The 53,901-nt window shown below is 64.9% G+C and carries 58 protein-coding genes, 1 tRNA gene and 1 pseudogene (1 of these 60 only partly in view); 25 read left to right on the forward strand and 35 right to left on the reverse strand.

What is annotated here, in order from left to right:
* The 5 genes and pseudogenes from ACIGFL_RS21645 to ACIGFL_RS21665 all read left to right on the forward strand — a co-directional run.
* Window positions 1-422, forward strand: a pseudogene (locus ACIGFL_RS21645) (type IV secretion protein Rhs); the annotation flags it as partial.
* Entirely contained in the window at window positions 419-994 is a 576-nt protein-coding gene (locus ACIGFL_RS21650; RefSeq protein ID WP_397498522.1) for a DUF4123 domain-containing protein, read from the forward strand. The pseudogene ACIGFL_RS21645 and the gene ACIGFL_RS21650, both read left to right, overlap by 4 nt.
* Window positions 991-3,672 (forward strand): toxin VasX, encoded by a 2,682-nt coding sequence (locus ACIGFL_RS21655; protein WP_397498523.1) that lies wholly within the window; start codon window positions 991-993, stop codon window positions 3,670-3,672. The genes ACIGFL_RS21650 and ACIGFL_RS21655 overlap by 4 nt, the downstream gene beginning before the upstream one ends.
* A complete protein-coding gene (locus ACIGFL_RS21660) occupies window positions 3,663-4,616 on the forward strand; it encodes a hypothetical protein (protein ID WP_397498524.1) in 954 nt (317 codons plus the stop codon). Before ACIGFL_RS21655 ends, ACIGFL_RS21660 begins: the two co-directional genes overlap by 10 nt.
* Before the next feature lie 54 nt (window positions 4,617-4,670).
* Window positions 4,671-5,120, forward strand: a complete 450-nt coding sequence (locus ACIGFL_RS21665; RefSeq protein ID WP_397498525.1) for a hypothetical protein — start codon at window positions 4,671-4,673, stop codon at window positions 5,118-5,120.
* A 72-nt stretch (window positions 5,121-5,192) separates the two neighbouring features.
* Here ACIGFL_RS21665 and ACIGFL_RS21670 read toward each other — a convergent pair whose 3' ends face one another.
* The gene (locus tag ACIGFL_RS21670; RefSeq protein ID WP_397498526.1) at window positions 5,193-5,597 is read right to left on the reverse strand and encodes a type II toxin-antitoxin system HicB family antitoxin; all 405 of its coding nucleotides are present in this window, start codon (window positions 5,595-5,597) and stop codon (window positions 5,193-5,195) included.
* Between the two features lie 145 nt (window positions 5,598-5,742).
* On the opposite strand from ACIGFL_RS21670, the gene ACIGFL_RS21675 reads away from it, so the two are divergent.
* Complete coding sequence (locus ACIGFL_RS21675) at window positions 5,743-6,126, forward strand: helix-turn-helix transcriptional regulator (RefSeq protein WP_397498527.1); 384 nt, start codon at window positions 5,743-5,745, stop codon at window positions 6,124-6,126.
* A 14-nt stretch (window positions 6,127-6,140) separates the two neighbouring features.
* On the opposite strand, the gene ACIGFL_RS21680 is transcribed toward ACIGFL_RS21675, so the two are convergent.
* The 6 genes from ACIGFL_RS21680 to ACIGFL_RS21705 all read right to left on the reverse strand — a co-directional run bounded on the left by ACIGFL_RS21680 (window position 6,141) and on the right by ACIGFL_RS21705 (window position 12,388).
* On the reverse strand, window positions 6,141-6,665 hold the full coding sequence (locus ACIGFL_RS21680; protein WP_397498528.1) for a helix-turn-helix transcriptional regulator: 525 nt from the start codon (window positions 6,663-6,665) through the stop codon (window positions 6,141-6,143).
* A 4-nt stretch (window positions 6,666-6,669) separates the two neighbouring features.
* Window positions 6,670-6,945 carry a hypothetical protein gene (locus tag ACIGFL_RS21685; RefSeq protein ID WP_397498529.1) on the reverse strand — a complete coding sequence of 92 codons (276 nt, stop codon included), beginning with the start codon at window positions 6,943-6,945 and terminating at the stop codon, window positions 6,670-6,672.
* Between the two features lie 60 nt (window positions 6,946-7,005).
* Window positions 7,006-8,262: a tyrosine-type recombinase/integrase gene (locus ACIGFL_RS21690; RefSeq protein WP_397498530.1), complete on the reverse strand. Its 1,257-nt coding sequence runs from the start codon at window positions 8,260-8,262 to the stop codon at window positions 7,006-7,008.
* A 301-nt stretch (window positions 8,263-8,563) separates the two neighbouring features.
* Window positions 8,564-10,141, reverse strand: a complete 1,578-nt coding sequence (gene guaA, locus ACIGFL_RS21695) for a glutamine-hydrolyzing GMP synthase (protein ID WP_122108817.1) — start codon at window positions 10,139-10,141, stop codon at window positions 8,564-8,566.
* Between the two features lie 75 nt (window positions 10,142-10,216).
* The gene (gene guaB / locus ACIGFL_RS21700) at window positions 10,217-11,686 is read right to left on the reverse strand and encodes an IMP dehydrogenase (RefSeq protein ID WP_021444550.1); all 1,470 of its coding nucleotides are present in this window, start codon (window positions 11,684-11,686) and stop codon (window positions 10,217-10,219) included.
* 150 nt (window positions 11,687-11,836) lie between these two features.
* Window positions 11,837-12,388 carry a sugar ABC transporter ATPase gene (locus ACIGFL_RS21705; RefSeq protein ID WP_122108818.1) on the reverse strand — a complete coding sequence of 184 codons (552 nt, stop codon included), beginning with the start codon at window positions 12,386-12,388 and terminating at the stop codon, window positions 11,837-11,839.
* 95 nt (window positions 12,389-12,483) lie between these two features.
* On the opposite strand from ACIGFL_RS21705, the gene xseA reads away from it, so the two are divergent.
* Both xseA and ACIGFL_RS21715 read left to right on the forward strand, forming a co-directional pair.
* On the forward strand, window positions 12,484-13,863 hold the full coding sequence (gene xseA / locus ACIGFL_RS21710) for an exodeoxyribonuclease VII large subunit (RefSeq protein ID WP_122108819.1): 1,380 nt from the start codon (window positions 12,484-12,486) through the stop codon (window positions 13,861-13,863).
* Between the two features lie 53 nt (window positions 13,864-13,916).
* Window positions 13,917-14,738: a peptidoglycan DD-metalloendopeptidase family protein gene (locus ACIGFL_RS21715; protein WP_397498531.1), complete on the forward strand. Its 822-nt coding sequence runs from the start codon at window positions 13,917-13,919 to the stop codon at window positions 14,736-14,738.
* Between the two features lie 226 nt (window positions 14,739-14,964).
* On the opposite strand, the gene ACIGFL_RS21720 is transcribed toward ACIGFL_RS21715, so the two are convergent.
* Window positions 14,965-15,363, reverse strand: a complete 399-nt coding sequence (locus ACIGFL_RS21720) for a DUF6491 family protein (protein ID WP_397498532.1) — start codon at window positions 15,361-15,363, stop codon at window positions 14,965-14,967.
* Window positions 15,364-15,748: 385 nt separating this feature from the next.
* Here ACIGFL_RS21720 and leuA point away from each other — a divergent pair, with 385 nt between their 5' ends.
* On the forward strand, window positions 15,749-17,419 hold the full coding sequence (gene leuA, locus ACIGFL_RS21725) for a 2-isopropylmalate synthase (RefSeq protein ID WP_397498533.1): 1,671 nt from the start codon (window positions 15,749-15,751) through the stop codon (window positions 17,417-17,419).
* A gap of 148 nt (window positions 17,420-17,567) precedes the next feature.
* Here the strand turns inward: leuA and ACIGFL_RS21730 are convergent, their stop codons facing one another.
* The 21 genes from ACIGFL_RS21730 to trmJ all read right to left on the reverse strand — a co-directional run bounded on the left by ACIGFL_RS21730 (window position 17,568) and on the right by trmJ (window position 36,315).
* Entirely contained in the window at window positions 17,568-18,350 is a 783-nt protein-coding gene (locus ACIGFL_RS21730; protein ID WP_397498534.1) for an amidohydrolase, read from the reverse strand.
* Window positions 18,351-18,450: 100 nt separating this feature from the next.
* On the reverse strand, window positions 18,451-19,599 hold the full coding sequence (locus ACIGFL_RS21735) for a pyridoxal phosphate-dependent aminotransferase (RefSeq protein WP_397498535.1): 1,149 nt from the start codon (window positions 19,597-19,599) through the stop codon (window positions 18,451-18,453).
* 140 nt (window positions 19,600-19,739) lie between these two features.
* Window positions 19,740-21,215, reverse strand: coding sequence for a ribosome biogenesis GTPase Der (gene der / locus ACIGFL_RS21740; protein WP_031302559.1), 1,476 nt, complete (start codon window positions 21,213-21,215; stop codon window positions 19,740-19,742).
* 103 nt (window positions 21,216-21,318) lie between these two features.
* Window positions 21,319-22,470, reverse strand: coding sequence for an outer membrane protein assembly factor BamB (gene bamB, locus ACIGFL_RS21745; protein ID WP_122108825.1), 1,152 nt, complete (start codon window positions 22,468-22,470; stop codon window positions 21,319-21,321).
* The gene (locus ACIGFL_RS21750; RefSeq protein WP_397498536.1) at window positions 22,463-23,107 is read right to left on the reverse strand and encodes a tetratricopeptide repeat protein; all 645 of its coding nucleotides are present in this window, start codon (window positions 23,105-23,107) and stop codon (window positions 22,463-22,465) included. Before ACIGFL_RS21750 ends, bamB begins: the two co-directional genes overlap by 8 nt.
* 52 nt (window positions 23,108-23,159) lie before the next feature.
* The gene (gene hisS, locus ACIGFL_RS21755; protein ID WP_021441918.1) at window positions 23,160-24,440 is read right to left on the reverse strand and encodes a histidine--tRNA ligase; all 1,281 of its coding nucleotides are present in this window, start codon (window positions 24,438-24,440) and stop codon (window positions 23,160-23,162) included.
* Between the two features lie 20 nt (window positions 24,441-24,460).
* A complete protein-coding gene (gene ispG / locus ACIGFL_RS21760) occupies window positions 24,461-25,573 on the reverse strand; it encodes a flavodoxin-dependent (E)-4-hydroxy-3-methylbut-2-enyl-diphosphate synthase (protein ID WP_397498537.1) in 1,113 nt (370 codons plus the stop codon).
* Between the two features lie 2 nt (window positions 25,574-25,575).
* A complete protein-coding gene (locus ACIGFL_RS21765; protein ID WP_397498538.1) occupies window positions 25,576-26,631 on the reverse strand; it encodes a RodZ domain-containing protein in 1,056 nt (351 codons plus the stop codon).
* On the reverse strand, window positions 26,628-27,389 hold the full coding sequence (gene pilW / locus ACIGFL_RS21770) for a type IV pilus biogenesis/stability protein PilW (protein ID WP_397498539.1): 762 nt from the start codon (window positions 27,387-27,389) through the stop codon (window positions 26,628-26,630). The genes ACIGFL_RS21765 and pilW overlap by 4 nt, the downstream gene beginning before the upstream one ends.
* A gap of 13 nt (window positions 27,390-27,402) precedes the next feature.
* Complete coding sequence (rlmN, locus tag ACIGFL_RS21775) at window positions 27,403-28,551, reverse strand: 23S rRNA (adenine(2503)-C(2))-methyltransferase RlmN (protein WP_397498540.1); 1,149 nt, start codon at window positions 28,549-28,551, stop codon at window positions 27,403-27,405.
* 28 nt (window positions 28,552-28,579) lie between these two features.
* Window positions 28,580-29,011 (reverse strand): nucleoside-diphosphate kinase, encoded by a 432-nt coding sequence (gene ndk, locus ACIGFL_RS21780; protein ID WP_017675177.1) that lies wholly within the window; start codon window positions 29,009-29,011, stop codon window positions 28,580-28,582.
* A 100-nt stretch (window positions 29,012-29,111) separates the two neighbouring features.
* On the reverse strand, window positions 29,112-29,312 hold the full coding sequence (iscX, locus tag ACIGFL_RS21785; RefSeq protein WP_021442757.1) for a Fe-S cluster assembly protein IscX: 201 nt from the start codon (window positions 29,310-29,312) through the stop codon (window positions 29,112-29,114).
* A gap of 13 nt (window positions 29,313-29,325) precedes the next feature.
* Entirely contained in the window at window positions 29,326-29,667 is a 342-nt protein-coding gene (fdx, locus tag ACIGFL_RS21790) for an ISC system 2Fe-2S type ferredoxin (RefSeq protein ID WP_021442758.1), read from the reverse strand.
* A 4-nt stretch (window positions 29,668-29,671) separates the two neighbouring features.
* Entirely contained in the window at window positions 29,672-31,537 is a 1,866-nt protein-coding gene (gene hscA, locus ACIGFL_RS21795) for a Fe-S protein assembly chaperone HscA (protein WP_397498541.1), read from the reverse strand.
* A 45-nt stretch (window positions 31,538-31,582) separates the two neighbouring features.
* A complete protein-coding gene (gene hscB / locus ACIGFL_RS21800) occupies window positions 31,583-32,104 on the reverse strand; it encodes a co-chaperone HscB (protein WP_397498542.1) in 522 nt (173 codons plus the stop codon).
* A 9-nt stretch (window positions 32,105-32,113) separates the two neighbouring features.
* Window positions 32,114-32,437, reverse strand: coding sequence for an iron-sulfur cluster assembly protein IscA (iscA, locus tag ACIGFL_RS21805; protein ID WP_021442761.1), 324 nt, complete (start codon window positions 32,435-32,437; stop codon window positions 32,114-32,116).
* 14 nt (window positions 32,438-32,451) lie between these two features.
* Entirely contained in the window at window positions 32,452-32,838 is a 387-nt protein-coding gene (iscU, locus tag ACIGFL_RS21810) for a Fe-S cluster assembly scaffold IscU (protein ID WP_003246233.1), read from the reverse strand.
* 43 nt (window positions 32,839-32,881) lie between these two features.
* Window positions 32,882-34,096: an IscS subfamily cysteine desulfurase gene (locus ACIGFL_RS21815; RefSeq protein ID WP_021442762.1), complete on the reverse strand. Its 1,215-nt coding sequence runs from the start codon at window positions 34,094-34,096 to the stop codon at window positions 32,882-32,884.
* A 30-nt stretch (window positions 34,097-34,126) separates the two neighbouring features.
* Entirely contained in the window at window positions 34,127-34,621 is a 495-nt protein-coding gene (gene iscR / locus ACIGFL_RS21820; RefSeq protein ID WP_021442763.1) for a Fe-S cluster assembly transcriptional regulator IscR, read from the reverse strand.
* Between the two features lie 136 nt (window positions 34,622-34,757).
* Entirely contained in the window at window positions 34,758-35,543 is a 786-nt protein-coding gene (gene cysE, locus ACIGFL_RS21825; RefSeq protein WP_397498543.1) for a serine O-acetyltransferase, read from the reverse strand.
* Window positions 35,536-36,315, reverse strand: a complete 780-nt coding sequence (gene trmJ / locus ACIGFL_RS21830) for a tRNA (cytosine(32)/uridine(32)-2'-O)-methyltransferase TrmJ (RefSeq protein ID WP_397498544.1) — start codon at window positions 36,313-36,315, stop codon at window positions 35,536-35,538. Before trmJ ends, cysE begins: the two co-directional genes overlap by 8 nt.
* A 145-nt stretch (window positions 36,316-36,460) precedes the next feature.
* Here trmJ and suhB point away from each other — a divergent pair, with 145 nt between their 5' ends.
* Window positions 36,461-37,276 carry an inositol-phosphate phosphatase gene (gene suhB / locus ACIGFL_RS21835; RefSeq protein WP_021442766.1) on the forward strand — a complete coding sequence of 272 codons (816 nt, stop codon included), beginning with the start codon at window positions 36,461-36,463 and terminating at the stop codon, window positions 37,274-37,276.
* A 58-nt stretch (window positions 37,277-37,334) separates the two neighbouring features.
* On the opposite strand, the gene ACIGFL_RS21840 is transcribed toward suhB, so the two are convergent.
* The 6 genes from ACIGFL_RS21840 to queA form a co-directional block, all read right to left on the reverse strand.
* The gene (locus tag ACIGFL_RS21840) at window positions 37,335-37,877 is read right to left on the reverse strand and encodes a glycine zipper 2TM domain-containing protein (RefSeq protein ID WP_021442767.1); all 543 of its coding nucleotides are present in this window, start codon (window positions 37,875-37,877) and stop codon (window positions 37,335-37,337) included.
* 116 nt (window positions 37,878-37,993) lie between these two features.
* Window positions 37,994-38,911 (reverse strand): protein translocase subunit SecF, encoded by a 918-nt coding sequence (gene secF / locus ACIGFL_RS21845; RefSeq protein ID WP_021442768.1) that lies wholly within the window; start codon window positions 38,909-38,911, stop codon window positions 37,994-37,996.
* A 2-nt stretch (window positions 38,912-38,913) separates the two neighbouring features.
* Complete coding sequence (secD, locus tag ACIGFL_RS21850; RefSeq protein WP_397498545.1) at window positions 38,914-40,782, reverse strand: protein translocase subunit SecD; 1,869 nt, start codon at window positions 40,780-40,782, stop codon at window positions 38,914-38,916.
* Between the two features lie 68 nt (window positions 40,783-40,850).
* Entirely contained in the window at window positions 40,851-41,183 is a 333-nt protein-coding gene (gene yajC / locus ACIGFL_RS21855) for a preprotein translocase subunit YajC (protein WP_021442770.1), read from the reverse strand.
* 40 nt (window positions 41,184-41,223) lie between these two features.
* The gene (gene tgt, locus ACIGFL_RS21860; RefSeq protein WP_397498609.1) at window positions 41,224-42,339 is read right to left on the reverse strand and encodes a tRNA guanosine(34) transglycosylase Tgt; all 1,116 of its coding nucleotides are present in this window, start codon (window positions 42,337-42,339) and stop codon (window positions 41,224-41,226) included.
* Window positions 42,340-42,359: 20 nt separating this feature from the next.
* A complete protein-coding gene (gene queA / locus ACIGFL_RS21865; protein WP_397498546.1) occupies window positions 42,360-43,403 on the reverse strand; it encodes a tRNA preQ1(34) S-adenosylmethionine ribosyltransferase-isomerase QueA in 1,044 nt (347 codons plus the stop codon).
* Window positions 43,404-43,515: 112 nt separating this feature from the next.
* On the opposite strand from queA, the gene ACIGFL_RS21870 reads away from it, so the two are divergent.
* The 15 genes from ACIGFL_RS21870 to ACIGFL_RS21940 all read left to right on the forward strand — a co-directional run.
* Window positions 43,516-43,600: transfer RNA gene (locus ACIGFL_RS21870), tRNA-Leu, on the forward strand.
* 196 nt (window positions 43,601-43,796) lie between these two features.
* Window positions 43,797-44,210 carry an Arm DNA-binding domain-containing protein gene (locus ACIGFL_RS21875; RefSeq protein WP_397498547.1) on the forward strand — a complete coding sequence of 138 codons (414 nt, stop codon included), beginning with the start codon at window positions 43,797-43,799 and terminating at the stop codon, window positions 44,208-44,210.
* Window positions 44,197-45,405, forward strand: a complete 1,209-nt coding sequence (locus ACIGFL_RS21880; protein WP_397498548.1) for a tyrosine-type recombinase/integrase — start codon at window positions 44,197-44,199, stop codon at window positions 45,403-45,405. Before ACIGFL_RS21875 ends, ACIGFL_RS21880 begins: the two co-directional genes overlap by 14 nt.
* Before the next feature lie 424 nt (window positions 45,406-45,829).
* Complete coding sequence (locus ACIGFL_RS21885; RefSeq protein WP_397498549.1) at window positions 45,830-46,816, forward strand: hypothetical protein; 987 nt, start codon at window positions 45,830-45,832, stop codon at window positions 46,814-46,816.
* Window positions 46,817-46,985: 169 nt separating this feature from the next.
* On the forward strand, window positions 46,986-47,210 hold the full coding sequence (locus ACIGFL_RS21890) for a helix-turn-helix transcriptional regulator (protein WP_397498550.1): 225 nt from the start codon (window positions 46,986-46,988) through the stop codon (window positions 47,208-47,210).
* Window positions 47,211-47,564 (forward strand): hypothetical protein, encoded by a 354-nt coding sequence (locus ACIGFL_RS21895; protein WP_397498551.1) that lies wholly within the window; start codon window positions 47,211-47,213, stop codon window positions 47,562-47,564.
* Window positions 47,565-47,854: 290 nt separating this feature from the next.
* Window positions 47,855-48,016, forward strand: coding sequence for a hypothetical protein (locus ACIGFL_RS21900; protein ID WP_397498552.1), 162 nt, complete (start codon window positions 47,855-47,857; stop codon window positions 48,014-48,016).
* On the forward strand, window positions 48,013-48,327 hold the full coding sequence (locus ACIGFL_RS21905) for a hypothetical protein (protein WP_397498553.1): 315 nt from the start codon (window positions 48,013-48,015) through the stop codon (window positions 48,325-48,327). The genes ACIGFL_RS21900 and ACIGFL_RS21905 overlap by 4 nt, the downstream gene beginning before the upstream one ends.
* Window positions 48,324-48,662, forward strand: coding sequence for a hypothetical protein (locus ACIGFL_RS21910; RefSeq protein WP_397498554.1), 339 nt, complete (start codon window positions 48,324-48,326; stop codon window positions 48,660-48,662). The genes ACIGFL_RS21905 and ACIGFL_RS21910 overlap by 4 nt, the downstream gene beginning before the upstream one ends.
* Complete coding sequence (locus tag ACIGFL_RS21915) at window positions 48,659-48,979, forward strand: hypothetical protein (protein ID WP_397498555.1); 321 nt, start codon at window positions 48,659-48,661, stop codon at window positions 48,977-48,979. The genes ACIGFL_RS21910 and ACIGFL_RS21915 overlap by 4 nt, the downstream gene beginning before the upstream one ends.
* A gap of 5 nt (window positions 48,980-48,984) precedes the next feature.
* Window positions 48,985-49,125: a hypothetical protein gene (locus ACIGFL_RS21920; RefSeq protein WP_397498556.1), complete on the forward strand. Its 141-nt coding sequence runs from the start codon at window positions 48,985-48,987 to the stop codon at window positions 49,123-49,125.
* Window positions 49,113-49,988, forward strand: coding sequence for a toprim domain-containing protein (locus tag ACIGFL_RS21925; RefSeq protein WP_397498557.1), 876 nt, complete (start codon window positions 49,113-49,115; stop codon window positions 49,986-49,988). Before ACIGFL_RS21920 ends, ACIGFL_RS21925 begins: the two co-directional genes overlap by 13 nt.
* A complete protein-coding gene (locus tag ACIGFL_RS21930) occupies window positions 49,985-51,733 on the forward strand; it encodes a DUF927 domain-containing protein (RefSeq protein ID WP_397498558.1) in 1,749 nt (582 codons plus the stop codon). Before ACIGFL_RS21925 ends, ACIGFL_RS21930 begins: the two co-directional genes overlap by 4 nt.
* A gap of 401 nt (window positions 51,734-52,134) precedes the next feature.
* Window positions 52,135-52,767: a hypothetical protein gene (locus ACIGFL_RS21935; protein ID WP_397498559.1), complete on the forward strand. Its 633-nt coding sequence runs from the start codon at window positions 52,135-52,137 to the stop codon at window positions 52,765-52,767.
* A gap of 974 nt (window positions 52,768-53,741) precedes the next feature.
* Window positions 53,742-53,901 carry the 5' portion of a hypothetical protein gene (locus tag ACIGFL_RS21940; protein ID WP_397498560.1) on the forward strand. The gene runs 59 nt beyond the window's last position, so the window shows 160 of its 219 coding nt (coding positions 1-160); it begins with the start codon at window positions 53,742-53,744; its stop codon lies beyond the right edge, outside the window.

Here is a 53,901-nt window from a genome sequence, read left to right on the forward strand (position 1 = left end):
CCGACCGCAAGACCGAGATCAAGGCCAACGACCACCTCACCGTCGGCGACAGCCAGCACATCAAGCTGGGCAACGGCCAGTTCATCCAGGCCGGCCAGGAAATCCACCTCTCCAGCGGCCTCAAGGTCGTACTCGAAGCCGGCAGCGAACTCACCCTCAAGGGCGGCGGCAGCTTTATCAAACTCGACGGCGGCGGCATCACCCTGGTCGGCCCGGTGATCAAGATCAACTCCGGTGGGGCGCAGGGCAGTGGTTCGGGAGCGGCGCCGATACTGCCGGGGGCGGCGAAGCCGGCTGATGCGGATGTGCCGGGAATTCCACTGGAAGCCCTGGTAAAACAAAACATGCTGTTCCGCAGCACCCGAGCTGGCGTATGTGAAGTGTGCGAAGCCGCTAAGGCATCAAAGGGAGATAAGGCATGAGCGCTCCAATGCCCGATGGGGGCGGTGCCATTCTGCTCGACGGAGCTCGTTACGAGAGTGCGACGGCGTGGCTTTATCAGTGCTTCCCTAGCCATCAACCAAGACCGTTATTGCTCGGTACGGCCTATGAGCCCATAGCGGACGCTGGCCCGATTTTGCTGGATGCTCCGGTTGGCAGCATGGCCTATGACGCCTGGAGACACGGAACCGAAATCAAGGATGGTCTCTGGCTGGAAAGCGATGCTTCGATGGACGATCTGCAGCGCATACTGCAGCGCCGCCTGCGCATCTTCACCCCAGAACATCGCGAACTCTGGCTACGCCTGGGTGACGCCCGACCTCTGTATCAGGCATGGCAGCGCGAAGGGCAATGGCCGGTGGGATTCTGGCACCGAATCTCACGCATCTGGCTTCATCACGAAGGCACAATCTTCTGTGCCTGGCAAAACGAACAGCCCGAGAAAGACGGCGCGCCAGCCGAACTAGATCTCGCCGCGCAAATGACGCTCGACTGGCGACTGCTGGAAGCACTTGCCGAACAGGACGACACGGCACAGGAGGCTCTTCTATGACTGCTCAAACTCCCGCCCCATCCAGCTTGACGGTTGCTGGATGCCCCCTGCTCAGTGCTGTACTCCCGCTACGCTATGCGCTCGGCCCGACCCTGACAGTGGATACCAGCGCCTATGGCTTGCCAGCTGTACAGGGAGACTTTCCTGCAATAGGCGATTACTTCGAGCCACTCAAGGGCCGTCCGCTGAACTACACCGCCCGCCTGTTACGCGATGGCTGGCTGTACGTCTGGCAGAGCGGCCTAAAACAATTGATCGAATACCGTGTCAGCGCGGCTGACTTTACCCAAACAGCTCGCGGCGGCAAAGTCATCGACGGACGTAGCCTGCCCTATTTACTCCTTCCCGCAGGAACACCGGCCATGCTGGCGTGGTCGCCTCGCCAGTGGAGCGATAGCCAGTTCAACTCAGCCAAGGGAAAAGAGGATGTACGTCAGCGCGTAATGCGCACCATCACTCCCGGAGCAGCACCATTCAGCGGCCAAGCTCGCACGATCCACGAACGTATCGGCGACTACATGGACGCCAACTGGTATGGCTGGAGTTGCGAGCCCTCTACCAGTCACCGCCCGGCATGGCCAAAGCTGCTCGACGACATGCAGCGCTGCGAGCAACAAGCCTATGCCTTGATCGACGACCCGTGGGGCGTATTGCTGGATCTGGCCAAGCTGCTTCGCGCTCGTCAGCAGGCGTTCAAAGTCACCCGGGAAGTGCACGGCGAAGATTGGGCCATGGCAGGCGTGCTCAGATCTCTGGCAGAAGGCGACCCGCAAATCGGCGGCCAACTGCGCAGCATCACCAATTTCCGCCAGCTACAAACTACCTGGCAGCAGCAAACGCAGGAGGAGGAAGAATACAGCGCCGATGTGCGCCGCCTCAGCGAGCTTTGGTCAGCCTGGCTAAATACCCTAGCACAGCGCGGCCCTGCCAGCCTGGATACTGCCTGTGGCCACTTCGACATTACCCAGCCCGATCCACGTGCAGAGCTGGAACTCCACTTCGCTGCAGCCTGCCTTGGCCCTGCAACAACCGGTCCCGGAGCCAAGGCCATAGCGAATGCCCTGACACTCCAGCAGCAAGAGGGCAAACCCTGGCTGATTTGGGCGTTACTGGGTTTGGGCAAACGCCTCGGTGTCGGCGAAATCAATTCCCTGGTAGGACTGGCTGACGGCGCAAGAGACAACGGTGCAAGCGCGCTGAACGAAGCACACAAACTGGCGCAATTGCTGAACCAGGCAGCCGATAAACTGGGCCGGCATATTCTGGGTTCGCCATTGGAAGCCCTGTTTACAGCGCTCGCTCCCATCGTCGGCCTGGGCCTGCAGAAAGCCGACGACGGCTCCAAGGTCGCCGGGCGCCTCTACCTCGCCGCAGCTTTGGCGCGAAGCCAGCAGCGCCTGGCTATCGAGGCCGTCAGTCAGCGGCAACTCGGCGAATGGATGAGCGACCTGATGGGCACACGCCCTAATCTGCCAGCCCGTCTAAAACCCACACAGCTCAGTGTTGCGGTCAGCGAGGCACTGCCGTTCTTCCGCCTGCTACCGGCCAAGGACTTGCCGCCCCTGCCTACATCCATGGCGGCGGATGTCGACCTCAAGAGGATGCTCGATCTCGGCAAAGGAACGCTAGAAAAAGCACCTATCAAGTGCCTGGTAGCGCTGATGGCAGGGGTGAATTTTATATGGGGCGGGTTACAGCTAACTGAAAAGCAGTCGGGAAAAAACTGGCTGAGTTTTGCGGGAGGATTTTTTGGAGTTTCTAGCGCAATAGCAGCGACCTTGCAAAAAGTTTCTGAAGTCGACTGGGAAGCAGCAGTCAAGCTCAATGGGGCCACGCACATCGCTTCGCAGAAAGCGTTGGCTGATGCACTGGGGGTAGGCGCTAAAGCATCGATCCTACAATCGGTGACCTCGGGCTTCGACGTATTGGTCTACGGCATCGAGGCGCTGGAGGCCTACAAAGCCGGCGACTTAGATACCACAGCCATCAATGCCGGATTGACCCTGGCCTCTGCCGCCAACCTGCGTCTTTACGTGCAGAGCTTCCGGGCTATACGTGCCGCCCGTGCTGCGGTCATCGCTGGAGAGGCTGCCGTCATAGGCCGCGGCGTCAGCGTGGCGCCACACCTGGCCGCCCGCGCTCTGGGGTGGACCATCCTGATCGTCGGCGGAGTGATTGCCCGCCAATATACCCAGGACACACCTCTTGAAACCTGGGTCAAACGTACCCGATTCGGCACCCGGCCTGCCGACTGGTCGAACAGTTACGAAAAGTCGATGACCGAGTTTTACAAGGTAGTATTCCCCATCAGTTTCGAGGCATACCGTCTCAATGAATTGAATCCATATCGTGGCATGCAAACCATCACCTACGTCTTGCTAAGACTGCCAGGCAAAAGCGCACTGACTGATGACATGATCCATTTCAAAGGGCACGAAACCTGGGGCAGCTTCTTCGGCTTGGGCGGCACCCGCAAGGCCGTGGAATGGACCGGAAAGGATTTCGATCATCATGGCGGCACACGGGTCAAACCCGAACCTGGCGTGGCCGTCTACCGTCGCGTTTATCATGAAGAGAATGGTGACAAGCTCGATGCCATACGTGGCGAACTGAGCTATTCGCCCGTCGAGGGAATCATCCTCCCTGCCATAGAAATCAAGGAACTTGCATGGCTGTAAGCGAGCTGATCCAACAAGCCCGTACTCGCTTCGGGCAGTCCCCCAGCGTGCTCTTGCGCGCCGACGAGCCCACTGGAGAAAAGCCGTGGGAAATGTTCGTTTCCGATGAACATACCGAGCATTATCTGGCCATCAAGACCGGCGGGGATTCCGACAGAGGAATGCTGACTGGAGCTCTGGGAGTTGGTGGGGTAATGGTGCTTCTCATGTGCTCCATCCTCATCCTGAGCGGAAATACAGATGGCATTTTGACAGGAGTAATCTTAGCAGCCGCTCTGTTCGTTATTCCGTTCCTGTGGGAAACCCGCCGTCCACTCCCCTTGCCGATACTCTTCAACCGCCGCACCCGAGAAGTCTATTTCGATCACAACGGCAAGCTGTACCACAGCCCCTGGGACGGTATACAGGCGCTGGCAGGCGAGTTCGTTATGGTTGGTCCACATACCGGAGGTATGCGAAATGCCTCACTGGAAATCCTCGTACGCCGCCTCGGCGAGCCCGATAACGCCTTGCTGGTAAGCCTTGGTCTACCGATGGGCAAAACCCTGCAAATGCAGAAAGGCCTTTGGGAATGGCTACGCGCCTATATGGACAATGGTCCCTGGTTTGATGAGAACGGCCAGCGCAGCGACTCTGACGCATACGTAAAGGAAATGCTTTCTGCCCATACCAAACCCACAGGATTTCTTGCCTTCCGGCGGCAAAAGATTGCTGACAAAAAAGCAGCCAACGAGGGCAAGAACTACTTGGAGTGGACTGATGCGGTTCTCTATCTGGGGCACCTGTTTTTCTACCCGATGAACTGGCTGCAGGAGTTCACCCATAACATTGCCAAACGTCGTTCCCGTAATCGCTGGCCACAGATCGTCACTGAGCGCCTACAGCCAAACGGCCCGACCACGCGCCTTATCGACCTGGAACGTGAGCGTGGGCTGAGCGTATAGCATCGTCAGCCCGCTTGTAACCGTACATACACTCAAAGAAGTCAAGGAAAGACCATGCAACAAGCCACCTGGAACCATGCCCAATACCTCAGCGTACTCTCCTGGACAATGCTGAGTGCTGCCATTACAAGCGCACAGCTATTTCTTGTATTTTTCCCTTTTGGCAATCTTGATGAGTACGTGCTTGGTTGGCCTCTCGGACTATCGCTGACCGTAAACGTCATTCTTGTTATTGCGTCTACATTGGGCCGACGCGACCAATATGTTCGCGTCTCATTGACGGATAACGGAATCCAATACGATGACGAATCCGAGTCCTACCGCCGCAAAGAACTGCTCCGAGCCAGTGAAATCAAGAAAATCCGTGTTCGAAGAAATCCATTCTTCAAGTCACTGACTATTGACATGAAGGAAAACAACCAACGTTTCTTTTTGAGTAACGTTTCTATAACAGACGATTTTCTGGCTGGCGTACAAGCGTTAATTAACAAGGGAACAAGCTGAGGCTCATCAGGGCGATTCACCGCATAACGAAAAAGGGCGTCAGTTGGCGCCCTTGTCGTTTCTCTTGTCTGCTTATGCCACCGACAGTTCCCGCAGTGCCGCAGTGGCCAAAAAGCCAGAGCGGGAGGCATAGCGATGGTCTTTCTTCACCATCTCGTCAATCCGCTGCAGCAGATTTTCCGGCAGGGTGGCGTTGAAGCGAACAGCTTTCCCCAGATACGGGGTCACATCGAAATCGACTACAGCCCACACACCGCCGGCATAGTCGGGATTCCCCATATGCGCGTCTACTTCATGCGCACGCGGGAGCGGATCACCATCAGCCACCAAGCCTTCAAAGTGAAGGGCTAGGGCTTCCTGTGTGTTTTCCAGAGCCTCCGAGACAGTGGCGCCTGCCGAGAAACAGCCCGGCACGTCGGGCACAGTCACCCCATAGTCCGAATCAGCGTCTTTGTGCAGTACGATTGGAAATTTCATTGCTTCTACCTCTAACGATTCATCTGGTACTTCGGAGCAGGAGCTTCAACACAGCCTGGGCCGGAAGCAGCCCTGCACCAGACTACGCCACAGCAAGTTGCTGCGATAAATACCGGCATCCACCATCTCCCCATGGAGCGTAATCATGGAGATAGAGATGGATACTTCTTTGCGTAAAACCAAGGTTCTCGATACCGACTCTGATCAGTCCCTCCCATTGCCGGGCACGGAAGCCTACGAGTCGCTTCCGCAGTACCCGAAGGGCAGCCCCCTTCCCTTCCGGCGCACAATCCGCAAGCATGAGCTTAGACAGATCGTCCCCCTGGCTGAATCAACGATCTACGAAATGGAACGTCGTGGCGAGTTCCCCAGGCGCTTCAACCTGACACCACGTTGCGTGGTCTGGGATCTGGCCGAGGTGGAGGCCTGGATCGAGGAGCGCAAGCAGGCACCGCGGGTCAATATCAGCAAGCCGGATGTTTACCTCAGGAAAACCCGCCCTGTCCGGGCGGGCTCAAACCAGGCATGAAGTCGGTGCCGTCCTCATCCGACAAGGGCTTGCAGTTCCTTGGAGGCGGGGCGCGTTAGCCGCCGTTCTTCCTTGGCTAGATTGACCTGCAGGGCCACCTGAGCCACGTCCAAGACACCGCCAGGCAGCAAATAGCTGCCTTTGGCCTGCAGCCAAGTCAGCACGTCCGCCAGGTGCCAGATCGAAGCACTGCCCTCATGCACCGGCGCAGGGAAGCTGCTCGGATAAGCCAACATCAACTTGCGCATGTTCTGGCGCGACACACCAACGATCTCCGCCACATCGGTGAGTCCGACTAGGTCCGGTGCCACCTCAATCAGTCTGGCCGACGGTACGGCACTGCGCACGTCGGCAAGGGCACTGCGTACAGCCACCTCAGCGTTCTCCGCTTCACGGGTGAACTCCAGCGCCAGCCGGCCTGGCTGGCCAATGCCGATCAAGGCATCGTCACAGCCGGCCTCGCCGAGGCGCTCGACCAATACCTCCGGGTCACGGTCATCGTCGGCCAGTTGGTATTTCAGTGTGAAGATGTATTCCATAGCGCTACTCCTCTGCGCCCTCAGCGGTCTGCCGCTGCTTACGGTACGTGGTGCAGTTGTCGACGACGCGCCGAAGGGCACGCGCATGGTTGCCTGGGTTCTTCGGTGTGCTCCACACGCTGGTGATGCAGAATTCGCCACAGCGACACTCTTCATCGTTGTAGGGACAGTAGATTCGTCCCCAAGCGTGGCTACCACCCAGCTCTATGCGCCAGCCCTGCTCTTCGGCATGCCTGAGTGCTTCTTCGACCTCTTTCTTCGAGTGAGAAGGACGGGTCATCAGTGATCTCCAGTATTCGCATGACTGGCAAGGTTGTCAACTGACAACCTTGCACTTTCCTTAAACCGTGGCACTCAACACCGGCACTACAACGCTGTCCGGCAGTAGTTGGGGAACATGAGTGCGGCCATCGATCCAGGCGTCGATCATGTCCGCCCACTCCTGCAGCATGTGCCGGCGCTGCTCCGCGTACTCGGCTTTGTTGTAGACCGAGCGCGAGGAGCGACCATCTTCGTGAGCCAGGCATTTCTCGATCCAGTCGCCGTTGAAGCCCACTTCATTGAGCAGCGTGGAACCGGTCCTGCGCAGGTCGTGGACGGTGAACGGCTCCAACGGCAGGCCTGCTTCCTTCGCACGGGAGGCAATGAGCTGGGTGATGCGGTTCAGGGTGGCGTGCGACATGCAGCGGTAGATGTCATAGCGCGAGGGCAACACATACCGGGAACCAGCCGCACAGGTGTGCAGGGCCACGAAGATGTCCATGGCCTGGCGCGACAGGTAGACAACGTGCGGGTTACGCCCCTTCATCCGCTCCTTGGAGATCGTCCAGGTGGCGTTCTTGAAGTCAACCTCGTCCCAAGTCGCCTCGATCAGCTCGCCCTTGCGTACCAAGGTCAGCAGCACCAGCCGCAAGGCCAGCTTGATCGTGGGATACGCGGCGATGGACTCCAGTTGATGGAAGGCCAGCCGAATTTCGGTCGGGCTCAGTGCCCGATCCTTCGGTACGAAAGTGGCGATGGAAGATGCCTTAACGTCGTCGGCCGGGTTCTCGACCTTCTCGCCATGCAGGATCGCGAACGCATAGACCTGTTTCACGATGTCGCGAATATGGACCGCAGTTGCCGGTGCCCCGCGAGCCTTCACCTTGGCACACAGGGCTCGCAGATCATCTGGGGTGATTTCGGTCAGCAGCCGATTTTCGAAGACCGGCAGGATGTCGCGGTCGATGATGCTTTTACGCATCGCACGCGTGCTGTCGGCCATGCGCGCACCGACCAACCACTTCGTCAGCGTTTCACCGAAATTCTTGGCAGCGTTCAGGCGCCGCTTAGCGCGCTGCTTCTCCAGGGAGGGAGACTTGCCCAGGGCGACCATGCGCTTGGCATCGAGCAGCTTCTCGCGAGCCATGGCCAGGGAAATGCCAGTTGGCCCATAGCGCCCGATGGTCAGCGTTTCTCGGCGTCCATTGAGACGGTAGTCGTAGCGAAAGGTGACGGTACCGGTAGGCGATACCGTCACGTACATACCATCGCGGTCGGAAGCCTTGTACAGCTTGGACTTGGGCTTGAGATTGCGCAGTTTGGTATCAGTAAGCATCGAGGTTTTTACTCCTGTTCATGACGGCTTTTACCGTCAAGGGTCAGGAGACCTGTTGATGCCGGGAAAGCCGCACGGGGCAAGCTTTCCCAAGGAGCGATTTACCGTCAAAGACCGGTTTTGACCAGATAGTAAACAGAACGGTCTCAATCCGACCGCTGTTTACTACCGTCCCCGCTACCGCCAATCCGTTCTGCTAATCGGCGATAGGCCTCGATAACCATTGCAACGAATTTTCTTTTAAATCAACACGTTGCAATTGGCTATCGATACGTCTCAATGAGCCCGGAAGGACCCTACATCACTCCCACTCGATGGTGGCAGGCGGCTTGCTCGACACGTCGTAGGTGACGCGGGAGATGCCTTCGATTTCGTTGATGATGCGGCCGCTGACGGTTTCCAGCAGTTCGTAGGGCAGGTGCGCCCAGCGCGCGGTCATGAAGTCCACGGTTTCCACGGCGCGCAGGGCGACGACCCAGGCGTAGCGGCGACCGTCGCCGACCACGCCGACCGATTTCACCGGCTGGAACACCACGAAGGCCTGGCTGGTCTTGTGGTACCAGTCGGCCTTGCGCAGCTCTTCGATGAAGATATGGTCGGCGCGGCGCAGCAGGTCGGCGTATTCCTTCTTCACTTCGCCGAGGATGCGCACGCCCAGGCCCGGGCCCGGGAAGGGGTGGCGGTAGACCATGTCGTAGGGCAGGCCCAGTTCCAGGCCGATCTTGCGCACCTCGTCCTTGAACAGTTCGCGCAGCGGCTCGACCAGCTTGAGGTTCATTTCCTCCGGCAGGCCGCCGACGTTGTGGTGGCTCTTGATCACGTGGGCCTTGCCGCTCTTGGCGCCAGCCGACTCGATCACGTCCGGGTAGATGGTGCCCTGGGCGAGGAACTGGATGTTGGGAAGCTTGCTGGCCTCGGCATCGAACACATCGATAAAGGTGCGGCCGATGATCTTGCGCTTCTTCTCCGGGTCGGCCTCGCCGGCCAGGTTGTTGAGGAACTGCTCTTCGGCGTTGGCGCGGATCACCTTGACGCCCATGTTCTCGGCGAACATGGCCATCACCTGCTCGCCTTCGTGCAGGCGCAGCAGGCCGTTGTCGACGAACACGCAGGTCAGCTGGTCGCCGATGGCCTTGTGCAGCAAGGCGGCGACCACCGAGGAGTCGACGCCGCCGGACAGGCCGAGCAGCACGTTGGCGTCGCCGACCTGGGCGCGCACCGCGGCGATCGCGTCGTCGACGATGTTGGCCGGGGTCCACAGGGCCTCGCAGCCGCTGATCTCCAGGACGAAGCGCGAGAGGATGCGGCCGCCCTGCTTGGTGTGGGTCACTTCCGGGTGGAACTGCACGCCGTAGTAGTGGCGGGCGTCGTCGCTCATGGCGGCGATCGGGCAGCTCGGGGTGCTGGCGAGGATATGGAAGCCCTCGGGCATGCGGGTGACCTTGTCGCCGTGGCTCATCCACACGTCGAGGCCGAGCACGCCGTCGGCGTCGACATGGTCCTCGATGCCTTCGAGCAGCTGGCTCTTGCCGACCACGTCGACGCGGGCGTAGCCGAACTCGCGCAGGTCGGAACCTTCCACCTTGCCGCCGAGCTGCTCGGCCATGGTCTGCATGCCGTAGCAGATGCCCAGCAACGGCACGCCGAGGTCGAACACGGCTTGCGGCGCGCGCGGGCTACCCTCCTCGTGCACCGACTCCGGGCCGCCGGCGAGGATGATGCCGCGCGGGGCGAAGGCGCGGATGTCCTCGTCGCTCATGTCCCAGGGGTGCAGTTCGCAATAGACGCCGATCTCGCGCACGCGGCGGGCGATCAGTTGGGTGTACTGGGAACCGAAGTCCAGAATCAGGATGCGGTGGGCGTGAATGTCGTGGGCCATGGCCGTCTCTCGTAGGTATTCACAAATGACACGGGGCTGATCGAACAGCCCCGTTATTCATAGCATTGCGGCGAATCAACCGACCCGATAGTTCGGGGCTTCCTTGGTGATCTGCACGTCGTGCACGTGCGACTCGGCCATGCCGGCGCCGGTGATGCGCACGAACTCCGGCTTGGTGCGCATCTCTTCGATGGTGGCGCAGCCGGTGTAGCCCATGGAGGCGCGCAGGCCGCCCATCAGCTGATGGACGATGGCGGCCATGGCGCCCTTGTACGGCACGCGGCCTTCGATACCTTCCGGCACCAGTTTCTCGGCACCGGCCGAGGAGTCCTGGAAGTAGCGATCCGAGGAGCCCTGCGCCTGCGCCATGGCGCCCAGCGAGCCCATGCCGCGGTAGGCCTTGTAGGAACGGCCCTGGAACAGTTCGACTTCGCCCGGGGCTTCTTCGGTGCCGGCCAGCATGGAGCCGATCATCACCGCGGAAGCGCCGGCGACTATGGCCTTGGACAGGTCGCCGGAGAAGCGGATGCCGCCGTCGGCGATCAGCGGTACGCCGCTACCGGCCAGGGCGGCGGCGACGTTGGCCACGGCGCTGATCTGCGGCACGCCGACGCCGGCGACGATACGGGTGGTGCAGATCGAGCCCGGACCGATGCCGACCTTGACGCCGTCGGCGCCGGCTTCGACCAGGGCCTTGGCGGCATCGCCGGTGGCGATATTGCCGCCGATCACCTGGACTTCCGGGAAGGTCTGCTTGACCCAGCGCACGCGGTCGATCACGCCCTTGGAGTGGCCGTGGGCGGTGTCGACGATGATCACGTCGACGCCGGCGTTGACCAGCGCGGCGACGCGGTCGCCGGTATCGGCGCCGGTGCCGACGGCAGCGCCGACGCGCAGGCGACCCTGGTCGTCCTTGCTCGCCAGCGGGTAGGCCTTGGCCTTCTCGATGTCCTTGACGGTCATCATGCCCTTGAGGGTGAAGGCGTCGTCGACGATCAGCACCTTCTCGATGCGGTGCTTGTGCAGCAGCTCGCGCACAGTTTCCTTGGCGGCGCCTTCCTTGACGGTGACCAGACGCTCTTTCGGCGTCATCACCTCGCGCACCAGGGCGTCCAGGCGGTTCTCGAAGCGCACGTCGCGGGAGGTGACGATGCCCACCAGGTCACCGTTGGAGAGCACCGGCACACCGGAGATGTTGTTCTGCCGGGTCAGCTCGAACAGGTCGCGCACGGTGGCGTCGGCCTCGATGGTGATCGGGTCCTTGACCACGCCGGCCTCGAACTTCTTGACCTTGCGCACCTCGGCAGCCTGCTGCTCGATGGTCATGTTCTTGTGGATGATGCCGATGCCGCCTTCCTGGGCCATGGCGATGGCCAGGCGCGCCTCGGTGACGGTGTCCATGGCGGCGGACAGCAGCGGGATATTCAGTTCGATGCCGCGGGTCAGGCGGGTCTTCAGGCTGACGTCCTTGGGCAACACCTCGGAATAACCGGGGATGAGCAGGACGTCGTCGAAAGTGAGTGCTTCTTGGCTGATGCGCAGCATGGCGGGCTCCCGGGCGGGAAAATAAGAAGCGCGGCATTATACCCAGCCACCCCCGCCCGCTCAATGCAAAGTGTGGCAGGTGCGGCCAGAAAACGGCCGACCGGTCAGTGGGCAGACGCCCTGCCCTATCCGACCTCGGCCAATCCGCCCTCAGCAGTCGACCCGCACCAGGCGCACGGCGAAGCCGATGCGCTCGGCCAGTTCGTCGAGAAAGTCCTGGCGAAAGCCGGCATCCGCCCAGTTGTTGAACACCAGGCCCAGGTCGGAGAAGCCGCAGGGCTGCAGGAACAGGAAGCCGTTGATATCGTCCTCAAAGCCGCATTCGGGGCAGGCGAAGTTGTCGGTCTCCCCCGGCCACCAGCGTTCCAGGCTGTCGAACAGCGGCGGGCCGATCTCCTGGCGGCACTCGGGGCAGCCGGCTTCTTCGCGAAAGCCCTGGGTCGGGGTGTAGATGCAGCGCTTGGTCACCAGCTCCAGGCCGTTGATCGGCCGGCCGAACGGCAGCCGCTCCGGGCGCTCGACCACCCGCCGCGCACCCGCGGCGATGGCGAAGGCCATGCGATTGCCGCTGCGCCCGCAGGTGCTGACATGCGTCTGGACGATCTCGCGCTGCGCCAGCCAGCGCAGCAGGCGCGCGGCCAACGCCTCGTTGCCCGGCAGGCTGGAGATCTGCGGCACGATGATGGCCTGGTTCTCGCCCATGGCGTGCTCCATACGAAGAAAAGTCGCGCAGCTTAGCGGTAGTGGTGTAGCGGTCAACTATGGCCGCGACGCCAAAGCCTTTATCATGCTGCCCCATGATCAACGATCCCTTTGCCCGCCTGAACCTCGACCGCGAGGTGCTCAGCGTCAGCCAACTGAACAACCGCGCCCGCCTGCTGCTGGAAGACGTGTTCGCCAGCATCTGGGTCGAGGGAGAAATCTCCAACCTGGCGCGGCCGGCCTCTGGGCATATCTACTTCACCCTCAAAGATAGCCAGGCCCAGGTGCGCTGCGCGCTGTTCCGGCAGAACGCCGCGCGGGTGCGCCAGGCGCTGCGCGATGGTCTGGCGGTGAAGGTACGCGGCAAGGTCTCGCTGTTCGAGGGCCGCGGCGACTACCAGCTGATTCTCGATGCGGTCGAGCCGGCCGGCGACGGCGCCCTGCGCCTGGCCTTCGAAGCGCTCAAGGACAAGCTGTCCGCCGAAGGGCTGTTTGCCACCGAGCGCAAGCTCGCCCTGCCCGCCCATCCCAAGCGCATCGGCATCGTCACCTCGCCCACCGGCGCGGTGATCCGCGACATTATCAGCGTGTTCCGCCGCCGCGCGCCGCAGGTGGCGCTGACCCTGATTCCCACCGCGGTGCAGGGCCGTGAGGCCACCGCGCAGATCGTCCGCGCCCTGCAGCTGGCCGACGCGCAGGGCTTCGACGCACTGATCCTGGCCCGCGGCGGCGGCTCGCTGGAGGACCTGTGGTGCTTCAACGAGGAAGCCGTGGCCCGCGCCGTGGCCGCCTGCGTGACGCCCATCGTCAGCGCCGTGGGCCACGAGACCGACGTGTCCATCGCCGACTTCGTCGCCGACGTGCGCGCGCCGACGCCGTCGGCCGCCGCCGAGCTGCTGGCCCCCGACAGCAGCGAGCTGGTGCAGCGTCTGCACAACCTGCAGCGCCGCCTGGTGCTGCAGATGCAGGGGCGCCTGGCCCGCGAACGGCTGCGCCTGGAGGGCGTGAGCCGGCGTCTGCGTCATCCCGGCGAGCGTCTGCGCCAGCAGGCCCAGCGCCTGGACGATCTGGATATGCGCCTGCGCCGCGCCTTCAACCAACAGCTCATCAACCAGCGCGAACGCCTGGCGCGCCTCGACGCCCGTCTCGCCGCCCAGCACCCGGGGCGCAACCTGGCCCTGCTGCGCCAGCGCCTGGATGGCCTGGCCGCGCGCCTGCCGCGCGCCATGCAGGGCCAGTTGCGCAGCCAGCGCCAGCAACTGGGCGCGCTGGCTGCGCAACTGCAGATCGTCAGCCCGCTGGCCACCCTCGGCCGCGGCTACAGCATCCTCCTCGACGAACGCGGCCAGGCCGTGCGCCGTGCCGCCCAGACCCGCCCGGGGCAACGCCTCAAGGCCCGCCTGGGCGAGGGCGAACTGGATGTGCGGGTCGAAGACAACCATATTCAACCGGCGACGCTGTCGCTGCTCGATTGACCTTTTGCCGGGTGGGTAAGCGACGCGCGCCGATCCACCCCAGGGATAGCCGCATGCGCCTGATCGCGTTCCTTCTGTTCACCGCCTTCGCACTGCCCGCTCAGGCCGAAGGCTTTATCACCCGCCTGCTGAACAAGCCGGTGCCCGGCGGCGTCGCCGTGCTCGATCTCGGCGACGCCGCCAGCGCGCCAAAGGTGCGCTACCAGGACAAGCCGGTGCTGACCATCCGCGAGGACGGCCAGCGCTGGATCGCCATAGTCGGCATCCCGCTGACGGTCAAACCCGGCGCCCAGCAGCTGGCAGTCGATGGCCGGCCACACAGCTTCCTGGTCGGCGCCAAGCACTATCGCGAACAGCGCATCAACATCAAGAACCAACAGCAGGTCAGCCCCAACGCCGAGAATCTCAAACGCATCGAGCGCGAACTGGCCGAGCAGACCCGCGCCTACCAGCGCTTCAGCGCGCGCCAGCCGAGCAACCTGCTGTTCGACCGGCCGGTCAACGGCCCGTTGTCCAGCCCCTTCGGCCTGCGCCGCTTCTTCAACGGCGAGGAGCGCAACCCGCACTCGGGCCTGGATTTCGCCGCCAATCGCGGCACGTCGATCAAGGCGCCGGCGGCCGGCGAGGTGATCCTGATCGGCGACTACTTCTTCAACGGCAAGACGGTGTTCCTCGACCACGGCCAGGGTCTGATCAGCATGTTCTGCCACCTGTCGGAGATCGACGTGAAGCTCGGCGAGGAGATCGCCCGCGGCGGCCATATCGGCAAGGTCGGCGCCACCGGCCGCGCCACCGGGCCGCACCTGCACTGGAACGTCAGCCTCAACGACGCACGGGTCGACCCGGCTATCTTTATCGGCGCCTTCACCCCCTGATCGGCGCGAGCAGGCCGTTGAAAAACGTAGGCGAGGCAGGCAAGACAAGGCAAAAACGGCCGAAACGCAGCGTAGCGCAGTAACAGCCGTAGGCTGGCCCCGAAGGGGTGAGCGCAGCGAATCAAAAGCGGAGTTTACGAGCTGTAAATAAGCATTTTGACTGGGCTCGCACGCGAGGCCGTTTTTAACGCTGGATTGCCAACGCAGGTAGTTTTTCAACAGCCTGCTAATGCCGGGCGATCCGCTCCAGGGCATGAATCTCGTCGATCAGGCAGGGCTCGGCAAAGCCGCCCTGGTCATGCACCAGGATGTGATCCAGCGGAGTCAGCATGCCGAGGGTGGTGCGGTAGCTGAGCAGGCTGGAGAAGTTCAGGTTGTTGCAGGGCCGGGTGAAACTCACCAGGTAGGCCCGCCCCGGGCCGCGGCCGAACAGCAGGTGCTGCTTGTCCAGGTACTGCCAGCCGTCGAGGTCATGGCGCAACACGCTGCGCAGCGACTCGCCCTGGCGATAGCCGAGCTGCTGCAGGCGCTCGTCCAGCGGCAGCGCTTCCGGCGCCGGCCGCTGCGCACAGGCGCCGAGCGCCAGGGCAAGGGACAAGGCGATGAGTACGCTGAATCTGGCCATGACATGCCTCCTCCCGGCCGAGCCGCCGGATTCTCGCGGGGCCGTCGCGTTCGGCGCAACCAAGCCCCGGGCCAGTTACCAGACTACGCCTGATGGGGCCGCCGCGCAGCCTCGGCCTGCCGGACATCGCGCCAGGCAATACCTCACGCGATAACGCCAGATACCGGCAATAAAATCTCGCCATCCAATGCCGTACGCAACGAAACGGCGTTTTTCACAGCCAGCTTGCCATCTTTACCCTCGCGCATTAGGGTTGGCCTCATGAACGACGCCCATACCCTCATTCTCCAGCGACAGCACGCCTGCCTGCGTCTGGTCAGCCCGCGACTGCGTGGCTGAATCCGCTCGCCGCCCCCCCTTTCGCTGCCGCTCCAAGGATTTCGCCATGACCATGCTCAAAGACCCGTCGCAGAAGTACCGTCCCTTCACCCAGATCCAGTTGCCCGACCGCACCTGGCCGGACAAGATCATCGACCGTGCGCCGATCTGGCTGTCCACCGACCTGCGCGACGGCAACCAGTCGCTGATCGAGCCGATGGATGCCGAGAAGAAGATGCGCTTCTTCAAGTGCCTGGTGGGCGTGGGCCTGAAGGAAATCGAAGTGGGCTTTCCCTCCGCCTCGCAGACCGACTTCGACTTCGTGCGGGAACTCATTGAGGGCGGCCATATTCCCGACGACGTCACCATCCAGGTGCTGACCCAGGCCCGCGACGACCTCATCGAACGCACCTTCGAGTCGCTCAAGGGCGCCAAGCGCGCCATCGTCCACTACTACAACGCCTGCGCGCCGAGCTTTCGCAAGATCGTCTTCAACCAGGACAAGGCCGGGGTCAAGGCCATCGCCGTGGCCGCCGGCCAGACCATCAAGCGCCTGGCTGCCGCGCAGCCGGAGACCCAGTGGGGCTTCGAGTATTCGCCCGAGGTGTTCAGCTCGACCGAGACCGATTTCGCCGTCGAAGTGTGCAACGCGGTGATCGCGGTGTTCCAGCCGACCCCGGCCAGCAAACTGATCCTCAACCTGCCGGCCACCGTCGAGTGCGCCACGCCGAACAACTACGCCGACCAGATCGAATGGTTCGGCCGCCATATCGACCGCCGCGACAGCGTGCTGATCAGCGTGCACACCCATAACGACCGCGGCACCGGCGTCGCCGCCTCGGAGCTGGCGGTGATGGCCGGCGCCGATCGCGTCGAGGGCTGCCTGTTCGGCAACGGCGAGCGCACTGGCAACGTCTGTCTGGTGACTTTGGCATTGAACCTCTACACCCAGGGCGTCGATCCGCAGCTGGACTTCTCCGACATCGATGCGGTGCGCAAGGTGGTCGAGGACTGCAACCAGATTCCGGTGCACCCGCGCCACCCCTATGCCGGCGACCTGGTGCACACCGCCTTCTCCGGCTCGCACCAGGACGCCATCCGCAAGGGCTTCGCCCAGCAGAAAGATGACGCCGTATGGGAAGTGCCCTACCTGCCGATCGACCCGGCCGACATCGGCCGCGACTACGAGGCGGTGATTCGCGTCAACAGCCAGTCCGGCAAGGGCGGCATCGCCTTCCTGCTCGAACAGGAATACGGCATCAACCTGCCGCGGCGCATGCAGATCGAGTTCAGCCAGGTGGTGCAGCGCGAGACCGATCGCCTGGGCCTGGAAATGACCGCGGCGCAGATCTACCAGCTGCTGGAGTCCGAGTACCTGCAGGCCAGCGCGCCCTACGCCCTGAAAGGCCACCGCCTGCAGGAAGAGAACGGCACCAGCGCGGTCGACGTGGAAGTGCTCAGCACCGGCGAAAGCCAGCACTGGCGCGGCATCGGCAAGGGCCCGCTGGAAGCCCTGGTGGCCGGCCTGCCGGTGGCCGTGGAGATCATGGACTACAGCGAGCACGCCATCGGCGCCGGCACCAACGCCAAGGCCGCGGCCTATATCGAGCTGCGCGTCAATGGCGGCCGCGCCCTGCACGGCATCGGCATCGACGAGAACCTGACCACGGCCAGCTTCCGCGCCCTGTTCAGCGCGCTGAACCGCGCCCTGAGCCAGGCCGAGGCACAGGCCGCCTGATCGAGCCGCCGCCGAAACGACAACGCCGGGCATTGCCCGGCGTTTTCATTTCCGCACGCCGTCCTACCGGCGTCGGTTGCGCCTCGTCAGCAGCAGTGCGCGCGGCGCACCCTACGGCCTCGACCGCACCGGCCATCGTCCACCGGCACTAGCGCAGGGCAAAGCCATCGGCATCCAGATGCGCCGGGAAGCGTTCGCGGTAGGCGGCCAGTTCGCCGGCATTGAGGGTCAGGCGAAACACCCCGTCGCCGGTCTCGGCCGCCAGCAGCGGCTCGCCCTGGAAATCCAGCACCTGTGAGTCGCCGGCATAGGCATGGCCCTTGCCATCCTCGCCGATGCGGTTCACCGCCGCGACATAGCACAGGTTCTCGATCGCCCGCGCCGGTAGCAGGCGGTTCCAGTGCAGGCGCCGCGCCGCCGGCCAGTTGGCGGTGTAGAGCAGCAGGTCGGTGCCGCCGGCATCGCGGCTCCACACCGGAAAGCGCAGGTCGTAGCAGATCAGCGGACGCACCCGCCAGCCCTTGAGCTCCAGCAGCACCTGCTCGGTGCCGGCGGCGTAATGCTTGTGTTCGCCGGCCATGCGGAACAGGTGGCGCTTGTCGTAGTGCGCCAGCGAACCGTCCGGGCGTGCCCAGAGCAGGCGGTTGCGGTAGCTGCCGTCGGCGGCCTGGATGATCAGGCTGCCGCAGATCGTCGCGCCGAGGGCACGCGCCTGTTCGCGCAGCCAGCTCGTGGTCGGGCCATCCTCGGGTTCGGCCAGGGCGGCGGAATCCATGGAAAAGCCGGTGGAGAACATCTCCGGCAGTATCACCAGGTCGGCGCCGCGCGCCTGCGCCAGCAGCGCCTGGAAATGCGCGCGGTTGGCGGCCGGGTCGTGCCAGGCCAGGCGGGTCTGGACCAGCGCCAGTGCGAGATCGGGTTTGTCGTTCATCTCAAGGCCTCGATAGCCGTGGCGGCGGATGCTCCGAAGGCTTGTCCGCCATTGCAATTGCCAGGTGGACCAGGCTTGGCCATGCCCACCCTACGCACGTCTAGACCGCGCAGAGCTTTTCCGCGGCCTGGCGCAGGGTGTCCTCGCGCTTGGCGAAGCAGAAGCGCACCAGACGCAGGTCCGCCGGCGGGCTCTGGTAGAACACCGATACCGGAATCGCCGCCACGCCGTGCTCGCGGGTCAGCCATTCGGCCATGGCCACGTCGTCAAGCTCGGGGCGAATCGCCGAGTAGTCGACCAGCTGGAAATAGGTGCCGGGGGCGCGGCGGAAGCTGAAGCGCGAACCGGCCAGCAGGTCGCAGAACAGGTCGCGCTTGGCCTGGTAGAAGGCCGGCAACTGCTCGACATGCTCGGGACAGGCGGCCATAAAGTCGGCCAGCGCGTGCTGCAGCGGGGTCACCCCGCAGAAGTTCACGTACTGGTGGATCTTGCGCAGTTCGGCGGTGAGCGCCGGCGGTGCCACCACGTAGCCGGTCTTCCAGCCGGTGACGTGGTAGGTCTTGCCGAAGGAGCTGACCACGAAGGCGCGCGCGTACAGTTCTTCATGGGCCAGCACGCTGGCATGGCGCACGCCGTCGTAGATCAGGTGCTCGTAGACCTCGTCGCTGACGATATGGATGTCGCGGCCGCGAATCAGTGCGGCCAGGCGGTCCAGGTCGGCGCGGGTGAGCAGCGCGCCGCTGGGATTGTGCGGCGAGTTAAGGAAGATCAGCCGGGTGCGCGGGGTGATGGCATCGGCCAGGCGCTGCCAGTCCACGGCGAAGTCCGGCAACGCCAGCGGCACGTGCACGCAGCGCCCGCCGGCCAGCTCCACCGAGGGCTCGTAGCTGTCGTAGCAGGGGTCGAGGACGATGGCCTCGTCGCCCGGATGGATCAGCGCCTGCACCGCGCAGAAGATCGCCTCGGTGGCGCCGGGGGTGATGGTGATCTCGCTGTCGGCATCGCGCTGCACGCCGTAGCTGCGGGCGATCTTGGCCGCCACCTGCTGACGCAGCGCCGGCAGGCCGGTCATCGGGCAGTACTGGTTGCGCCCCTCCAGCACATGGCGCGCCACCGCCTCGCGCAGCGCCTGCGGGCCGTCGAAGTCGGGAAAGCCCTGGGACAGGTTGAGCGCGCCGACGTCCGCGGCGAGCTGGGACATGCGGGTGAAGATGGTGGTGCCGACGTTGGGCAGTTTGCTGGCGAGCATCGCGACTTCCTGCGGGGGCTTGAGCAAGCCGCGAGGATAGCCGATGCCCGCTGCCAAGGGCAGCAGCAGGGCTTATGAAAAGCGGGAAGAAGCTTATGCCTTGCCCGCCGCCAAGGCAGCGGCGGGCAAGGCGGCGGCGCTTACTTGCGCTTGTCCTTGCGCTTCTTCTCGGCCTTCTTGTGGTGGCTCATCAGGCGGCGCTTCTTGTTCACCTGACGGTCGGTGAGGGTGTTCTTGTTGCCCTCGTAGGGGTTCTCGCCGCCCTTGTACTCGATGCGGATCGGCGTGCCGACCAGCTTGAGCACGCGGCGGTAGGTGTTCTCCAGGTAACGGGTATAGGCGCGCGGCACCGCGTCGACCTGGTTGCCGTGGATCACGATCAGCGGCGGGTTGGCGCCGCCGAGGTGGGCGTAGCGCAGCTTGATGCGGCGGCCGTTGACCAGGGGCGGCGCATGGTCGCTGACGGCATCCTCGAGAATCTGCGTCAGGCGGCTGGTCGGCCAGCGGGCGATGGCCGACTGGAACGAGGCCTGCACCGACTTGTACAGGTGGCCGACGCCGGTGCCGTGCAGCGCCGAGATGAAGTGGATATCGGCGAAGTCGACGAAGAACAGCCGGCGCTCCAGCTCGGTCTTGACGTAATCCTTCTGCCCCTGATCCATGCCGTCCCACTTGTTCAGGGCGATGACCAGGGCGCGGCCGCTTTCCAGGACGAAGCCGAGCAGGTTGAGGTCGTGGTCGACCACCCCTTCGCGGGCGTCCATGACGAACACCACCACGTTGGAGTCCTGAATCGCCTGCAGCGTCTTGACCACCGAGAACTTTTCCACCGCCTCGAAGATCTTGCCGCGGCGGCGCACGCCGGCGGTGTCGATCAGGGTGTACTTCTCGTCGTCGCGCTCGAAGGGGATATAGATGCTGTCGCGCGTGGTGCCGGCCTGGTCGTAGACGATGACCCGCTCTTCGCCGAGCATGCGGTTGACCAGGGTCGACTTGCCGACGTTGGGCCGGCCGATGATGGCCAGCTTGATGCCGTCCTTCTCGCTCGGGCCGGGAATGCGCTTGGCCTCCTGGCCTTGCTGCACCTCTTCCTCTTCGCCGCCCTCTTCCGGCTCGCCGGCATCCTTGGGGAAGGCGCCGAGCACGGCTTCGAGCATCTGGGTGATGCCGCGACCATGGGCGCTGGCGATCGCCAGCGGCTCGCCCAGGCCCATGGGGCTGAACTCGGCGCGGGCCAGGTCGACGTCGAGGTTGTCGACCTTGTTCACCACCAGGAAGCTCTGCTTGTTACGCCGGCGCAGGTGCTCACCGATCATCTGGTCGGAGGCGGTCATGCCGGCGCGCGCGTCCACCAGGAACAGCACGGCATCGGCCTCTTCGATAGCCTGCAGCGACTGCTCGGCCATCTTCGCGTCGATGCCTTCCTCGTCACCGGAGATACCGCCGGTGTCGATCACGATATAGGTGCGCCCCTGCCACTTCGCCTCGCCGTACTGGCGGTCGCGGGTCAGACCGGAGAGGTCGCCGACTATGGCGTCGCGGCTGCGGGTCAGGCGGTTGAAGAGCGTGGACTTGCCGACATTGGGCCGGCCCACCAGGGCTATTACGGGAACCATCAGGCTCTCCACTAGGTTATTTCATAAAATGCAAAGGCCGCTGCACGGGCAGCGGCCGGAATGTTTCAGGCTGCCGCCAGGATCACCTGGCAGCATAGCCGGTTCACTTGATGGTCAGCGCCACCAGCTTGCCGCCGTTACCGAAGGCATACAGCCAGTCGCCCACCACCAGCGGACGGGCGCGCAGGCCGGCGCTGTCGATGCGCTCGCGACCGACGAAGCGGCCGTCCACCTGGCTCAGCAGGTGCAGGTAGCCTTCCAGGTCGCCGACCGCGACGTAGCTGGAGAACACCTCGGGCGCCGACAGCTGGCGACGGGCCAGGGCATCGTTGCTCCACAGCGCCGAGGCGCTGCGCTCGTCGATGCCTTCCACGGTGCCGTTGGCCAGGCTGACATAGACGTTGCCGAAGCCCTGCGCCACGTTCACCGAACTGGACGCCTCGCGCTGCCAGAGTATGCGGCCGCTCTCCAGGTCCAGCGCGGCGACGCGGCCCTGGTAGCTCACGGCATAGACGGTGCCGCCGGACTGCAGCAGGCCGCCGTCGATATCCACCACTCGCTCCAGCTCGGAACGGCCCTGGGGAATGGCCACGCGCTGCTCCCACACCGGCAGGCCGCGCTGGGCATCCACCGCGATCACCTTGCCGCTGGACAGACCGGCCACCACCAGGCGATTGGTCACCAGCGGGCTGCCGGTGCCGCGCAGGGTCAGCACCGCCGGGGTGTTCTCGAAGATCCAGCGCTGGCTGCCGGTATCGGCGTCGAAGGCGATCAGGCGGTCGTCCTGGGTCTGCACCACAACCACGTCGCCGTTGCTCGCCGGGGCTGCCAGCACTTCGCTGGTCACCCGCGAACGCCACTGCTCCTCGCCGGAGCTGGCATCCAGGGCGATCACCTCGCCCTTCAGCGTGCCCAGCAGCACCTGGCCGTAGCCGGCGCCGACCGCGCCGGATACCGGAATGTCCAGTTTCTTGCGCCAGATCACCTTGCCGCTCATGCGGTCCAGGGCCATCACCAGGCCTTCGACGTCGGCGGCGTAGATCACCTCGCCGTCGATGGCCGGCACCAGCATGTTGAAGGTCTCGCCCTGGCCTTCGCCAATGGAGCGGCTCCACTCGGTGCGCAGTTCGACTTCCTCGTCGAACTTGGTCAGTTCGGCCGGCGGCAGTTCCTTCTTGCTATTGCTGCTGCAACCCACGGCCAGTACGGCCAGGGCCAGCAGTGCGGCATTCTTCCAACGCATCACGTCACGCATCCCCTTTTGCCAGGTCGTCCAGCTTCATCTGCAGGCCACCGACGGCGGCGTCCTCGGCCAGGGCCGCCTTGGCTTTCTGGTAGGCGGCATGCGCCTCGTCGGCACGCCCCAGCTGCACCAGCAGGTCGCCCCTGAGCTCTTCGCGGCTGGCCAGGAAGGCTGTATCGGCTTCGCCGGCGAGCAGCGCCAGGGCCTCCTCGGCCTTGTCCTGCGCGGCCAGCACACGGGCCAGGCGCTGCCGCGCCAGTTCGCCCAGGGTGGCATCGGCCGGCTTGTCGAGCACGCCCTGCAGCGCCGCCGCGGCATCGTCCAGCTTGCCCGCCTCGACCGCCACCTTGGCGACGAACAGGCTGCCGTACTGCGCGTAGTGGCTGCCGGCATATTCGTTGTTGAGCTTGCCAGCCAGCTCGGCGACCTTCGCCGCGTCGGGCTCGCCAGCCGGGTTCAGCGCGGTCTCCAGCAGTTGCTGGTAGATCTGCGAGGCGCCCTGCGCCTGGTTGCTCTGGTACTTCTGCCAGCCCTGCCAGCCGAACACCACCACCAGGGCCAGCACGCCGCCAGTCAGCAAGGGTTTGCCGTTGCGCTGCCACCAGTCCTTGATGACCGCCAGCTCTTCTTCATCGGTACGCGAAACCACCCCAATACTCCTATCGCTCGACCCCATGACAGGTCGTTGAGAAAACTACCTGTTAAATACGGGCTGCCAGGTGTTCGGCCAGGGCCGCCCAGGCAATGTTCTGTTGTTCGCTGTCGTCGCGCAGCGGCTTGCAACCTACCACTTGCCGGGCCAGTTCGTCTTCACCCATGACCAGGGCGTACAACGCGCCGCTCTTGTCGGCCTTCTTCAACTGGCTCTTGAAGCTGCCGCCGCCGGCGTTGAGCTGCAGACGCAGCCCCGGCAATTGATCGCGCAGGCGCTCGGCCAGGGCCAGGGCGGCCAGTTCGGCCGGCTCGCCGAAGGCGCACAGGTACAGGTCGACCTGGCGGGCAATCTCCGCCGGCACCTGGTCCAGGGTCTCGATCAGCAGCACCAGACGCTCGATGCCCATGGCGAAGCCCACGCCCGGCGTCGGCTTGCCGCCCATCTGCTCGACCAGGCCGTCGTAGCGGCCGCCGGCGCAGACGGTGCCCTGGGCGCCGAGCTTGTCGGTAACCCACTCGAACACGGTCTTGCTGTAGTAATCGAGGCCGCGCACCAGCTTGGGATTGATCACGTAGGGAATGCCGGCGGCATCGAGACGGGCCTTCAGCCCCTCGAAATGCACGCGCGATTCCTCGTCCAGGTAGTCCGCCAGCTTCGGTGCGTCGACCAGCAGGGCCTGGGTCTCGGCCACCTTGGAATCGAGGATGCGCAGCGGGTTGCTGGCCAGACGGCGGCGGCTGTCCTCGTCGAGCCGCTCGGCGCGTGCCGAAAGGTAGTCGACCAGGGCGTCGCGGTAACGTGCGCGCGCCTCGCTGGTGCCCAGGCTGTTGAGTTCCAGGGTCACCGCATCGCGGATGCCGAGCAGGCCCCACAGGCGCCAGGTGAGCACGATCAGCTCGGCATCGATGTCCGGGCCGTCGATATTGAAGACCTCCACGCCGATCTGGTGGAACTGCCGGTAGCGCCCCTTCTGCGGGCGCTCGTGGCGAAACATCGGGCCGATGTACCAGAGCTTCTGGGTCTGTCCGCCACCGGCCAGACCATGCTCGAGCACGGCGCGCACGCAGGCCGCGGTACCTTCCGGACGCAGGGTCAGGGAGTCGCCGTTGCGGTCCTCGAAGGTGTACATCTCCTTCTCGACGATATCGGTGACCTCGCCAATGGAGCGCTTGAACAGTTCGGTGAACTCGACGATGGGCATGCGGATCTGGCGGTAGCCGTAGCCGTCCAGCAGGCTCGCCACGCGGCCTTCGAAGTAGCGCCAGAGCGGGGTCTGCTCGGGCAGGATGTCGTTCATGCCACGAATGGCTTGCAGGGTCTTGCTCACAGGAAGTCCTTAACGCCGCGTCAGCCGCGGACGATCACGGCCGCATCGGCGGCGGCCTTCTCGGCCGCCTTGTCGCGAATGAGCCGTTCCAGCTCATCCACCAGATTGTCATTGGTCAGTTTCGAGGCGGGCTTGCCGTCGATATAGACCAGGTTGTTCGGCGTACCGCCGGTCAGGCCGATATGCGCTTCCTTGGCTTCGCCGGGGCCGTTGACCACGCAGCCGATCACCGCCACGTCCAGCGGCACCAGCAGGTCCTCGACGCGGCTTTCCAGCTCGTTCATGGTCTTGACCACATCGAAGTTCTGCCGCGAGCAGCTCGGGCAGGCGATGAAGTTGATCCCACGCGAACGCAGGCGCAGCGACTTGAGGATGTCGAATCCGACCTTGATCTCCTCCACCGGATCGGCGGCCAGGGAGATGCGGATGGTGTCACCGATGCCCTCGGCCAGCAGCATGCCCAGGCCCACGGCCGACTTCACCGTACCGGAGCGCAGACCGCCGGCCTCGGTGATGCCCAGGTGCAGCGGCTGCTCGATCTGCTGGGCCAGCAGGCGATAGGCGGCGACGGCCATGAACACGTCGCTGGCCTTCACGCTGACCTTGAAGTCGGGGAAGTTCAGCCGATCCAGGTGCTCGACATGGCGCAGTGCGGATTCCACCAGCGCCTCGGGGGTGGGTTCGCCGTATTTCTTTTGCAGGTCCTTTTCCAGCGAGCCGGCGTTGACCCCGATGCGGATCGGGATGCCCTTGTCGCGGGCAGCCTCGACCACCGCCCGGACCCGGTCTTCGCGACCGATATTGCCCGGATTGATGCGCAGGCAGTCGACGCCCAGCTCGGCCACCCGCAGGGCGATCTGGTAGTCGAAGTGAATGTCGGCAACCAGCGGCACACGCACCTGCTGCTTGATCCGGCCGAAGGCCTCGGCGGCGTCCATGTCCGGCACCGAGACGCGCACGATGTCGGCGCCGGCGTCTTCCAGGCGACGGATCTGCGCCACGGTGGCGGCCACGTCGTTGGTGTCGGTGTTGGTCATGCTCTGCACCGCGATCGGCGCATCGCCGCCCACCGGTACCGAGCCGACCCAGATCTTGCGCGACAGTCGGCGCTTGATCGGCGATTCGCAATGCATGCTTACAACCCCAGCTTCAGGCGCGCGGTCTCGCCCGTGATGAAGGGCGAAACGTCGACCGCCTCGCCGTTGTAACTGACCTGGGCGCCACGGGCGAAGCCCAGGCGCAGCTCCATGGGTGCCTTGCCGGTCAGCTCGATGCGCTCGCCGCTGCGCTTGAGCGCGCTGACCAGCACCTTGCCGTCGGCATCGGTGACCTGGGTCCAGCAATCGGCGCTGAACTGCACGCTGAGCGCGCCCTGCCCGGCGGCCAGCGCAACCGGCGCGGCCGGCTCCGCAGCAGCCGGCGCCGGGACGACCGGAGCAACCGGAGCAACCGGAGCAACCGGAGCAACGCTAGCAGGGCTGCTCGGCTCGCTGGGCGCAGGTTCTGGCGCAGGCACGGACTGGCTCGGCACCGGCACGGCAGCGCTGGACTCGCTCGCGGCGGGCTCGGCGGCCGCCTGCTCGGCAGCGCTGTCGGCCGCGCCGTCCACGGTCTCGCTCGGCTCGACCGGCAACAGCAGCGGGCTGGTCGGCTCGCCGCCCTGGGCGGCCACCACCGCCTGGTCTTCCGGCTCGGCCAGCGAGTGCACCTGGGTGGTGCCATCGGCGCCGTCCACTTCCACCTGATCGAGCCCCAGGCCGGCCAGGTCCGGCGCAGGACGCCCCTGCTCCTGCCACCAGAGGAAACCGGCGCCGATCAGGGCCAGCAGCAGCAGGAAGCTGACCAGACGCAGAATGCTTTGCGAGTAGCGCGCCGGCTCCTCGATGCGCCCGAGGCTGTGCACGCTGCTGCCGCTGGCATCGGTGCCGGTGAACTGGTCGAACTCCAGCACCAGACGGTTCTGGTCCAGCTCCAGCAGCTTGGCATAGGCGCGGATATAACCGCGGGCGAAGGTGGTGCCCGGCAGCTTGTCGAAGGCGCCCGCCTCGAGCTGACTAAGACGTTGTGGTGTCAGGTTGAGCTGCCCCGCCACCTCGGCGACGCTCCAGCCCTTGATCTCGCGGGCCTGACGCAGGCTCTCGCCCGGATTGTTCGGCATCGGCTGGGTGACTTCGCTATGCGCCGCTTTCATTGTTGCCCCGAAACGTATTGCTGATATTCCTGAGACGCCGGATACAACCGGCGCAGTTGCAGGCCCAGGCTGGCGGCCGTGTCCCGATCCTCGAAGACCTCCGCCAGACGCGCACCGAGCAATAGGCTGCGGGCGTTCTGCGGCGACATTTCGCTGAAGGCCTGGTAATAACCGCGCGCCGGCACATAGGCCTTGTCCTCGTAGGAGAGCATGGCCATCTCCAGCAAAGCCCGCGGCTGCCGGCTGCTGAGGCGCAAGGCGCGCTGGAAATGTTCCTTGGCCTGTTCGCGCTGCCCCAGCTGCAGGGCGGTCAGCCCGAGATTCTCGAATACCCTCGAGCGCTCGGGGTAGAGATTGTCTTCGGCCGCCTTGAGATAGGTGTTCATGGCGTCCTGATAGCGCTTCTGCTCGAACAGGAAACCGCCGTAGTTGTTCAGCAGGCGCGCATCCTTGGGTCGCTGCGACAGGGCCTTGCGAAAATGCTCATCGGCCAGCTGCGGCTCCATTTCCAGCTGGAAGGCCATGGCCAGCGCGGCATGCGCGTCGGCATTGGACGAATCCAGGTCCAGCGCGTTCTTCAGCGGCACCTTGGCGCGCTGAGTGTCGCCCTGCTGAATATAGGCAATACCCAGTTGCACATAAGCATCGCGCGCCTCGTCGCGCCCCTTCGCCGTACGCATGGGGTCGACATCCCCCGTGGTCACACAACCGCCAAGCAGACTGGCAACTAGCAATAACAGCGCAGGGCGCAGGGTCATGGGCATCCTCTCTTCAGCTTCGATTGGCGGCGGGGCGAGGCTCTTGCGCCTCGCTGCCCAGTTGGCGCACGGCAATATAGCGCTCGCTGCGACGGGTACGGTCCATGACCTGGCCAACCAGCTGGCCACAGGCGGCGTCGATATCGTCGCCGCGCGTGGTGCGCACGGTGACGTTGTGCCCGGCCTTGTGCAACAGGTCCTGGAAACGGCGGATGGCGTTGTTGCTCGGCCGCTCGTAACCCGAGAAGGGGAAGGGATTAAACGGAATCAGGTTGATCTTGCAAGGCACATCGGCCAGAAGTGCGACCATCTGCTCAGCGTGCTCGGGCTGATCGTTGACGCCCTTGAGCAGGGTGTACTCGATGGTCAGTACGCGTTTCTCACCAAGCTTGGCGACGTAACGCTTGCAGGCCGCCAGCAACATGTCCAGCGGGTACTTCTTGTTGATCGGCACCAGCTGGTTGCGCAGCTCGTCGTTGGGCGCGTGCAGCGACAGGGCCAGGGACACGTCGATCACCTCGGCCAGCTTGTCGATCATCGGCACCACGCCGGAGGTGGACAGGGTCACCTTGCGCTTGGAGATGCCGTAGCCGAGGTCGTCCATCATGATCCGCATGGCGGAGACGACGTTGTCGAAATTCAGTAGCGGCTCGCCCATGCCCATCATCACCACGTTGGTGATGGCACGATCGATCTTCGCCGGAACGCTGCCGAAGGACTTGTTGGCGATCCACACCTGGCCGATGATCTCGGCGCTGGTCAGGTCGCTGTTGAAACCCTGTTTGCCGGTGGAGCAGAAGCTGCAATCCAGGGCGCAACCGGCCTGCGACGACACGCACAGGGTGCCACGGCCGTTCTGCGGGATGTACACGGTTTCCACGCAGCTGCCCGACGCCACGCGCACCACCCACTTGCGCGTGCCATCGGCGGAAATATTTTCGCTGACCACTTCCGGGCCGCGAATCTCGGCAGAGGCCTCGAGCTTCTCGCGCAAGGCCTTGCCGACATTGGTCATGGCGGCGAAATCATCGACGCCAAAGTGGTGAATCCACTTCATTACCTGGCCGGCACGGAAGCGCTTCTCGCCGATGGACTCGAAGAACTGTTCCATTTCCGGCTGGGTCAGGCCCAGCAGGTTGATCTTGCCGGCGGTATTGGTCATGGCTTCACCCTCGCATCATTCGCCGTGATCAGCGAATGCGCGCGCACAGCTCGGTGGCGGAGAAGAAGTAGGCGATCTCGCGCGCAGCCGACGCCTCGGAGTCGGAGCCGTGTACGGCGTTCTCGTCGATGGACACGGCGAAGTCGGCGCGGATGGTGCCGGCAGCGGCTTCCTTCGGGTTGGTGGCGCCCATCAGCTCGCGGTTCTTGGCAACGGCGTTCTCGCCTTCCAGCACCTGCACGATGACCGGACCGGAGGTCATGAAGGCAACCAGATCCTTGAAGAAGCCGCGCTCGCTGTGCTCGGCATAGAAGCCGGCGGCCTCGCGCTCGGACAGCTGCACCATCTTCGACGCGACGACGCGCAGGCCGGCCTTTTCGAAACGGGTGGTGATTTCACCGATGACGTTCTTGGCGACGGCGTCAGGCTTGATGATGGAGAAAGTACGTTGAACGGCCATGTGAAGCTCCAGAAACTTAGGGTTAAAGCGAAAAATTAAACCCGCGAATTATACGCGGGTTCCGGTTAAAAGCGTAGGGCGGGCGCCATGAGCGCCTGTTTCAGTCGAGTTCTTCGATCCAGGCCGCCTGAATGGCTTCGAGCACCTTCTCGCCGCCGCGCTGCGGGTCGTCGGCGAAATCCGGCAACTCCAGCACCCAACGATGCAGATCGACGAAATTCACGTAGCGCGGGTCGACATCCGCCTTGCGTTCACTGAGCTGGATGGCGATTTCCAGCACATCGGTCCACTTCAGACTCATGCTGTTTTCCTGATCAATGCGGCGCTTCGGCCGCGTGATTGAGCGAATACTTGGGAATCTCGATGGTGAGGTCTTCCTCGCCGACTCGCGCCTGACAGGCCAGACGCGACTGCGCCTCCAGCCCCCAGGCCTTGTCCAGGTAATCCTCTTCCAGCTCGTCGGCCTCGTTCAGCGAATCGAAGCCCTCGCGCACGATGCAATGGCAGGTGGTGCAGGCGCACACGCCGCCGCAGGCGCTCTCCATCTCGATATGGTGCTGGTGCGCCAACTCCAGGATGGAAACGCCGGGCTCCGCCTCGACCACCATGCCATCCGGGCAGAACCGCTCATGGGGCAGAAAAATGACCTGCGGCATCAGTTTAGTCCTCGATCTCGTTCAGATTGCGCCCGGCCAGCGCGGCTTTTACCGTCGAATCCAGGCGCCGGGCGGCGAAGGCGTCGGTCACCTGCGACAGACGCTTGCTCTGCCGCTCGATGGCCGGGCCGTCATTGCTGGCGAGCAGCTCGCGCAGCTCCTGCACCTGCAATTCGATGACCTCACGCTCCTCGGCATCGAGCAAACGCTCGCCATCGGCCTGCAGCGCCGCCTCGACCGCCTCGATCAGGCGCTGGGCGTCGACCTGCTGCTCGCGCAGGGCGCGGGCGGCCTTGTCGTCGCCGGCGTTCTGGAAGGAGTCCTGCAGCATGCGCGCGATCTCGCCATCGGTCAGGCCGTAGGACGGCTTGACCTGAATGCTCGCCTCCACCCCGGAACCCAGCTCGCGGGCGGCGACGCTGAGCAGACCGTCGGCATCGACCTGGAAGGTCACGCGGATCTTCGCCGCGCCGGCTACCATCGGCGGGATGCCGCGCAGCTCGAAGCGCGCCAGGGAGCGGCAGTCGGCGATCAGTTCGCGCTCGCCCTGCAGCACGTGGATCATCATGGCCGTCTGGCCATCCTTGTAGGTGGTGAAGTCCTGCGCGCGCGCCACCGGAATGGTGGTGTTGCGCGGAATCAGCTTCTCCATCAGCCCGCCCATGGTTTCCAGGCCGAGCGACAGCGGGATCACGTCGAGCAGCAGCAGCTCTTCGCCGTCGCCGCGATGATTGCCGGCCAATGTGTCGGCCTGGATCGCGGCGCCGATGGCCACCACCTGATCCGGGTCGATATTGGTCAGCGGCGTGCGGCCGAACAGCTCGCCGACCGCTTCGCGTACTCTGGGCACCCGGGTGGAGCCGCCGACCATGACCACCGCACTGACCTCCTCCAGCTCGACGCCGGAGTCGCGCACGGCGCGGCGGCAGGCCTTGAGGCTGCGTGCCAGCATCGGCTCGATCAGCGCTTCGAACTGCGCGCGCGACAGCGTGCCGCGCCAATCGCCATGGGCCAGCTCGACGCTGTCGGCGGCGGTCAGCCCTTCCTTGGCCGCACAGGCGGTTTGCAGCAGGCTGCGCTGGGTCGCCGGGTCTAGGTCGCTGGACAGGCCGGCCTGGCCGATGATCCAGTCCGCCACGGCGTGATCGAAATCGTCGCCGCCCAGGGCGCTGTCGCCGCCGGTGGCCAGCACCTCGAACACGCCGCCGGTCAGGCGCAGGATGGAAATGTCGAAGGTACCGCCACCCAGGTCGTAGATCGCCACCACGCCCTCGGCCTTCTGATCCAGGCCGTAGGCCACGGCGGCGGCGGTCGGCTCGTTGAGCAGGCGCAATACGTTGAGGCCGGCCAGGCGCGCGGCGTCCTTGGTGGCCTGACGCTGGGCATCGTCGAAATAGGCCGGCACAGTGATCACCGCCCCGACCAGCTCGCCACCCAGGGCCTGCTCGGCGCGCAAGCGTAGCGTCTTGAGGATTTCCGCGGAGACTTCGACGGGGCTCTTGGCGCCCTGCACCGTCTCGATAAAGGGCATATGCGACTCGCCGACCGCGAAGCGATAAGGCATCTGCTCGCCGAGCTGATGCACATCGGCGATCCCGCGGCCCATCAGGCGCTTGACCGACAGCACGGTATTGAGCGGGTCGCGGGCAGCCGCCAGCTTGGCCGACTCGCCGACCTCGACGCTGCCTTCGTGATAACGCACGGCCGACGGCAGGATGACCTTGCCCGCGGCATCGGCGATGGGCTCGGCCAGGCCGCTGCGCACGGCGGCGACCAGAGAATTGGTAGTGCCCAGGTCGATACCCACCGCCAGCCGACGCTGATGGGGTTGCGGGCTCTGCCCTGGCTCGGCGATCTGCAATAAGGCCATGGTCTTCTTGAAATCATCAGGCAGGCTGCCGGGGCAACCCACGGGTTAATCGTCGAGGCGCTCTTCTAACTGGCGCACTTCATGGGAGAGCTTGTCGAGGAACTGCATGCGGCGCATCAGGCGCTCGGCCTCCTCGCGCCGGGCGTCATCGTCCCAGCAGGCGGCGAAGCTGTCGTTGAGCTGCTCCTGCGCGCTCTTGAGGCGGCGCTTGAAGGCGGCCACGCCAGCCAGGTCGGCGTCGTCCTGCAGCTCCTCCAGCTCCTCGCGCAGCTGCATCTGCTGCAGGAGGAAGTCCGGATCCTGCACCGTCACCTCCAGCGGCAGCTCGGGGCCACTCAGGGCCAGCAGGTAGCGCGCACGCCGCGACGGCGTCTTCAGCACCTGGTAGGCCTCGTTGAGGCTGGCCGAGCGCTCCAGCGCCAGGCGCTGCTCGCGCTCGCCGGCGTCGGCGAAACGATCCGGGTGAACCTGGCGCGCCAGCTCGCGGTAGCGCGCGGCCAATTGCTCGAGATCGAGACGAAAACTCGGCTGCAGCTCGAACAGGGCGAAATGACAAGGAGTACCCACGCGATAGCCTCAGACGTTGAAGCTCTCGCCGCAGCCGCATTCGCCGCGCACGTTGGGGTTATTGAACTTGAAGCCCTCGTTGAGGCCTTCCTTGACGAAGTCCAGCTCGGTGCCGTCGAGGTACACCAGGCTCTTGGGGTCGATGATCACCTTGACGCCGTGACTCTCGAACACCTGGTCCTCGGCCGCCAGTTCGTCGACGAACTCGAGCACGTAGGCCAGACCCGAACAACCGGTGGTGCGCACACCGAGGCGAATGCCCTCGCCCTTGCCGCGCCCATCGAGGGAGCGCTGCACGTGGCGAGCCGCCGCTTCAGACATGGTGATGGCCATTGCAAACCTCGTCTTTAGAGCAAGCCTTTCTTCTGCTTGTAATCGCGCACGGCCGCCTTGATGGCGTCCTCGGCGAGCACCGAGCAGTGGATCTTCACCGGCGGCAACGCCAGTTCCTCGGCCAGCTGGGTGTTCTTGATGCTCTCGGCCTCGTCCAGGGTCTTGCCCTTCATCCACTCGGTGGCGAGGGAGCTGGAGGCGATGGCCGAACCGCAGCCATAGGTCTTGAACTTGGCGTCTTCGATCACTCCGCTCTCGTTGACCTTGATCTGCAGGCGCATCACGTCGCCGCAGGCCGGCGCACCGACCATGCCGGTGCCGACGTCCGGGTCTTCGGCATTCAGTTTGCCGACGTTGCGCGGGTTCTCGTAGTGGTCGATGACCTTGTCACTGTAAGCCATGGTGCTATTCCTCTCTCATCAGGTGCCGCTCTTCGGGCAGCTATCAGTGTGCTGCCCATTCCACGGAGGAAAGGTCGACACCTTCTTTGAACATATCCCACAGGGGCGACAGTTCGCGCAGCTTGTCCACCGCCTCGCGCACCTTGGCGGCGGCGTAGTCGACTTCCTCTTCGGTGGTGAAGCGGCCGAAGGTGAAGCGGATCGAGCTGTGCGCCAGTTCGTCGTTGCGGCCCAGGGCGCGCAGCACGTAGGACGGCTCCAGGGAAGCCGAGGTGCAGGCGGAACCGGACGACACGGCGAGGTCCTTGAGCGCCATGATCAGCGACTCGCCCTCGACGTAGTTGAAACTCAGGTTGAGGTTGTGCGGCACGCGCTGGGTCAGGCTGCCGTTGACGTACAGCTCTTCCATGCCTTCGAGCTGGCGGTAGAAACGATCGCGCAGGGCTTTGACGCGCTGGTTTTCCGCAGCCATTTCTTCCTTGGCGATACGGAAGGCCTCGCCCATGCCGACGCACTGGTGGGTGGCCAGGGTGCCGGAGCGCATGCCGCGCTCGTGGCCGCCGCCGTGGGTCTGGGCCTCCAGGCGCACACGCGGCTTGCGCCGCACGTAGAGGGCGCCGACGCCTTTCGGGCCGTAGGTCTTGTGCGCGGAGAAGGACATCAGGTCGACCTTGAGCTTGTCCAGGTCGATCTCCACCTTGCCGGTGGACTGCGCCGCATCGACATGCAACAGCACGCCGCGCGAGCGGGTCAGCTCGCCGATGGCGGCGATGTCGTTGATGGTGCCGATCTCGTTGTTGACGTGCATCACCGACACCAGCGTGGTGTCGTCGCGCAGCGCGGCTTCGACCATGGCCGGGGTGATCAGGCCGTCTTCGCCGGGTTCCAGGTAGGTAACCTCGAAACCTTCGCGCTCGAGCTGGCGGGTGGTGTCCAGCACCGCCTTGTGCTCGATCTTCGAGGTGACGATGTGCTTGCCCTTGCTGGCGTAGAAGTGCGCCACGCCCTTGATGGCGAGGTTGTCGGACTCGGTCGCGCCGCTGGTCCAGACGATCTCGCGCGGGTCGGCATTGACCAGCTCGGCGACCTGGCGACGGGCGTTTTCCACCGCCTCTTCGGCCTTCCAGCCGAACACGTGGGAACGCGAAGCCGGGTTGCCGAAGTTACCATCGACCAGCAGGCACTCGCTCATCTTCTGCGCCACACGCGGATCGACCGGGGTGGTAGCGGAGTAATCGAGGTAAATCGGCAATTTCATCAGGCTTCTCCTATCAGGCAAACGCCCTGCTCATTCGACGGCGGACGCTTCAATCTTGTCCAGGTGTGGCACGGCCCTGCCAGTACAGCGGCGCTGATCCTGGCGCAGCGCGACTTCCTGCACCTCGCGGCGCGCGACCAGATCGGCCAGGCTGATGCCACTGAGGAACTCGTGAATCTGCTGACTGAGGTCGCACCACAGATGATGGGTCAGGCAGGTGTCGCCGGCATGGCAATCGCCCTGCCCCTGGCAACGGGTGGCATCCACCGACTCGTTGACCGCATCGATCACCTGGGCCACCTGGATGCCGCGCATGTCACGCGACAGCTGATAGCCACCGCCCGGCCCGCGCACACTGGACACCAGATTGCCGCGCCGCAGCTTGGCGAACAGTTGCTCCAGGTAGGACAGGGAGATACCTTGCCGCTCGGAAATATCGGCCAGGGATACGGGACCGTGCTGCGCGTGCAACGCCAGATCGAGCATGGCGGTAACGGCGTAACGGCCTTTGGTGGTCAGTCGCATGGCTCTACCACGAATCACTGAATTGCGGCGAAGTATGCGATTCCCGAGTATTTAAGTCAACTATAAGACCTATTGATTTACTCGGGATTGAGCGCGAAAAGAGGCGGCATCATAGCAAAGACCGCCTCGCCGCGCATCAGGCCGCCGGCTTGTCGCCCTGCTGCTGGTCCTTGCACACCTCGGCGAAGTCCTCGTCGCGCAGCACCGGCAGGTCCTTGGCGCAATAGTCGCTACCCAGGGCGGTGAGCGCCTTGCACATGCCCTCCAGACGGCCGTCGACCGCATGCAGGTGATCGAGCAACTGGCCGATGGCGCGCGCCACCGGGTCCGGCATGTCCTGACCGACGCCATAGGCATCGAAGCCGATCTTCTCGGCCATCGCCTGACGCTTGGCCTCCTGCTCGTCGTCGGACTTGACGATGATCTTGCCGGGAATCCCCACCGCGGTAGCACCGGCCGGCACCTCCTTGGTCACCACCGCATTGGAGCCGATCTTGGCACCGGCGCCGACAGTGAACGGACCAAGCACCTTGGCCCCGGCGCCGACCACCACGCCGTCTTCCAGGGTCGGGTGGCGCTTGCCCTTGTTCCAGCTGGTGCCGCCCAGGGTCACGCCCTGATAGAGCGTGACGTCGTTGCCGATCTCGGCGGTCTCGCCGATGACGATGCCCATGCCGTGGTCGATGAAGAAACGCCGCCCGATCTTCGCCCCCGGATGAATTTCGATACCGGTCATCCAGCGCCCGAAGTTGGAGACCACGCGCGCCAGCCACTTCCAGCCCGAACGCCACAGCGCGTGCGCCACGCGATGCAGCCAGACAGCGTGCAGCCCGGGATAGCAGGTCACCACCTCGAACGCATTGCGCGCCGCCGGATCACGGTGAAAAACGCTCTGGATATCTTCTCGCATGCGCTCAAACATCAGACTTCCCCTGCTTGTGAGACTCTCCACGCACGGCCTTCTCCGTCTCGGTCAGGATGCCGCGCAGGATATTCATTTCCAACTTGCTCACCGCACTGCGCCCATACAGTCGACGCAGACGCGTCATCAGGTGCCGCGGCTTCTGGGGATCGAGAAAACCGATCATCACCAGCACGCGCCGCAGATGACCGTAGAAGGACTCCAGTTCGTCCGCTGTCGCCGCCTGAGCATTGAGCATCGCTGTCGACTCCAGCTTCTCTACCTTGGTCGGCAGACTCGAAGCCGTCAGCCAGGCCATGCGCACTTCATAGGCCAGCACCTGCACCGCCGCCGCCAGATTCAGCGAGCTGAATTCCGGGTTGGACGGGATATGCACGTGGTACTGACATCGCTGCAACTCTTCGTTGGTCAGGCCGGCATATTCACGACCGAACACCAACGCCACCTCGCCACCTGCAGCAGCCTGCTCACAGCTGGTCACGCCGCATTCGCGCGGATCGAGCAACGGCCAGGGGATGCGTCGATCGCGCGCACTGGTGCCGACCACCAGGGTGCAGCCCACCAGCGCTTCCTCCAGGGTATCGACCACCTGCGCGGCATCGAGGATATCCGTGGCGCCGGAGGCGCGCGCCACCGCGTCGCCGCTGGGAAAATCCTCGGGATCTACCAGCACCAGGCGCGACAGGCCCATGTTCTTCATCGCCCGCGCCGCGCCGCCGATATTGCCCGGATGACTGGTGTTGACCAAAACCACGCGAATATTGTCCAGCAACGCAGGCACTCTCAGAGACGACAAGGGGGCAACGATCTTACCCAAGCCCTCGGATTAATGCCATGCGGCGTACAGACGGCACTGCATCCGCCGGACTTTTCTGCTAACATGGCCGGCTTTCTTTAACGCCCCAGGTGAACCTTCCATGCAGCCCATGCTGAATATCGCCCTGCGCGCCGCTCGCAGCGCCGGTGAAATGATCTTTCGCTCCATCGAGCGCCTGGACGTCATCTCGGTCGACGAGAAGGATGCCAAGGATTACGTCACCGAGGTCGATCGCGCCGCCGAACTGATGATCGTCCAGGCCATTCGCAAGGCCTACCCGACCCACAGCTTCCTCGGCGAGGAAGGCGGCGCGCTGGAAGGCAGCGGCGAAGGCGCCGACTACCAGTGGATCATCGACCCGCTGGACGGCACCACCAACTTCATCCGCGGCGTGCCACACTTCGCCATCAGCATCGCCTGCAAGTACCGCGGCCGCCTGGAGCACGCCATCGTGCTCGACCCGGTGCGCCAGGAAGAATTCACCGCCAGCCGCGGCCGCGGCGCCGCCCTCAATGGCCGCCGCCTGCGCGTGAGCAACCGCAAGAGCCTGGACGGCGCCCTGCTCGGCACCGGCTTCCCGTTCCGCGACGGCCAGCTCGATCACCTGGACAACTACCTGAACATGTTCCGCAGCCTGGTCGGCCAGACCGCCGGCCTGCGCCGCGCCGGCGCCGCCAGCCTGGACCTGGCCTACGTCGCCGCCGGTCGCTACGACGCATTCTGGGAGTTCGGCTTGTCCGAGTGGGACATGGCCGCCGGCGCCCTGCTGATTCAGGAAGCAGGCGGCCTGGTCAGCGACTTCACTGGTGGCCACGAATTCCTCGAGAAGGGCCAGATCGTCGCCGGCAACACCAAGTGCTTCAAGGCCGTGCTGACCGCCATCCAGCCACACCTAGCACCTTCGATGAAGCGCTGAACACCAGTCGCCCGACAATAAAAAAACGCCCCGAGGGGCGTTTTTTTATGAACGGCGATTATTGCGCCTGCTGCACCAGCACCAGCTCGCCCTGCTTGTTAACCGGAATCTGAGCGCCCGGATCGCGGTCCATGCGCACGGTGCCGACCTGCTCGCCCAGCTGATACTTGACGTCGTACCCCACCAGCTTCTCGCTGGTGTCGGTCACGGTGTTACAGCGGGTTTCGGTGGTGGTGTAGGTGTCACGCGCCTGCATGCCCTCCTGGATCTTGTTGCCGGCGTAGCCGCCGCCGACCGCACCGGCCACGGTGGCGATCTTCTTGCCGCTGCCGCCGCCGACCTGATTGCCCAGCAGGCCACCGGCGATGGCGCCGATGGCGGTGCCGGCGATCTGGTGCTGATCCTTGACCGGCGCCTGACGGGTAACGGTGACGTCCTTGCACACCTCGCGCGGCGTCTTGATGGTTTCCTTGACCGGGGTCACCGCCAGCACTTCGGCGTACTGCGGGCCGCGATCGACCAGGCTGTAAGTGGCAACCGCGCCGCCAGCGGTAACGCCGACAGCGCCCAGCACGGTACCGATCAACATCGACTTGTTCATGATTCTCTCCTAGGCTCGGCGACTCGCGCCTTTCTCCCTGCCTAGGACAGCAAAAGGCCGCGACAAGTTCGCCCTGTCGCGGCCCGCGTGCGCACTACATGAAGCAGGTCACAGCCTCAGGGGCGCCCGTCGTCGGCCTCGGCTTCGACGGCCGGCGGAATCAGATCCTCGACGCTCAGCTTCAGCCAGATCAGCACCACGGCGCCGATGTACACCGACGAGTAGGTACCCACCACCACGCCGACCAGCAGGGTCAGGGCGAAGGCCGCCAGCACGTCGCCGCCGAAGAACAGCAGCGCCAGCAGGGCCAGCGCGGTGGACAACGAGGTGGCGATGGTGCGCAGCAGGGTCTGGGTGATCGAGATGTCGATGTTCTCGATCAGCGACGCCTTGCGCAGCATGCGGAAGTTCTCGCGGATGCGGTCGTAGATGATGATGGTGTCGTTCAGCGAGTAGCCGATCATCGCCAGCACCGCCGCCAGCACGGTCAGGTCGAAGGGAATCTGGAAGAACGCCAGCACGCCAAGGGTGATCACCACGTCGTGCACCAGGGAGGCGATGGCGCCGACGCCGAATTTCCACTGGAAGCGAAACGCCAGGTACAGCAGGATGCCGCCCAGCGCCAGGAGCATGGCGATGCCGCCCTGATCGCGCAGCTCCTCGCCCACCTGCGGGCCGACGAACTCGACCCGCTTGACCTCGAACTCGGTGGTGCTGTCGACCTTGCGCAGGGCCTCGGCCACCCGGTTGCCCAGGTCGGGGTCATCGCCCGCCAGGCGCACCAGCACATCGGTGCTGGCGCCGAAGTTCTGCACCACGGCGTCGGCGTAACCGGCCTGGCCCAGCTCGCGCTTGATCAGCTCAAGGTCGGCCGGCTGCTCGTACTGCAGCTCGATCAGGGTACCGCCGGTGAAATCCAGACCGAAGTTCAGGCCCTTGGCGAACAGCGCCCCAAGCCCGACCAGGGTGAGCACCAGGGTCATGGTAAAGGCGATGTTGCGCACCGCCATGAAACGAATGGTTGACTTGATCATGGCTAGATCCACAGCTTCTTGAAGTTACGACCACCGAAGATCAGGTTGACCAGGCCACGGGTGAACATGATGGCGGTGAACATCGAGGTGACGATGCCCAGCGACATGGTCACCGCGAAGCCCTTGACCGGGCCGGTGCCCATGGCGAACAGGATGCCGCCGACCAGCAGGGTGGTCAGGTTACTGTCGAGAATTGCCGAGAAGGCGCGGTCGAAGCCCTCGTGGATGGCGCGCTGCACCGGCAGGCCATTGGCCAGTTCCTCGCGGATACGCGAGAAGATCAGCACGTTGGCGTCCACCGCCATGCCCAGGGTCAGCACGATACCGGCGATGCCCGGCAGGGTCAGGGTGGCGCCGATGGCCGACATCAGACCGACCAGCAACACCAGGTTGAACGCCAGCGCGACGGTCGCCAGCACCCCGAAGAAGCGGTAGATGGCGATGATGAACAGCGCCACGAAGATCATCGCCCACTCGGTGGATTCGATGCCCTTGGCGATGTTCTCGGCACCCAGGCTCGGGCCGATGGTGCGCTCCTCGGCGAAGTACATCGGCGCCGCCAGGCCGCCGGCACGCAGCAGCAGAGCCAGCTCGGATGATTCGCCCTGGCCGTTGAGGCCGGTGATGCGGAACTGACTGCCCAAAGGCGACTGGATGGTCGCCAGGCTGATGATCTTCTTCTCCTCGACGAAGGACGATACGGCCACTTCCTGCTCGACACCGTCGACCACCTGACGCACGTAGCGGGTCACCGGCTTCTGCTCGATGAAGATCACCGCCATGCTGCGCCCCACGTTGTTTCGCGTGGCACGGTTCATCAGGTCGCCGCCGTGGCCGTCGAGACGGATATTGACCTGCGGTCGACCGTTCTCGTCGAAGCTGGCCTGGGCGTCGGTGACCTGATCGCCGGTGATGATCAGCTCGCGCTCGAGCTGCACCGGCGGCCGGCCTTCCTCGCGGAAACCGAAGGTTTCGGTGGCGCCGCGCGGCGCGTCGAAATCGGCCTGCAGGCGGAATTCCAGGTTGGCGGTCTTGCCGAGGATGCGCTTGGCTTCGGCGGTGTCCTGCACGCCCGGCAGCTCGACCACGATACGGTTGGCACCCTGACGCTGCACCAGCGGTTCGGCCACGCCGAGCTCGTTGACCCGGTTGCGCACTGTGGTGAGGTTCTGCTTGATCGAGTACTCGCGGATCTCGGCGATCTTCGCCGCGGTCAGGCCGAGTTGCAGCACCTGCTGACCACCGCGCTCGACGGTGGTGATCTCAAAATCGTTGAAGTCCTTGCGAATCAGGCGCTGAGCCTGCTCCAGCGCATCGCTGTCGGCGAAGCCGAGCTGAATGCGACCGTCCTGTTCCGGCATGCTGCGGTAGCGAATGCGCTCCTTGCGCAGCAGGCTCTTGATCTCGCCTTCGTAGACCTTGCGCCGTACATCCAACGCCTTGTCCATGTCGACTTCCAGCAGGAAGTGCACGCCGCCGGAGAGGTCCAGGCCCAGTTTCATCGGGCTGGCGCCGAGGCTGCGCAGCCAGTCGGGGGTGGTCTGCGCCAGGTTCAGCGCCACCACGTAGTCGTCGCCCAGGGCGCGGCGGACCACGTCCTTGGCCGGCAGCTGGTCATCCTGCTTGGTCAGACGGATCAGGCCAGTGCGGCCGCGTTCGTCGAGGCCGATGTCCTTGACCGCGATGCCGGCATCCTGCAGCGCCTTGCCGGCACGATCGAGATCGGCCTGCTCGATGCTCAGCGCCGAGCTGGCACCGCTGATCTGCACGGCCGGATCGTCCGGATAGAGATTGGGGATGGAGTACACCAGGCCGACGGCCAATACGGCCAGAATCAGCAGGTACTTCCACAGAGGGTATTTATTGAGCATGAACGAGCCGCCCGCTTATGACGCGGGGCGCTAAAAGCGCCCCGTCGAGTGGAAAACTAACAACCGAATCAGATGGCTTTCAGCGTGCCCTTGGGCAGGGTGGCGGCGATGGCCTGCTTCTGGAACTTCAGCTCGACGCTGTCGGAAACCTCGATCACCACGAAATCGTCGGCCACCTTGGTCACCTTGCCGGCGATACCGCCGCTGGTCACCACCTCGTCGCCCTTCTGCAGGCTGCCGAGCAGGTTCTTGTGCTCCTTGGCGCGCTTGGCCTGGGGACGCCAGATCATCAGGTAGAAGATGACCAGAAAGCCGATCAGGAACACCCACTCGAAGCCGCTACCGGCAGGGCCGGCAGCCGGAGCGGTGTCAGCGTAGGCGGCGGGGATGAAAAAGCTCATGTATCACTCCTAATGGAAAGGATGTTGAATCGTTCGGGAATCAGTCCAGCGGCGGCACGGGCAGGCCGCGCTTGGCATAGAAGCTTTCGACAAAGGCGGCCAATGTACCCTGTCCGATAGCCTCGCGCAAACCAGCCATAACCCGCTGATAATGCCGCAAGTTATGGATGGTATTGAGCATGCTACCGAGCATTTCGCCGCACTTGTCCAGGTGATGCAGGTAGGCGCGGGAGAAGTGTTTGCAGGTGTAACAGTCGCAGCTCGGATCCAGCGGCGAGTCGTCGTGCTTGTGCACGGCGTTGCGGATCTTCACCACGCCGCTGTCGACGAACAGGTGGCCGTTGCGTGCATTGCGCGTCGGCATCACGCAGTCGAACATGTCCACCCCGCGGCGCACGCCCTCCACCAAGTCTTCCGGCTTGCCCACGCCCATCAGGTAGCGCGGCTTGTCGGCCGGCATCTGCGGCGGCAGGAAGTCCAGCACGCGGATCATCTCCTCCTTCGGCTCGCCCACCGACAGACCGCCGATGGCCAGGCCGTCGAAGCCGATCTCGCACAACCCTTCCAGCGAGCGCATGCGCAACTCTTCGTGCATGCCGCCCTGGACGATGCCGAACAACGCCGCCGTGCTCTCGCCATGCGCGGTCTTGGAACGCTTGGCCCAACGCAGCGACAGCTCCATGGAGCGCTTGGCCACGTCGAACTCGGCCGGGTACGGCGTGCATTCGTCGAAGATCATCACGATGTCCGAGCCCAGGTCGCGCTGCACCTGCATCGACTCTTCCGGGCCCATGAACACCTTGGCGCCATCGACCGGCGAGGCGAAGTACACGCCCTCCTCCTTGATCTTGCGCATCGCGCCCAGGCTGAACACCTGAAAACCGCCGGAGTCGGTGAGGATCGGCCCCTGCCACTGCATGAAGTCGTGCAGGTCGCCGTGCTTCTTGATCACTTCCATGCCCGGGCGCAGCCACAGGTGGAAGGTGTTGCCAAGGATGATCTGCGCGCCGATATCCTCGACGTCGCGCGGCAGCATGCCCTTGACCGTGCCGTAGGTGCCCACCGGCATGAAGGCCGGGGTCTCGACCACGCCACGGGGGAAGGTCAGCCGGCCGCGACGGGCCTTGCCGTCGGTAGCGAGCAACTCGAAGGACATGCGACAGGTGCGCGACATACTCAAACCTCGGGCCCGCGCGCGGCGGGATTGCGGGTGATGAACATGGCATCACCGTAACTGAAGAAGCGATAGCCCTGCGCCACGGCCTCGCGGTAGGCGGCCATGGTCTCGGCGTAGCCGGCGAAGGCCGACACCAGCATCAGCAGGGTCGACTCGGGCAAATGGAAATTGGTCACCAGGGCATCGACCACATGGAAGGGGCGGCCCGGGTAGATGAAGATGTCGGTGTCGCCGCTGAAGGCCTTCAGCTCGCCATCGCGCGCCGCCGTCTCCAGCGAACGCACGCTGGTGGTACCCACCGCGATCACCCGACCGCCGCGCGCCCGGCAGGCGGCCACGGCGTCGACCACGTCCTGACCGACCTCCAGCCATTCGCTGTGCATATGGTGGTCTTCGATCCGCTCGACACGCACCGGCTGGAAGGTGCCGGCACCGACGTGCAGGGTGACGAAGGCGGTGTCCACGCCCTTGGCGCGGATCGCCGCCAGTAGCTCGTCGTCGAAGTGCAACCCGGCGGTGGGCGCCGCCACCGCACCGGCCTTCTCGGCGTAGACGGTCTGGTAGCGCTCGCGGTCGGCCTCGTCGTCCGGCCTGTCTATATAAGGCGGCAGCGGCATATGACCGACGCGTTCGAGCAACGGCAGCACCGGCTCGGTAAAGCGCAGCTCGAACAGGGCGTCGTGACGCGCGACCATCTCGGCCTCGCCGCCACCGTCGACGAAAATCTGCGAACCGGGCTTGGGCGATTTACTGGAACGCACGTGCGCCAGCACGCGGTGCTGATCCAGCACCCGCTCCACCAGCACCTCGAGCTTGCCGCCGGAGGCCTTCTGGCCGAACAGCCGCGCCGGAATCACCCGGGTATTGTTGAACACCATCAGATCGCCGGCGCGCAGATGGCCGAGCAGGTCGGTGAACTGGCCGTGGCGCAGTTCGCCGCTGGGCCCGTCCAGTTGCAGCAGACGGCTGGCCCGACGTTCGGCCAGGGGATGACGGGCGATCAACGACTCGGGAAGATCGAAGTGGAAATCGGCAACACGCATGATCGGAGGGGGCAATTCTGCAGGGCGGCAAAGCTTACCGGAATTCCCCCAAACTGGCCACGCACGCCGATTGACCGGACCCTGAGGCATCCCTATACTGCGCCGCCATCGTGCCCCGGTGGCGGAATCGGTAGACGCGGCGGATTCAAAATCCGTTTTCGAAAGGAGTGGGAGTTCGAGTCTCCCCCGGGGCACCACTGATACTTACCGAGACTTCCCCAAAAGCCTCGGAACACCAAGAAAGCCGGCCTCTGAGCCGGCTTTTTGTTGCCTGTGCTTCCCGTAGGTTCTCTTGTAAGCCCCCACAATTGGTGGCCTAATTGGGGGCCTCTGAGTTCGGTCACGAAAAAGGCCCCCAGAATGGAAGCAAAGCCAGACGCTGCGGCGCTTTCAGTGCTGCCACCCAAGTCCAAGCCATACAAGACCGGCATCGGCCAGGGCCTCTACCTACTCACCACACCGACCGGCTCCAAACTGTGGCGCCTCAAGTTCTATTTCCAGCAGCAGGAAAGAACCCTAGCCCTGGGCGCGTTCCCGGCCATATCGCTGGAGCAGGCCCAAGAGGCCGCCAACCATGCGCGCCAGCAACTCGCCGAAGGCATTGACCCCTGCGCGGCGCGCAAGGCCGAGCGCGCAGCCAGGCCAAGGGCTGGCGCCAATGCCTTCCGCCTGGTGATGAGCATGGCGCAAGCCCTGACCATCGAGACGCCCCGCCAGACCCTACGCCTCACGCCTGAGCAGACCGCCGCCGTCCGCGCCTTCCTGCTGGCCGCCGATACGGAGAGCAACAGCCATGCCGCTGACTGATTCCGCCATCAAGACCGCCAAGCCCAAGGAGAAGCCCTACAAGCTCAGCGACGCGCACGGGCTCTACCTGGAAGTCAGCCCGACCGGCTCCAAGCTGTGGCGCCTGAAATACCGGGTCGCCGGCAAGGAAAAGAAACTTGCCATCGGCGCCTATCCGATCATCGGGCTACAGCAAGCCCGCCAGCGCCGCGACGAAGCGCGCCAGCAGTTGGCGGACGGGGTAGACCCGAGCGAGCAGAGGAAGGCCGCCAAGCAGGCACAACAGGCCGAGGGGCTTACCTTCGAGATACTGGCCCGGCAGTGGCACGCCTACCGGGCACCGCGCTGGGCGCAATCGATCGCCGACAAGGCCATGGCTTACTTGGAATCTGACCTGCTGCCGGCGCTCGGCCACCGGCCAGCCAAGGCCATCACCCGCCCCGAGCTGGTGGCGCTGATCCGCAAGATCGAAGACCGCGGCGCGCACAACGTCGCCAAGAAAACCCGCCAGTGGCTGAGCCAGATATTCCGCTTCGGGTTGGCTCAGGGCTCCGTAGAGGCAAACCCCGCGACAGACCTGGACGTTATCGCCGCACACGCGCCAGCGACCCGCCACCATCCACACGTCACCTTTGCCGAGCTTCCGGAACTGCTGGGCAAGATCGAAAGCGCCAAGGTCAACGCCTTGACCCGCTGCGCCATCCGCCTCCTGGTGCTGACTGCCGTGCGACCGGGCGAACTGCGCGCCGCGCCCTGGGCTGAGTTCGACCTTGACGCCGCTACCTGGACGATTCCGAAAGAGCGCATGAAAGCACGCCGCGCTCATGTGGTGCCGCTGCCCCGCCAGGCTGTCGCCACCCTGCGCCAGCTCCAAGAAATCACCGGGGCCTATGACCTGGCCTTTGCCGGCCGCAACGAAACGGCCAGGCCGATGAGCGAGAACACCATCAACAAGGCATTGGCCGATGCCGGCTACAAAGGCCGCCAGACTGGCCACGGCTTCCGCCACCTGCTGAGCACCGAACTTAACGGCCGCGGCTACAACCGCGATTGGATCGAGCGCCAGCTAGCCCACGGCGACGCCGACGAAATCCGCGACACCTACAACCACGCGACCTACCTCGAGCAGCGCCGGGAGATGATGCAAGCGTGGGCCGACTCGATAGACGCCCTGTGCGCTGGCGCCAACGTGGTGAGCATCAAGCGCAAGGCATGACAGCGGTTCCCCCGGTTCCCTGGAAATTCACGAAAGTGTAAGTCGCGGGCGACCCCCTCGGTTCCAGCCCTTTGCCGGCAGGCTGTTGCCGACTGAAAGCCGCACTCCTGCGATTTGTGAGGGAACCGAGGGAACCGGGGGAACCCGCTTAGTGCCACGGGGCTTTGAGCGGTTCCCTCACTGAGGGAACCCGAGGGAACCGAGGGAACCAAGGCGCTCGCCCGCTGCTGGCTCCACTGCCGCTACGACGCGTAGCAATGAACGGCACCCGACCCGTGCGCGCCACGAATTGGCGAACCATGAAAACGTGGCGCGCGCCTAGTGCTAGAGCCTTTCTGAATATTTCTCTCATGTTCCCCAGTCTTGCCCAAAACACTAAAAAGCCCTGTTACTATCGGGCCGCCCACTGTATGAACAAACAGGGATGGCGGCATTGCCAAACCAACCACCTCAGCCCTTCGGCCGCGTCCGACTGACTCAAGTTGTGGAGTCGTGGGCCGCAGAGCAACGACTTAACCCGCGCCTGCTGGCAAGAGAGCTGGCCGATGTTCTGCGCACCATTGGCCCAGGCACACACGTCCTGAACCACACCGCCGTCAGCGTGACCCTGTACGACCCTGCCACCGGAGCCGGCGGCGTAACCATTGAGGCCCTGGCCGATTACTTCGACCGATACAGCGTAGGGGCGCCAGCGGATACGATCGAAACAACCAACGGGGCTACCCAGGCCGGCGCGGTATTGATCGCGCGGCACTGGATAGGCCGGCTCGAAATCGAGGCAGAGGCCCGCGCCACCATCGCCGCCGGCTTGCAGCAGGTGGCGCCGGCACCAATCGCCACCGGGGGCGAACAGCCAACCGAGCAGCACCAGCCGCCGCTATCTGGAAGCGCCCCGGAATGCCTCGCCCTGCGCCAGGCACAGCAGCGCCGGGAAGGCGAGCAAAGCGCGGGGGAACGGTTGGAGGCTACCGAGCTGCGCATTGCAGCCCTGGAAAGGGAGCTAGAGCGCCGTGATGCTCGGGAGCAAACCCTAGAGCACGCGCTACAGCAGGCCCAGGAAGAGGCCGAACAACGTCGGCGGGCCGCGGCGGAGGATCGCCGGAAACTCACATTGGCAGAAGATCAACTACGCGAACACGCGGGGATCATCGAGTTCATGAACCCCGACAACCCTTTATCCCCCGTAGAAGGCCGGCGCATTGTGACGGCCTGGTGCGATGTGACCGAGAACGGTAAGACAGACCCAACGGCCGAAACCGGCATAGGTCTCGGGGAGCAGCTGCGGCGCTGGTGGAAGGATCGTTTCGGGGAGCCAGCTGCCATCGTAGTCAGGCATATGCAATGGGCGCTTACCTGGCCGGCTCGCAAGAAGGGTGGCGCCGTGGCCAAGAAAGCACCGAAAAAGGGGTGACAGGTTACACACCCTACCCTGCCTGACATTCGGCAAGTTATTCACAGCACAGCCCCGAACCTGTCACCCCTTTACTGAAATCTGTCATCTGTTACGGCGCCAGCCACCTGGCCAGCATTGAAAGCGTGATTCCCAACAACGCTTTGCAATGCCCCGGAGGGCTGACACGATGGCCAGAAAAACCACCCCCACCCAAACCGCCCGACAGTTCATCAAGCGCCAGGCTGTGGAGCAAATCACCAGCCTGTCGTGCTCCGAGATTTACCGCCGCATTGCGGCCGGCACCTTCCCCAAGCAAATCAACCTGGGCCCCAAGTCCGTAGTGTGGAACGAGGCCGAGGTGCTGGCCTGGTGCGATGAGCGCATCGCCGCCAGCCGCGGGGAGGCCGCCTAAATGAAAAAGGCCACCCGTTCCGAGAAACAAGGCAGCCAGTCGCACGGCCAGACTACCACTACCAGCCAGGGCATGGCACCCAGCAAGATTGCCCGCATCCTGGGCCACCTGCTGAACGCCGGCCCGCTTAATCGCTTCGAGGCCGAGCGCATCGGCGACCACTGCCTGAACAGCACCATCAGCGACCTGGCCAACGACCACGGGCTGATTTTCAAGCGCATCCCGGAGAAGGTGCCCAACCACTGGGGCCAGCCGTGCGACGTGATCCGCTACAGCCTGCCCCGCAGCGAGCGCCGCCGCGCCCGGCTGGTGCTGGATATGCTGTGCCGCAAGGGCCGGAAGGTGGCCGCATGAATACCGCCCCTACCCTGCCAGCCGTTGCCAAGCGTCACCGTCGGCGCTATGGTGTGCCCGTCGCGGTCAATCCCGCGGCCGACCTTGGCCGGTTGAGTTACGGAAGGCGCACAAGCGCCAAGCAGTACCCGGGCGCTTTTTTGTTGCCCGCGTTTTATGGCAGCTGTGCGCGGGACACCTTCGGGTGTGCCGGGCCCCTTTCGTCCCGGTCGGCCAACCCGCGTACAGCTGTCACCATCCCTCGCTTGGCCGCGAACGGTGGCAGCTCCACAACGAAAGGAGCACCACCCATGCAACACGCCCGCAATCCGTCCGCATCACACGCCGCCGCCTGGAAGGCCCGCGCCCTGGCCGCCCTGCGCGCCGACTGTTCCCTGTCCGTTCGCCTGGCCCGCTACAACGCAGCCATGGCCAAGGCCCGAGCTCTGGAAGCCGTAGGGGGTGCGCAATGAGCACTTTCCGCGACCTAGGCACCCCTGAGAGCGTGCTTTCCGTTGCCGGCGACCTGCCGCCCGGTTATCCGATTGATGCCATCGACTGCGCCTTGAGCCGCGCAGAAGCCATGCTGGTGCTGTTGTCCGGCCAGTTCGATGGCACAGGTAACGAACGCCTGGCGGATAGCATCATCTGTAACGCGCTGTGGGCTGTGAGCGGCGACCTGGTCATGCTGCGCAAGCTGCTTGACCACGGCTACGCGACCGAGGAACAGCGCGTTGCCGAAGAACTGGCCCGCGCGCTGGAAAGCAAAGGGGGTGCGCAATGAGCCAGGCACCGACCGCCGCCAACGTGGCACAGGACGCCATCGACCTGCTGACGGCCACCTGTGAGCAGCTGGACATGCTCGCCGCCACCCTGCGCGCCATCCGCAAAGCCTACCCGGCCGCGTTCGCCGAGATGAACGACGGCATCCGCAGCGGGCTACTCGATACCCGCCACCTTTCTGACCTGGGCCTTAGCGCCGCGGCAGATTGGCGCGAGTACCTGGCCGAGCAAGCCAGCGAGCTGGCCGCCCAGCTCGATTACGCCCAGGAGGCGGCAGAGCGTCCGCAAACTGTCCGCACGCCAAGCGGACAAGAAGCCCAAGGGGGTGCGCAATGAGCCGGCACGCCATGGCGCACGGCGCCACCCTCGGGCACGTTGTCACCGTCTGCCACCCCAGCAATGGACGCCGCCGCGAACTGCCCGCGCTGACCATCGGCGGGCTGGCGCTTGAGCTGGCCGGCATGATTCGCGACGCACTGCCCGCCGCCCTGGTTTGCATCGTGCGCGTCGATCTGCGCCCGCCCGAGCGCGAGCAGGCCGAGCAGCAAACGCACGCCATCAAGCGCCAGGTGATCGAGGCGCGAGCAGCCGAGCAGCCCGGCCACGCCTTCCTGGCCGCCACCGGCTTCTGGCCAACCGCCCAGCAGGAGTAACCACCATGCACACGAAAAACGGCGCCCATGCGCCGACGGGCTCGGCTTGCCTGAAAAAAGCCCGCGCCCTGCTGCTGGCGCTGCAACCGGCTGGCGCCGACCTGGTGCTACTGATCGGGCTGGAGGTGCTGCTATGGACTGCGTGAGCGCCTTCCGCGACGCCCTGCAAGCCAGCTATGGCCCGCTTGAGTGGGTGCCCGTGCCTGACGGCACCCTGCGCCGCTTCCATGTGCCAGGCGACAAGGCCGGCACCTGTAACGGCTGGTATGTGCTCCATCTGGACGGCATCGCCGCTGGCGCCTATGGCAGCTGGAAGGACGCCGGCACCTGGCAGCAGTGGAGCAGCCGCGCGCCAGCCAACCCGAGGGAGCATGAACAACTGCGCCAGCGCATCGAGCAGGGCAGGCGCCAGCGCGAGGCCGAACAGCACCAGCGCCAGCAGGCCGCGGCCGAGTATGCCGCCCGGCTGTGGCGCGACGCTCGCCGAGCCGATCCGGGCCACCCCTACCTGGCCGGCAAGGGCTGCCGATCGCACACCCTGCGCCAGCGGGGTGACGTGCTGCTGGTGCCGCTGAGCCGTGACGGGATGCTGGTCAACTTGCAGCGCATCCACCCGGACGGGGCCAAGCGCTTCCTGAGTGGCGGCCTGGTCAAGGGCTGCTGTTCGAGCCTGGGCAGCATCACCGCCGGCCAGCCGCTGTACCTCTGCGAGGGCTGGGCAACCGGCGCCACGATCTTTGAGGAGACCGGCGCCGCCGTGGCCTGTGCGATGAATGCCGGCAACCTGCTGGACGTGGGCCGACGCCTGCAACGCCGCTATCCCGACGCGGTACTCATCGTGGCCGGCGACGACGACCGCCAGACCGACGGCAACCCAGGCCGCACCGCCGCTATCAAGACCGCTGGCGCCCTGGGCTGCGGGCTGGTGCTGCCCGAGTGGCCAGCAGCCGCCCCCGTGACCCTTTCCGACTTCAACGACCTGCGCCAATGGCAGGAGGCCCGAGCATGAGCACGTCCAAGGAAAAAGCCACCGTATTGCAGCTGGTGAGCGAAGCCACCGCGCCGGATATCGAGCGCCCGGCCTTTCGCGTCTACGACCACCCCATGACCACCAGCACCGGCCAGAAGCTGCGCGCTGGGGTCTACTGGCACGGCCAGCGGCCCGGCAAGGGCGACGCTGCGCCCGTGCCGTTCGACCAATGGGTTTGCTCGCCTCTGCACGTCGAGGCCATCACCAGCAGCAATGGCGGCCAGTTCGGGCGCCTGCTGAGGTTCCGCAATACCCTGGGCCAGTGGCGGGAATGGGCCATGCCCATGGCCATGCTGCGCGGTAGCGGGGAGGACTTGCGCGGCGAGCTGCTGAGCATGGGTGTAGAGATCGACCCGGACGGCTTCAAGCAGCTGAACCGCTACATCCAGAGCCAGCGCCCGGGGCGGCAAGTCACCGCGGCGAGTGCCACCGGCTGGCATGGATCCACCCTGTTCATCATGCCCGGCGAGAATATCGGCCAGGGTGACGCCATCCTGCAAAGCGAGGTGGCCAACCTGGACGACTTCACCCGGGCCGGCGACCTGGAGGGCTGGCGCGAGAGTGTGGCGCGCTTCACCGATGGCAACCCGCTGTTGATCCTGGGTATCTGTGCCGCCCTGGCTGGCCCCCTGCTGTATCCGGCGCGCCAGCAGAGCGGCGGGGTCAACCTGTACGGCAAGAGCAGCACCGGGAAAAGCAGCATCGCCCAGGCCGCCGCCTCGGTTTGGGGGCACGGCGAGCAACTGTTGCGCACCTGGAACGCCACCGGCAACGGCCTGGAGGGGATCGCCAGCCAGCGCAATGACGCCTTGCTGGTACTGGATGAGCTGGGCGAGGCCGACCCGGCCAAGGTTGGCGATATCGTCTACGCCCTGGCCAACGGCACCGGCCGCGCTCGAGCAACCCGCACCGGGGCCGCACGCACCACCAACCGCTGGCGCGTGTCGCTGCTGTCATCCGGTGAGCTGACGTTGCCCGCCAAGATGGCCGAGGCGGGAAAGCGCAGCAAAGCCGGCCAGGAGGTGCGGCTGCTGGACTTGAGCGCGGCCCGCCGCTTCGGCTGCTGGGATCACCTACACGACCACACCGACGGCGCCAGCCTGTCCAAGGCCATCAAGCGCGCCAGCGTCACCCACTACGGCCACGCCGGCCCCGCGTTTGTTCGCCACCTGCTGGAGGGCGAGGGCCTGGACAGACTGCCCGAGGCCCTGGCCCTGCTGCGCGGCCAGTACCAGCCCCGCAACAACCTGGAGGGGCGCGCCGCGGATCGCTTCGCCCTGCTGGCGCTGGCGGGTGAGCTGGCCATCGGTTGCGGGCTGCTGCCGCTGGCGCCGGATGCCGCCCGCCTGGCCATGCTGGAGCTGTTCGGCAACTGGCAGAGCGAACGCAGCGCAGACACCAGCGAAGATGCCGCCATCAAGGCGCTGGTGCTGGAGTTCATCACCCGCCATGGCGAAGCCCACTTCTCCGAGCTTGGCAGGGACTGCGCGCCGATCCGTGACCGTGCCGGCTGGTGGCGAGAGGACGGCGCGCGGCGTACCTGGCTGTTCACCAGCGAGGGGCTACGGCGTGCCGTGCCCGGCTTCGAGCAACGCACGGTACTGGACGTGCTGGACGCGGCCGGCTGGATCGCTGAGCGGGGCGAGGCTGGCCACCGCGCCAAGCAGGTGAAGGCCGACGGACAGAGCCGCCGCCTGTACCACCTGCACCCCCTGGAGGGCTGAGCCATGGCCGGCGCCCTGCAACTGATCGCCCGGCTACAGGCTGCGCCGGTTCCCTCGGTTCCCTCACCTGTTTCCTTGAGGGAACCGCCAGAGGCCGCGCCATTGCTGGCGGTTCCCCCGGTTCCCTCGGTTCCCTCACGAACTGAACAACACCCTATCGACACCACCAGCCCGGCCGCACCCGAGCGCCGCAGTGCCTGGGCAGTTATGCGCGGCGGGCGCCCCTGTTGCCAGCTGGTGGGCGAACCAATGACCCGCGCCGAGGCGCTGGAGGCGGCCCGCTGGCGCTGGCCGGATGTGGAGATTCAGGCTTGCCCTGCCGCACCCCGGGGCCATTCCTGAATTGTTCAGTAATTAAGCAAAATCAAGGACTTAAACGACTCGCACTGGAGCCACCACCGATGACACAGAACACAGTCGCCATCCTGGCGGACATAGGCAACAAGCCGGGCACCACCCACCGCGACACCTTGACCATCACCCGCCGCGTACTGCGCATCACCTGCCAGCAGCGCGACAGCATCACCGCCGAGCGCCGCGCCCTGCGACGCCAGGCCGGCAAGTTGCGTCAGTTCCTGCCCTTCACTGCCCAGCAGGTGGCTGATCTGGAGCGCCAGGCCCGCGAGCACCGCGCCGAACAACTGGAGGGCACGCGCCAGGTGCTGGTGGCGTTCGGCACCGTGCTGTTGCGCGACCCTGACGACATAGCCGGCGCGCTGGGCTTCGACCGGCTGGCCGATATGCTGAGCATCAACCCGGCACACCGGGAGCAGGCCCGCCAGGATGGCGGCGAGAGCCTGGCCGGGCTGGTGTCTGCCGCCAAGGCAGAGGACAGCGCCACCCACCACGGCACGACCTGGGGCGCAGGCGGGCCACTGTATCGGGCATGCCAGGCCGCCCTGCTGGAGTTCATCCGCAGTTGCCCGGTTGAGGAGCTGCCGAACCCGTTCGCTCCTGGTGCGCCATTCGGGCCACGCCTCCCGCCTGACCTGCGCCTGGTGCCCGGTAGCGATGGCGCCGCACCCTCGCAGTGATCCCGGAAGTTGCGGGCGGGCTCACCAATAACGCCAAAGTGCCCCCGTTCCTGCACTTCTGCGAAAAGAACGCGGGCCACTGCTGGCGGGCGTTTCCGCTGATTCTTGTATTTCTTCTTGTGGAGGGTGAAGGAAGGGCGAAAGCACGCCCGCGGCCCGAGCCGGTTCCCTCGGTTCCCTCACCTGTTTCCTTGAGGGAACCGCTGGAAGCCGCGCCCTTGCTGGCGGTTCCCCCGGTTCCCCCGCACATCCATAAGGCTGGCACCGACAGCAGGCCCGGCCAGTGGTAACGCTGTGGCCGTTACTGAAACGACGCATCGCCGAGCATCGAGCACGCCCAGGGGGCGAGCGTTCACCACGCCAGCGGCAAGGTGGCAGCGCCCCCCCTGCTTTGGGTCCTCCCGGACGGGGGGTGCCCTGCGGGTAATTCGGGCCCCGGCGCCGCGCTATGTATGAGAATTTTTCGGGGGTTGGTTGTTGTGTTGTTGTCGTCCGCCCGGCCGCACCGGCCGGCGCCCAGGGCCGCGGACATACACCAACCGAGCGCCCGCCCTGGCAGGCAGAGCGAAGACATAGCGCCGGGCACTCCGACGAACCCGCAGACGGCAGGTAGGCGGGGCCCCTGACCTACCCCCCGCCCCCACGGGGAAGGCGTTGAGCCGCGCGGTAGCCGACAATTTTTCGGCCTTCCAATGCTCCACCACACCGCGCGCCATGGCCTGCGGAAAGCCGCGCGCCGCCTGGGCTGGCGCTGATCCTGCTGCTTGTGCGCCTTGTACATTCCTGGCCCTGAAAGCCCGCACCGAATGCACAAGCCAGGGGGCGGGCAAAAAGTCTGGCCCGAGGGAATGCCCGAACGACGGGGGGAGCCGAATTTTCACACCCGCGAAAAATGAAATTCTCACCCCCACTCTTCGGCCTGCTGTCCGTGCATGGTTGGCACAATAGGGGCAGACCACCACGAGGCCGCACCCATGACAGCCATTGATTGCGACTACCTGGACGACTACGACCGCCGCCGCCGCCCCTCGCTGGATATCCCGCCCGAGCTGGCGCGGCTGATCGCCCGCAAGGCCGAAGCACTGGCGGCAGAGTTCGAGAGGCGCGCCCTGGATGAGCTGAGCCGAGCAGCAC

The sequence above is a fragment of the Pseudomonas sp. NPDC077649 genome, from assembly GCF_044542855.1.
In the GTDB taxonomy this organism is placed as follows: Bacteria; Pseudomonadota; Gammaproteobacteria; order Pseudomonadales; family Pseudomonadaceae; genus Aquipseudomonas.

What these genes read in the sequence shown, in the direction of transcription:
- ACIGFL_RS21650 (WP_397498522.1), top strand. Translation starts at nt 419, where the DNA reads ATGAGCGCTCCAATGCCCGATGGGGGCGGTGCCATTCTGCTCGACGGA.
- ACIGFL_RS21655 (WP_397498523.1), top strand. Translation starts at nt 991, where the DNA reads ATGACTGCTCAAACTCCCGCCCCATCCAGCTTGACGGTTGCTGGATGC.
- ACIGFL_RS21660 (WP_397498524.1), top strand. Translation starts at nt 3,663, where the DNA reads ATGGCTGTAAGCGAGCTGATCCAACAAGCCCGTACTCGCTTCGGGCAG.
- ACIGFL_RS21665 (WP_397498525.1), top strand. Translation starts at nt 4,671, where the DNA reads ATGCAACAAGCCACCTGGAACCATGCCCAATACCTCAGCGTACTCTCC.
- ACIGFL_RS21670 (WP_397498526.1), bottom strand. Translation starts at nt 5,597, where the DNA reads ATGAAATTTCCAATCGTACTGCACAAAGACGCTGATTCGGACTATGGG.
- ACIGFL_RS21675 (WP_397498527.1), top strand. Translation starts at nt 5,743, where the DNA reads ATGGAGATAGAGATGGATACTTCTTTGCGTAAAACCAAGGTTCTCGAT.
- ACIGFL_RS21680 (WP_397498528.1), bottom strand. Translation starts at nt 6,665, where the DNA reads ATGGAATACATCTTCACACTGAAATACCAACTGGCCGACGATGACCGT.
- ACIGFL_RS21685 (WP_397498529.1), bottom strand. Translation starts at nt 6,945, where the DNA reads ATGACCCGTCCTTCTCACTCGAAGAAAGAGGTCGAAGAAGCACTCAGG.
- ACIGFL_RS21690 (WP_397498530.1), bottom strand. Translation starts at nt 8,262, where the DNA reads ATGCTTACTGATACCAAACTGCGCAATCTCAAGCCCAAGTCCAAGCTG.
- guaA (WP_122108817.1), bottom strand. Translation starts at nt 10,141, where the DNA reads ATGGCCCACGACATTCACGCCCACCGCATCCTGATTCTGGACTTCGGT.
- guaB (WP_021444550.1), bottom strand. Translation starts at nt 11,686, where the DNA reads ATGCTGCGCATCAGCCAAGAAGCACTCACTTTCGACGACGTCCTGCTC.
- ACIGFL_RS21705 (WP_122108818.1), bottom strand. Translation starts at nt 12,388, where the DNA reads ATGGGCGAGAACCAGGCCATCATCGTGCCGCAGATCTCCAGCCTGCCG.
- xseA (WP_122108819.1), top strand. Translation starts at nt 12,484, where the DNA reads ATGATCAACGATCCCTTTGCCCGCCTGAACCTCGACCGCGAGGTGCTC.
- ACIGFL_RS21715 (WP_397498531.1), top strand. Translation starts at nt 13,917, where the DNA reads ATGCGCCTGATCGCGTTCCTTCTGTTCACCGCCTTCGCACTGCCCGCT.
- ACIGFL_RS21720 (WP_397498532.1), bottom strand. Translation starts at nt 15,363, where the DNA reads ATGGCCAGATTCAGCGTACTCATCGCCTTGTCCCTTGCCCTGGCGCTC.
- leuA (WP_397498533.1), top strand. Translation starts at nt 15,749, where the DNA reads ATGACCATGCTCAAAGACCCGTCGCAGAAGTACCGTCCCTTCACCCAG.
- ACIGFL_RS21730 (WP_397498534.1), bottom strand. Translation starts at nt 18,350, where the DNA reads ATGAACGACAAACCCGATCTCGCACTGGCGCTGGTCCAGACCCGCCTG.
- ACIGFL_RS21735 (WP_397498535.1), bottom strand. Translation starts at nt 19,599, where the DNA reads ATGCTCGCCAGCAAACTGCCCAACGTCGGCACCACCATCTTCACCCGC.
- der (WP_031302559.1), bottom strand. Translation starts at nt 21,215, where the DNA reads ATGGTTCCCGTAATAGCCCTGGTGGGCCGGCCCAATGTCGGCAAGTCC.
- bamB (WP_122108825.1), bottom strand. Translation starts at nt 22,470, where the DNA reads ATGCGTGACGTGATGCGTTGGAAGAATGCCGCACTGCTGGCCCTGGCC.
- ispG (WP_397498537.1), bottom strand. Translation starts at nt 25,573, where the DNA reads ATGCATTGCGAATCGCCGATCAAGCGCCGACTGTCGCGCAAGATCTGG.
- ACIGFL_RS21765 (WP_397498538.1), bottom strand. Translation starts at nt 26,631, where the DNA reads ATGAAAGCGGCGCATAGCGAAGTCACCCAGCCGATGCCGAACAATCCG.
- pilW (WP_397498539.1), bottom strand. Translation starts at nt 27,389, where the DNA reads ATGACCCTGCGCCCTGCGCTGTTATTGCTAGTTGCCAGTCTGCTTGGC.
- rlmN (WP_397498540.1), bottom strand. Translation starts at nt 28,551, where the DNA reads ATGACCAATACCGCCGGCAAGATCAACCTGCTGGGCCTGACCCAGCCG.
- ndk (WP_017675177.1), bottom strand. Translation starts at nt 29,011, where the DNA reads ATGGCCGTTCAACGTACTTTCTCCATCATCAAGCCTGACGCCGTCGCC.
- iscX (WP_021442757.1), bottom strand. Translation starts at nt 29,312, where the DNA reads ATGAGTCTGAAGTGGACCGATGTGCTGGAAATCGCCATCCAGCTCAGT.
- fdx (WP_021442758.1), bottom strand. Translation starts at nt 29,667, where the DNA reads ATGCCGCAGGTCATTTTTCTGCCCCATGAGCGGTTCTGCCCGGATGGC.
- hscA (WP_397498541.1), bottom strand. Translation starts at nt 31,537, where the DNA reads ATGGCCTTATTGCAGATCGCCGAGCCAGGGCAGAGCCCGCAACCCCAT.
- iscA (WP_021442761.1), bottom strand. Translation starts at nt 32,437, where the DNA reads ATGGCCATCACCATGTCTGAAGCGGCGGCTCGCCACGTGCAGCGCTCC.
- iscU (WP_003246233.1), bottom strand. Translation starts at nt 32,838, where the DNA reads ATGGCTTACAGTGACAAGGTCATCGACCACTACGAGAACCCGCGCAAC.
- ACIGFL_RS21815 (WP_021442762.1), bottom strand. Translation starts at nt 34,096, where the DNA reads ATGAAATTGCCGATTTACCTCGATTACTCCGCTACCACCCCGGTCGAT.
- iscR (WP_021442763.1), bottom strand. Translation starts at nt 34,621, where the DNA reads ATGCGACTGACCACCAAAGGCCGTTACGCCGTTACCGCCATGCTCGAT.
- cysE (WP_397498543.1), bottom strand. Translation starts at nt 35,543, where the DNA reads ATGTTTGAGCGCATGCGAGAAGATATCCAGAGCGTTTTTCACCGTGAT.
- suhB (WP_021442766.1), top strand. Translation starts at nt 36,461, where the DNA reads ATGCAGCCCATGCTGAATATCGCCCTGCGCGCCGCTCGCAGCGCCGGT.
- ACIGFL_RS21840 (WP_021442767.1), bottom strand. Translation starts at nt 37,877, where the DNA reads ATGAACAAGTCGATGTTGATCGGTACCGTGCTGGGCGCTGTCGGCGTT.
- secF (WP_021442768.1), bottom strand. Translation starts at nt 38,911, where the DNA reads ATGATCAAGTCAACCATTCGTTTCATGGCGGTGCGCAACATCGCCTTT.
- secD (WP_397498545.1), bottom strand. Translation starts at nt 40,782, where the DNA reads ATGCTCAATAAATACCCTCTGTGGAAGTACCTGCTGATTCTGGCCGTA.
- yajC (WP_021442770.1), bottom strand. Translation starts at nt 41,183, where the DNA reads ATGAGCTTTTTCATCCCCGCCGCCTACGCTGACACCGCTCCGGCTGCC.
- tgt (WP_397498609.1), bottom strand. Translation starts at nt 42,339, where the DNA reads ATGTCCTTCGAGTTGCTCGCTACCGACGGCAAGGCCCGTCGCGGCCGG.
- queA (WP_397498546.1), bottom strand. Translation starts at nt 43,403, where the DNA reads ATGCGTGTTGCCGATTTCCACTTCGATCTTCCCGAGTCGTTGATCGCC.
- ACIGFL_RS21880 (WP_397498548.1), top strand. Translation starts at nt 44,197, where the DNA reads ATGCCGCTGACTGATTCCGCCATCAAGACCGCCAAGCCCAAGGAGAAG.
- ACIGFL_RS21885 (WP_397498549.1), top strand. Translation starts at nt 45,830, where the DNA reads ATGGCGGCATTGCCAAACCAACCACCTCAGCCCTTCGGCCGCGTCCGA.
- ACIGFL_RS21890 (WP_397498550.1), top strand. Translation starts at nt 46,986, where the DNA reads ATGGCCAGAAAAACCACCCCCACCCAAACCGCCCGACAGTTCATCAAG.
- ACIGFL_RS21895 (WP_397498551.1), top strand. Translation starts at nt 47,211, where the DNA reads ATGAAAAAGGCCACCCGTTCCGAGAAACAAGGCAGCCAGTCGCACGGC.
- ACIGFL_RS21900 (WP_397498552.1), top strand. Translation starts at nt 47,855, where the DNA reads ATGCAACACGCCCGCAATCCGTCCGCATCACACGCCGCCGCCTGGAAG.
- ACIGFL_RS21905 (WP_397498553.1), top strand. Translation starts at nt 48,013, where the DNA reads ATGAGCACTTTCCGCGACCTAGGCACCCCTGAGAGCGTGCTTTCCGTT.
- ACIGFL_RS21910 (WP_397498554.1), top strand. Translation starts at nt 48,324, where the DNA reads ATGAGCCAGGCACCGACCGCCGCCAACGTGGCACAGGACGCCATCGAC.
- ACIGFL_RS21915 (WP_397498555.1), top strand. Translation starts at nt 48,659, where the DNA reads ATGAGCCGGCACGCCATGGCGCACGGCGCCACCCTCGGGCACGTTGTC.
- ACIGFL_RS21920 (WP_397498556.1), top strand. Translation starts at nt 48,985, where the DNA reads ATGCACACGAAAAACGGCGCCCATGCGCCGACGGGCTCGGCTTGCCTG.
- ACIGFL_RS21925 (WP_397498557.1), top strand. Translation starts at nt 49,113, where the DNA reads ATGGACTGCGTGAGCGCCTTCCGCGACGCCCTGCAAGCCAGCTATGGC.
- ACIGFL_RS21930 (WP_397498558.1), top strand. Translation starts at nt 49,985, where the DNA reads ATGAGCACGTCCAAGGAAAAAGCCACCGTATTGCAGCTGGTGAGCGAA.
- ACIGFL_RS21935 (WP_397498559.1), top strand. Translation starts at nt 52,135, where the DNA reads ATGACACAGAACACAGTCGCCATCCTGGCGGACATAGGCAACAAGCCG.